Consider the following 46,636-nt stretch of genomic DNA (forward strand, 5'->3'; position numbering starts at 1 on the left):
ATTCACCCGAGGAACTGCGCCGCGTCACCCTGGAATTGAACGAGCGCCCCAGGGCGACGCTAGGCTACAGACCACCGTTGGAAAAGTTCGCAGAGCTCATTGGTGCAGCGACAGCTTGAAACCGCCCAGAGTGACCACCGGTGACATTCGGTCACCTGGGGCGCGGCCGCCCCGACGCGCCGCCGGTCAGAGATGCAGGTCCCGTTTCCGGATGAGCCCGGTGGCGATGACGCTGACGACCGAGGTTCCGACGAGGAAGCCGCAGGCCAGCCAGGGCGACCCGCTGCCCGCGGCGATGAGGGCCGTCAGGATGAGCGGGGTGACACCGGAGGCGTAGATGCCGGAGAACTGGTAGACGATCGACAGCCCCGTATACCGGATCTCGGTCGGGTACAGGCTGGCGTACAGGGTGCCTTGCGCGCCGTAGAAGAGTGCGTGGACGAATCCGAACACGAGGACGAGGCCGAGCCCGAAGAACCAGAGGTTGCCTGTCCCGAACAGCGCGAACACCGGGAACACGGCGACGCCGTAGAGCGCGATGCCGATGATGTAGATCTGCTTGGCGCCGTAGCGGTCGACCAACAGCCCGGAGACAGGCAGCAGAACGGCCATGATCACCGCGGCGACGGTGACGACGAGCAGCACGGGCACTTTCTCGAAGTCGAGTTCGGTTGTCGCATAGGTAATCGCGAAGACACCCCACGTGTTGAACGCAGCGCCCTCACCCCAACGAGACAGCAGTCCGAGGACGGTTGCTCGAATCGATCTGCGCGCGAACACGTCCCGAACAGGTGCCGACGACCGCTGCTTCAGGTCGGTGACTTCCTGGAAGGCCGGGGTCTCCTCGACTTTCAGTCGCACGATGAGCCCTACTGCCACGAGCACGAGGCTCAGCAGAAACGCGATGCGCCAGCCGTACGCCAGGAAGGCGGCGTCGTCGAACACGGTTTGTAGAAGCGCGAACATCGCTGTGCCGAGCGCCAATCCGAGCGCCAGACCGATCTGAGGGATGCTGCCGAACAGGCCACGCTTCTTCTCGGGACTGTGTTCGACGGCCAGCAGAACAGCACCTGCCCATTCACCGCCCAGCGCGAAGCCCTGCAGAATTCTGAGCAGCAGCAACAGAATCGGCGCGAGTACGCCGATCTGCTCGGCCGTCGGCAAAGCACCCATCAGCGCGGTGGCGATGCCCATGATGAACATCGTCAGCGCGAGGGTCTTCTTACGTCCGATGCGATCGCCGAAGTGGCCGAACACCACTCCGCCGACGGGACGGACGACGAAGCCGACCGCGAATGTCGCGAAGGAGAGCATCGTGCCGACGAACGAACTCTGGTCGGGGAAGAACAGCTGATTGAACACCAGGCTCGCGGCCGTGGCGTACAGGAAGAAGTCGTACCATTCGACGGTCGTTCCGAGAAGGCTTGCGGCGACGACGGTACGCAGGCGCTTCCGTCTGGCCGGGTCCGATTCTGCCGCGGGCTCGGCGATTGCAGTCATGTGTCGCGAGAGTAACTAGGCATCGCCTACAGGTCAGCATTTGAAATCACCGTGATTCGAACTCTGGCGAGCACTCGGAAGCACTGCCAGAATCGGGCGATATGTCTCTGCGCTTTCATTGGTTCCTGCCCACCTACGGCGATTCGCGCAACCTGATGGCAGGCGGCCACGGGTCGTCGATGTCCGGTGACCGACCGGCGACGCTGAAGTATCTGAATCAGATCGGTGCCGCGGCCGAGGACAACGGTTTCGAGGCGGTGCTCACGCCGACCGGCGCATGGTGCGAGGACGCGTGGCTTACGACGGCCATGATGATCGATACGACCGAGACCCTGAAGTTCCTCGTCGCGCTGCGGCCGGGACTGATCGCTCCGACGCTCGCAGCCCAGATGGCGGCGACGTTCCAGTGGCAGTCCGGCGGCAGGTTGCTGCTCAACGTCGTCACGGGCGGTGAGGACCACGAGCAGCGACGGTTCGGCGATTTTTTGACCAAGAACGAACGCTACGAACGCTGCGGCGAATACCTCGACGTGACGCGTCGGCTCTGGGCCGACGACGGACCTGTCACTTTCGACGGCAAATACATCAAGGTCGAGGAGGCGTCGCTGCAACGGCATCCGGAGCCGACGCCGCCGATCTTCTTCGGTGGTTCGTCCCCTGCCGCCGGGACCGTCGCGTCGCAGTTCGCCGATACCTACCTGACGTGGGGTGAGCCGCCGGCTGCCGTGGCGTCGAAGATCGCGTGGATCCGCGACCTCGCGGACGTGCAGGGACGCACGCTCGACTACGGCATCCGCCTGCACGTCATCTCCCGCGACACGTCCGAGCAGGCGTGGGCCGAAGCCGACCGTCTGCTGTCGAACCTCGACCCCGCGACGGTCGACGCCGCGCAGGCAAGTCTCGCCCGGTCGGCGTCCGAAGGTCAGCGTCGGATGCGTGAACTGCACGGCGGCGGCGACGCGTACCAGCAGGGCGCGGACGCCCGTTCGCTCGAGATCGCACCGAACCTGTGGACGGGAGTCGGCCTGGTGCGCGGCGGCGCGGGAACGGCTCTCGTCGGATCGCACGAGGAAGTGGCCGACCGAATCGCGGAGTACGCGTCGATCGGGCTCGATCACTTCGTGCTGTCCGGCTACCCGCACCTCGAGGAAGCGTTCCACTTCGGCGAGGGCGTGCGGCCGATCCTGGAGAAGCGCGGTCTCGTGCAGCCGCGGTCGCGCGAACACGCCACGACCGGCATTCCGTTCCGGTAATCCCCTCGTGCGTGGGAATGTACAGCGGGCTGTACATTCCCACGCACGGGTCGCCTACTCCCGAAACTCCCCCGTCAGCACCTCGCCGGAGTTCTCCCGCGCCCGCAGTTCGACGCGGCGGATCTTGCCCGAGATGGTCTTCGGCAGTTCGAAGAACTCGATCCGTCGGATCCGCAGGTACGGGGCCAGGTTCTCGCGCGCGTACTGCAGAATCTGAGAAGCCGTGTCCTCGTTCGGTTCCCATCCGGCGGCCAGTGAGACGTACGCCTTCGGCACGGCCAGTCGTGTCTCGTCGGGAGCGGGGACGACGGCTGCCTCGGCCACGGCCGGGTGCTCGATCAGCACGCTCTCGAGCTCGAAGGGCGACACCTTGTAGTCCGACGCCTTGAACACGTCGTCGGTCCTGCCCACGTACGTGATGTAGCCGTCCGAGTCCCGGGATGCGACGTCGCCGGTGTGGTAGTACCCGCCGGACATGACCTGTTCGTTGCGTTCGGCGTCGCCGAGGTATCCCGTCATCAGATTGAACGGTGACGCCGCGAGATCGAGGCAGATCTCGCCCTCGTCGGCCCTCGCACCGGTCACCGGGTCGACGATGACGACGGGAACACCGGGCAACGGCCGTCCCATCGATCCGAACTTCAGCTCCGCGCCCGGTGTATTGCCCACGAGCGCAGTGGTTTCCGTCTGTCCGAAGCCGTCACGGATCGTCAGGCCCCACTGCTTCTGCACGTGCGAGATGACCTCGGGGTTCAACGGCTCGCCCGCACCGATCGCTTCGCGCAGAGCGCCCTTGCCGCCGGAGATGTCGGCCTGAATCAGCATGCGCCACACCGTCGGAGGCGCGCAGAACGTCGTGACCTCCGCTCGACGGATCTGCTGGAGCAGAGCCTTCGCGTCGAACCGGCTGTAGTTGTAGATGAAGATGGTCGCTTCGGCGATCCACGGCGCGAAGAAGCAGCTCCACGCATGCTTCGCCCAGCCCGGTGAACTGATGTTGAGGTGGACGTCGCCCGGCTTCACACCGAGGAAGTACATCGTCGTCAGATGTCCGACGGGGTACGACACCTGCGTGTGTTCCACGAGTTTCGGCTTGCTCGTCGTGCCCGACGTGAAGTACATCAGCAGACGGTCGCTGGGCGCGGTGACGGACTCGAACGGCCGGGGATCCTGGACGTCGTACGCCGCGTGGTAGTTCGTCCATCCGTCCGTGTCACCGACGGAGATACGCAGGTAGTCGCCCGGGACCTCGTCGAACTTCGGAGCATCCGACGGGTTGGCGACGACCGCCCTCGCCTGTCCCCGTTCCACACGATCGACGAGGTCGACGGTTCCGATGGCCGTCGTCGTCGGCATCAACACCGCGCCGAGCTTCATGACGGCGAGCATCGTCTCCCACAGTTCGACCTGGTTGCCGAGCATCAGGATCACCGAATCGCCGCGTCCGATGCCGAGCGACTCGAGCCACCGCGCGACCTGGTCGGATCTGCGGGCCATGTCGTCGAAGCTGTACTTGGCCTCGGAACCGTCTTCCTCGACGATCCACAGCGCTGTCGTGTCGTTGCCACGGGCGATGGCGTCGAACCAGTCGATCGCCCAGTTGAACGTGTCGGGGAACGACGGCCACTCGAAGTCGGTCAGGGCCCTGTCGTACTGGCCGTACGCACCGAGCAGCACGTCGCGCGCCTGCCTGAACGCCTTGTTTGCCGTTCCGTCCGTCATCGAAGCTCCTTGAATGTGGCACACGTCTCAGTCCGCCTCAGGCTAGAACGCCGTCGAAAAGCCGCGCTACCCCCGAACAGGGGTGGCGGGACAGTCGGCGTTAAGTGCGCGCCAAGCGGTCGGCGGCAGTCTTCGAGCCATGACAACGACACGGAAAATCCAGAAGATCACCTCCGACGCCGACCTCCTCGGAATCCGGCTCGCCCATCGCGCGATGCGTCGCGACGCCTCCCGCCTCGTCGCGTTGTGTGCCGGGCTCGGCGACGGCATCGAGAGTCCCGACGCGAAGCAGGTGGCCGCTATCTCCGAGTACGTTCACCTGTTCGCCGACAGCATCCATCACCACCACACCACCGAGGACGACGTCCTGTGGCCGAAGATCGTCGCGTCGGTCGGTCCGCACATCGACCTGAGCGATCTGACCGAGGATCACGAAGCCCTCGATCCGTTGCTCGACGAGCTGCGCGCAGCCGCCGACGGTCTCCCCGACAGCCTGCCGCGCCTGACCGCCGCGCTGGTGCAGTTGAAGAACGAACTCGACGAGCACATCGAGGACGAGGAACGCACGATCTTTCCCCTCATCACGGAGCACCTCCCGCTGGCCGAGTGGGAAGCCGTCGAGAACGCGGCGCGCACGGGCGGCAAGGTCGACTTCGAACTTCCCCGAGCATTCGACGTGCTGACCCCGGAGGAACTCGTCCGGCTGAAGAAGGAAGGCGGGATGATGCTGCGGGTAATGATCCCGTTCCTCCGTCGCAAGTACCGCCGTCGAGAACGAGCCTGTGGCCTGTGACTGCACTTCCGCTGTGTTGCAACCCTTTTCGCGACGGTAGTATCACGACGGCCTGAACACCCGGTACGGTCGGCGCGCCCAAAACCGTCTCACGGTTCATTGACAACGTCGTCGCCGCGGGTGGACAGTGGATTACGGCGGAGGTGACGGGTCGGGGTCGACCGCAGTCACGACAGGAGCGGGGTGGGCTCCGAAGGGGTGGGGCCAATGACACAGCTTCGATCGGCGTTCGCGGCGGATGCCCCGATCGAGTCACGCGGTAGTGACGAATGGTCTTCCACCTCAGGGATATTGGGTCCGGTCGACGCCCGTTCGACAGGCGTCGGTGCAGCCTCGTCTCTGTCGACCGAATGCCTCGTCGAGACTCGGCCCGACGCGTCCGTCGACGTCGTTCTGCGGTTCCTGCACTCGCAGGACCGACGAATCGAACGCAGGACCGGTGACTCCTTCGTCGCAGTCGACGACCTGACCGTGGCCGGCACGCACTGGTTGCCGTGGAGGGAGGCAGTCGAAGTCGAACTCGACCTGGGCCCGGTCCCGTTGTCCGCCTTCGGCACCGGAACAGTGGTGCCGGTGACCGTTTCGGGTGGCGTGACGACCGAACCGCTCGGGACCAGGGGACGGATCGTCAGGTCCCGAAAGCCCCTCACGGGCGAGATCGTGCTGTCCGGTGAAGAACTGGGCACGTACACCAAACTGGGCGTCGAAGTGAGCAACACCGGACCGCCCGAACCCGATCGGGAGTCGGCCATTCGCGCGTCGTTCATCGAGACCACTCTGCTTCTCCACGCCGAGCACACGCGGTTCTCGTCACTGCTCGAACCGCCCCAGCCTGCCGTCGAGTCGGCACGAAAGTGTCACCAACACAGGTGTTTTCCCGTGTTGACAGGCGAACGCGGAAGTACCGATTCGATTCTCGTGTCGCCGACCGTGCTGTACGACTATCCCGAAGCCGACTATCCAGAAGCCGACGGACGCGAGTCGGTAGCACCGGACGACGCCGACGGTTGGTGGGAGGCCGATCCCGCGAGTCTCGTCGAACCCGACCCGGACGTCGTCGTCATCGATGGCGTGACGGTCGCGAAGAACAGTGTCGTTCGCGTCCGACGCCGTCGGTCCGGCACACCGGACCTGTTCTTCGGCGGACGAACGGCCCGCGTCGAAACGATTCACGAGGACGCACGCGGTGACACGTGGATCGGCGTCGTGATGCTGGACGATCCGGCAGCCGACATACACGGATGGTCGGGACGTCGGCTCCACCTCGCGCCGAACGAGGTGGAACCAGCCCGAGAGCTCCGCGTCGCGCAGGTCAGATTCGATCCCCTGTCTCCGGGTGGAACAGGTGCACCGGACCGTCGATCTTCGTCAGGCTGACACTGTCGCCGATCCTCGCCGGGGCACGGACCGCGGATCGCGCGACGAGCGACACCGGACCGCCGTCGAGTCCCTTGACCTTGGGATCGTCGAGGTGCGCGTACACGTACGATTCGCTGCCGAGCTCCTCGATCAGATCGACCTTCGCCGCGAAGCCGTCGGAGTGGTCGATGCCCAGCTGTTCGGGACGGAGACCGACCGTGACGGTGTCGAGGTTCGCGCTGGCGAGTTTGGTCAGCTCGTCACGTTCGAGCGGAAGCAACGAGTTTCCGATCTGTAGCCCGCCGGAACCGATCGGCACCGTCATCAGGTTCATGGCGGGAGACCCGATGAATCCGGCGACGAACGCGTTGACTGGCTTGTCGTACAGGTCCGTCGGCGACGCGAACTGCTGCAGCTTGCCGCCGCGCAGCACGGCGACGCGGTCACCCATCGTCATGGCCTCGACCTGGTCGTGGGTGACGTAGACGGTGGTCGTGCCCAGCCTGCGCTGCAGTGCGGCGATCTGCGTGCGGGTCTGGACGCGCAGCTTGGCGTCGAGGTTCGACAGCGGCTCGTCCATGCAGAACACCTGCGGTTCGCGAACGATGGCGCGGCCCATGGCAACTCGCTGACGCTGACCACCGGACAGCTTGGCCGGCTTGCGGTCGAGGTACTCGGTGAGGTCGAGCAGCTTCGCCGCCTCGGCCACCTTCTTCTTGCGCTCCTCGAGCGAGACACCGCGCATCTTGAGCGCGAATCCCATGTTCTCGCCGACGGTCTTGTTGGGGTACAGCGCGTAGTTCTGGAACACCATGGCGATGTCCCGATCCTTGGACGGCACCCCGACCATGTTCTTGCCGCCGATCTCGATGGCGCCGCCGTCGATGTCCTCCAGTCCTGCGAGCATGCGAAGCGCCGTGGACTTTCCGGAGCCGGACGGGCCGACGAGGACGACGAATTCGCCGTCGGCGATGTCGAGGTCGAGCGAGTCGACCGCGAGCTTCTCGGCACCGTCGTAGATGCAGGAAGCTTGTCTGTAATTGATTGCAGCCATGAGGAACTCCTGTATTCGAGTAGGCCGAGCTACTTGATGGCGCCGAAGGACAGACCGCGCACGAGCTTGTTCTGTGCGATCCAGCCGGCGAGGATGACGGGCAGTGCTGCGAGCGTCGCAGCTGCGGACAGGCGAGCCCAGTACAGGCCTTCACCGGTGATGAAGCCGACGAGTGCGACCGGAACGGTCTGAGCTTGCACGGCAGTGAGGTTGACGGCGAAGAAGAATTCGTTCCACGAGAAGATTACGCAGATGAGTGCGGTTGCCGCGATGCCGGGTGACACGAGAGGCAGGATCACTTCTCGCACCGACGTCCACAGCGACGCGCCGTCCATGCTCGCGGCTTCGAGCAGCTCGCCCGGCACCTCGAGGAAGAACGACCGCATCATCCACACGGCGATCGGAAGGTTCATGGCCGTGTACAGGATGATCAGCGCCCAGATGTTGTCGAGCATGCCGATGTCACCGACGATGACGTAGAGCGGCACGATCGCCGCGACGACGGGAAGCATCTTCGTCGAGATGAAGAAGAACAGCACGTCCTTCGTCTTCTTCACCGGCCGTAGCGACAGCGCGAATGCGGCCGGAATGCCCAGCAGCAGAACGAGAAGCGTCGAGACGATGGTCGCGAACGCCGAATTCAGCAGTGCGGTACCGATACCACTCGACAGCACCGCGCTGTACTGGTCGAGCGTCGGGGTGAAGAACAGCGTCGGTGGGTTGGTGTACGCGTCGGATTCCTGTTTGAAACTGGTGATGACCATCCACAGGACGGGAAAGAAGAACCCGATTCCGACGATCCACGCGACGACGGTCCAGATGGTGCCGGTGCCGAACTTCTTCTTGTGCTTGACGATCGGCGCGCTGGTGGTCGCCGGCTCGGTGGTAGTTGCCGTGCTCATCAGGCTGCCTCCTCGTTCCCGCTGAAACTCTTGAAGATCAAACGCAGCGCGAGGGTGCTGATGATGATCGTCGCGACGACGGTCACGACACCCATCGCAGCGGCCTGGCCGATGTCGAAGCCGAGGAACGCGCGTTGGTAGATGTAGTACGGAAGGTTCGAGCTCGCGACACCCGGTCCGCCGGACGTCATCATGTAGACGGCGTCGAACGTGTTGACGAGGTAGATGGCACCGAGCACGGCGCCGAGTTCGATGAAGCGACGCAGATGCGGCAGCGTCAGTTCGCGGAACAGCGCGAACGCGCTTGCGCCGTCGACGCGTGCTGCCTCGGCGATGTCCTTGGGCATCGACTGCAGGCCCGCCAGGATCAGCAGCATCATGAACGGCGTCCACTGCCAGATCAGGTTGACCATGACCGCGGCGAGCGGGTAGCGCGACACCCAGTCGATCTGCTCGACGCCGAAGGGGCTGAGTGCGAAATTGATCAGGCCGAAGACCGGATCGAACATCGTCGTCTTCCAAATCAGCGCGCCTGCCACCGGGGTGACGAGGAACGGTGTGATCAGAAGCGTCCGAATGAGGCTGCGGCCGATGAACTTACGGTCGAGCAACAGCGCGAGGAACAGACCGAGGATCACCGAGATGACGACGGTGCCGACGATCATGATGACCGTGTTGAGCGCGACCTCGCGGAACTGGCTGTCACGGAAGACGTCGACGTAGTTGTTGAGCCCGTTGAACTCTCGGGATCCCGGGCGGACCAGGTTCCACGATTGCGTCGAATAGTAGAGCGTGAACAGGAACGGAATCTGCGTGACGACAATCGCGAAGATCAGTGCAGGCAGCAGTGGCCCACGACGGCGCCACCCTTCCGCTTTGGAGATGGTGCGCGGGCGTGGGACGAACTTCTCCGGTTCGGCCTCCGTTGCCCGCTCTTTCGTCGTGGTCATCCCTGGCCCTCCTGGTACGTCTTGCCGACCACTTCGGCGTACTGCTGCGCTTGAGCTAGCGCGTCCTGGACGCTGATTCGTCCTGCCACTGCTGCACTGATCTGCTGACTGACGCGGGTGCCCAGGTCCTGGAATTCGGGAATCGTCAGGAACTGCACTCCGGTGTAGGGAACCGGGTCGACGGTCGGGTTGTTCGGGTCGGCGCTCTCGATGGAGTCGAGCGTCAACGGCCCGAACGCGGCCGCAGCGTCGGCGTATTCGGGGATCTCGTAGGTCGAGATTCGGCTACCGGGCGGCACACGCTCCCAACCCAATTCGTTACCGACCTTGTTCAGGTACTCCTTGCTCGTCATCCACGACACGAACTTCCACGCGTCGTCGGGATGCTCGGACGTCGTCGGAATTCCGAGCGCCCACGAGTAGAGCCATCCGTTGTCGCCCTTCACTTCGCTCGGCGCCTTGGCGTAACCGATCTTGCCTACGACGTTGCTGGCGCTCGGGTCCTCGAGAACCGAGACCGCCGACGTCGCGTCGTACCACATCGCGGTATTGCCCTGCGAGAGCTGCGTCGCGCACTCGCTGAAGCCGCTGGTGGCCGCACCGGCCTGGCCGTGTTCGCGCACGGTGTCGACGTAGAACTGAACTGCCGCTTCGACTTCGGGACTGTCGAGCTGTGCGTTCCAGTCCTCGTCGTACCAGCGTCCGCCGAAGGCATTGATGACGGTGTCCAGCGGCGCGAGCACCTCGCCCCAACCGGGCTTGCCACGTAGGCAGATTCCGGAGACGCCGCCTGCGGGGTTGTCGAGCTTGGCGGCCGCGTCGGCAACCTGCTGCCACGTCGGCTCCTCGGGCATCTGGATGCCCGCAGCTTCGACGAGATCCTTGCGGTACATCAGGAACGACGACTCACCGTAGAACGGCACCGCGTACATGCTGCCGTCGTACGACAGCGACTCCTTCAGGGTCGGGATGAAGTCGTCCTCGTCGTAACCCGGTGTCGCGTCGGCGTATTCGGAGAGATTGGTCAGCCAGCCGTTCTCGGCCCACTGCGGGGTCTCGAAGTTGCTGATCATGACGACGTCGAACTCGCCGCCACCCGTCGCGACGGACGCGGTGATCTTGGCGCGCGCCTCGTTCTCCGACAGCGACACGAACTTGAGGTCGATGCCGGGGTTCTCGGCCTCGAAGGACGGGGCGAGCGAGATGGCGTCGGCCATCTGGGAATTCGAGACGATGGCGACGGTGATGGTCGTGCCGTTCCCACCGCCACCGATCGCGCCCGCGCCGGCGCAGCCGGACAGGACCAAGGTCGTCGCAAGCGATGCTGCGACGGCCGCCTTCCGTGGAGCTCTCACGTGGAACCTTCTTTCTGTGCAATCAGCCAACGAGCGCTTTCGATATCGGTAACCAACATGGATGCGAAACCGCCACGCAGTGCGCCGAGAATCGCCTCGTGCTTCTTCTTTCCACCGGAGATCAGAACCGCACGTGTACATTTCGCGATCGCATCGAGCGAGACCGACACTGTCCTCGCCGGAAGCGAACCGCCCGTTTCACGCCCGTCGGCGTCGAAGAACCGTCCACCGATCTCGCCGACGGCACCGAGTCCCTGCAGCTCGTCGAGGACGGAGGCGTCGATGAAGCTGCCCTCGAACAGCGTCGTCGACGTGGAAACGGGACCGAGACCGTACATCATCGCATCGGCCTCGGTCCCGGTCTGGAGGGCACGCGAGATCACCGAATCCTGCTGCAGTGCAGTGACTGTCGCATGATCCGCGTACAGGGGAGCGTTCAGCCGCACAGGCTTGGCCTGCAGGTACTGCGCGCATCGACCCAGGGTGAACTCGACGCCGGTCTGGTAGTCGGCGGACGTCATCGAACCGTCGAGCTGTACGACCTGCGCGCACTTGGCGCTGCGCGTCTTCAACGACTGCGCGACAGCGACGGTTTCGGGGCCCCACGTGAAACCGAGAGTGTCCGACGGCTGGAGGCGTCGGCTGAGCAATGCGGCCGCCGCCCGTCCGAGCGAGCCGTATCCGATGTCGGTTCCGTCGACGACGTCGGGCACGACGAGTGCTTCGGTGAGCCCGAAGGCCTGCTCGAGGTCACGCTCGATCTCGGCATGGACGGTGCCCTGAAGTTCGTCCGGCACATGAACCTCGATCGTGACCAGGCCGAGCGTGCGCGCTTTCGCGACGAGCCTGCCCGCCGTCGGACGCGAGACGCCGAGCTTGGCGGCGATCTCGGCCTGCGTCGCCCCTTCGAGGTGGTACATCGTGGCCGCCCGTACCGCGAGACGCAGATCGTCGCTCGTCTTCGACGAACGCTGCGCCTGCTCGGGTGCGGTCACGACCTCTCCTTCGATGCCATAAGAAATGAGCAGATGCTCAACGTGTGTTCTTCTGCTCATTAAGCTAACATTCAGGTGTGATCTACACAACACCCGACTTGTCCGAGTTGTCGGTCCCACGGTCGATGCAGGTCAGCGTGCTGAGCGGTCCGCAGGAGATCCGTCTCGAAGAGAGACCGGTGCCCACGCCGGCCGCCGACGAGGTTCTCGTCCGCGTGACCGCCGTCGGAGTGTGCGGTTCCGATGCGCACTACTACCGCGAGGGACGCATCGGTGACCACGTCGTGAACGGGCCTCTCGTCCTCGGACACGAGGCTGCGGGCGTCGTCGTCGCCGTCGGATCTGCAGTCGCGGACACCCGCATCGGCCAGCGAGTGTCGATCGAGCCGCAACGTCCCGATCCGACGAGCTCCCAATCACGCGCGGGCCGCTACAACCTGTGTCCGTCCATGGAGTTCTTCGCGACGCCTCCCATCGACGGCGCTCTCGCCGAGTACATACTGATTCAGTCCGTGTTCGCGCACGAGGTACCGGACGAAATCTCCGACGAGGCCGCTGCGCTCTTCGAGCCACTGTCGGTCGGCATCGCGTCGGCGCAGAAGGCGCGCATCACCGCCGGATCGAGCGTTCTGATCGCGGGTGCAGGCCCCGTCGGACTCGTCACCGCTCAGGTCGCACGCGCGTTCGGCGCAACGGAGATCATCGTCAGCGACATCGACGAGAGCCGGCGCGTCCACGCATCGACGTTCGGCGCGACGCGTGTGCTCGACCCGGCCGTCGACGACATCCGAGGCCTCGAGGTCGACGCGTTCATCGACGCGTCCGGTGCGCCGCGGGCCGTCGTCGACGGCGTCCATGCCGTTCGTCCCGCCGGTACCGTGGTGCTCGTCGGCATGGGCGGGAACGACTACGCTCTGCCGATCTCGCTGATCCAGAATCGAGAACTGGTTCTGACAGGCGTGTTTCGGTACGCGAACACGTGGCCTGTCGCTCGTCGACTCGTCCTCGCCGGGAAGGTCGACCTGGACTCGATGGTCACCGCTCGTTTCGATCTCGCGCACGTCGAGGACGCACTGAACGCCGACAAACTTGTCGGGAGCATCAAAGCCGTAGTGGTTCCCGGGCTTTCGAAGGAGAAGGACGCATGAAGCTGAACAAGCACACGTTGGGTGACTTCATCGAGGACGTCGCGATACCCACCTACGATCGATCCGACGTGCAGGTCGGCATCGTGCACTTCGGCGTCGGCGGCTTCCATCGTGCGCACCAGGCGATGTACGTCGACCGTCTGATGCAGCAGGGCGAAGGTTCGGACTGGGGCATCTGCGGTGTCGGCGTTCTTCCCGGTGACCGGAAGATGAAGGACGTCATGGAGGCGCAGGACTGCCTGTACACGTTGGCGCTCAAGCACGCCGACGGAACGTGGGACACCCGGATCATCGGCTCGATCGTCGAGTACCTCTTCGCTCCCGACGATGCGGAGGCCGTCGTCGAGAAGATGGCTGCGGAGACGACGAAGATCGTCTCGCTCACCATCACCGAGGGTGGCTACAACTTTTCGGCGACGACGGGCGAGTTCGACGAGGAGAACCCGGCCATCAAGGCGGATCTCGCCGACGGGGCCGTTCCGTCGACCACGTTCGGTCTCGTCGTCGAGGCTCTTGCGCGACGCAAGGATCGGGGCCTGAAGCCCTTCACGATCATGTCGTGCGACAACATCGAGGGCAACGGTCACATCGCGCAGTCGACGTTCACGACGTTCGCCCGGCTGAAGGACCCGGCGCTCGCGGACTGGATCTCGGCCGAGGGTGCGTTCCCCAACTCGATGGTCGACCGCATCACGCCGGTCACCACTCCCGAAGTCGTGGAGGGACTTTCGGAGCGCTACGCCATCGACGACAAGTGGCCCGTCGCCGGCGAGCCGTTCACGCAGTGGGTGCTCGAGGACAAGTTCACCGACGGACGACCGCCGCTGGAGGACGTCGGCGTCCAGGTCGTCGACGATGTCACGCCGTACGAATTGATAAAGTTGCGCTTGCTCAATGCAAGCCATCAGGCGCTCGCGTACTTCGGTTACCTCAGCGGGTACCGACTGGTGCACGAGGTGGCTCAGGATTCGCTGTTCTCCGAGTTCCTGTTGTCCTACATGGACAACGAGGCGACGCCGACGCTCCAGCCGGTCCCCGGCATCGACCTCGACGAGTACAAGAAGACATTGATCGAGCGGTTCTCGAACCCGGAGATTCGCGACACCGTCGCACGGCTGTGCGCCGAGTCGTCCGATCGAATTCCCAAGTGGCTGTTGCCCGTCATTCGCAAGAATCTCGAGACCGGCGGCGACATCGTCCGGTCGACCGCGGTCGTCGCGAGCTGGGCGCGGTACGCCGAGGGCGTCGACGAGCTCGGTCAGCCCATCGAGATCGTCGACCAGCTGAAGGACTCGCTGATCCCGATCGCCCAGTCGCAGCGGGAGAACCCGACGGCGTTCATCGCGAACAGGGCGGTGTTCGGCGACCTCGTGGACGACGACCGATTCGTCGAGGAGTACACGCGGCAACTCGCGTCGCTGCACGAGAACGGTGCTCGCGCAACGCTGGAGGCGCTTCGCCGCCCGTGAGTGCGAATACATAGCCCTCTATACATTCCCACTCACGGGTGGTTACCGCCGCCCGTGAGTGGCGTCAGCCGCGGAACTCTGCAGTCCCGACGGTCCACGCCTTGGCCTGCTCGCTCAGCGTGAAGCCCAGACCCGGCCTCTCCGAGAGATGCATTCTGCCGTCACGGGTTTCGAGGTGCTCCTCGAACAGCGGATCCAGCCAGTCGAAGTGCTCGACCCACGTCTGCAGCGGGTACACGGCCGCGAGGTGCAGATGAATTTCCATCGCGAAGTGCGGCGCGAGTTGCAGGTTGTGATGCTCGGCCAGGCCGGCCAGTTTCAGGAACTGCGTGATGCCGCCGATGCGCGGGGCGTCGGGCTGGATGATGTCGACGGAACCTGCCTCGATGAGGCGGACGTGCTCGCCGACGCTGGCGAGCATCTCACCGGTGGCGATGGACGTGTCGAAGTTCCGCGCGAGCTGCGCATGGCCCTCGGCGTCGTACGCGTCGAGGGGCTCCTCGATCCAGACCAGGTCGAACTGTTCGAGGATGCGGCACATACGGTTTGCCGTCGGGCGGTCCCACTGCTGGTTGGCGTCGACCATCAGCGGGACGTCGTCGCCGAGATGCTCGCGCACCGCCGTGACACGCGCGATGTCCGTACGCCAATCGGGCTGCCCGACCTTCAGTTTGATGCCACCGATACCCGCCGCCAACGACGCGGTGGCGTTGTCGAGCACCTCTTCGATCGGCGTGTGCAGAAACCCGCCGGACGTGTTGTAGGTCTGCACCGAGTCGCGCGTCGCACCGATGAGCTTCGCGAGCGGCAACTGTGCACGCTTGGCCTTCAGATCCCACAACGCGATGTCGATCGCCGCAATCGCTTGCGTCGCAACGCCACTACGGCCGACGGACGCACCCGCCCACTGCAGCTTGGTCCAGATCTTGCCGATGTCGCTGGGATCCTCACCGATCAGAACGGGAGCGATCTCCTGCGCGTGCGCGAATTGGGCTGGGCCGCCTGCCCTCTTGGAATAACTGAAACCGATACCCTCGTGTCCCTGTTCGGTAGTGATCTCGGCGAACAGGAACGCGACCTCGGTCATGGGCTTCTGACGGCCGGTGAGCACCTTGGCGTCGCTGATCGCGTTCTCGAGCGGCAGCGTGATGGACGACAGCTTCACGTGGGCGATGCGGTCAATCGTCGCATCTCCCGCCGCGAGGGCCTTGATCGCGGCATCGGGAGCGGTGAGTCCGCTCGTCGGCTTCGTCGTGAAAGATGTGGACACTGCGGCGATCTCCCTCGAACGGCGGTCGTGGTCTGCCTCTCACGCTATGACCCAGATCGATTCCGGTCCAACACTATTTGTGCATGCATTCATTCAATACCTGCACTGCATCTCCCGCTGGTGAAGCCTGGTGATGTTCGCGGCGATGTCCGCCACCCGCCCGACGAAGGTGTGATGGGTGACGCCGGACGAGTGCGGGGTCATCAAGATGTTCGGCAGCTCTTCGAACGGCAGTGCGCTCGGCTTTCCGACGCCGTCGGGCCCTGGGTACCGGTACCAGACGTCGATGGCAGCAGCCGCGATCACCCTGTCCGACAACGCGTCGAACAGCGCCTGCTCCTGCACCAGCGGGCCGCGCCCGACGTTCACCAGTACGCCGTCGGCCCCCAGGGACGCCAACTCGGAAGCCCCGATCATGCCGCGCGTGTCGTCGGTCAAGGGTGCGGACACGACGACGACGTCGGACCACTGCATCAACTTCACGAGATCACTTGTGTCCGAATGCCATTCCAACGACGCGCCGGTGTCTCGTCCGCTTCCGGTGACCGCGGCACCGACGCAGCCGTAGGCCTCGAACAGCCTCCACGTCCGTTGACCGATGTGCCCGAATCCGACGAATCCGATTCGGGCTCCGCTCAACGACATCGGCTGCGGAATCGACGGATCGTAGACCGATGTTCGGAAACGCCCGTCGCGCAATGCACGATCCTGCACCAGGAAGTCACGACGCATCATGACGGTCGCGGCGACGATGTACTCGGCGATCGACTGCTCGTGGTGAAAGGTGTTGCAGACGAGAACATCCGGACCGAGACCGGAACGGTCGACATTGTCGGTGCCCGCGCCGGCAACATGAATCATGCGAAGGCGCGGTGCCGCAGCGCCCATCGCCGCACTGAACCGACCGCCCACGTACACGTCCGCGTCACCGAGCACCTCGATGGCGGCGGCCTCGTCGAACGGGACGACCCAGACGACCTCGACGTCGTCCGGGAGCCCCGTCGACAACTGCTCCGTGTGCGGCAGAACGTTTCGATCTCCGACGACGATCTTCATCGGTCCACCGTCACCGAACGAGGGCGGGCCGCTTGCTGTCGAATGCCCACCCGTCGATCAGGTACTGCATGCCGATCGAGTCGTCGCGAGCGCCGAGGCCTTCGCGCTGATACAGCTCGTGTGCCGCGTCGACTCTGTCCCAATTGAGTTCGACGCCGAGGCCCGGCTTGTCGGGCACCGTCAGGTAGCCGCCCTCGATGCGGTACGGATCCTTGGTGACGCGCTGTCCGTCCTGCCAGATCCAGTGCGTGTCGATGGCCGTGATGTCGCCGGGCGCGGCAGCGGCCACATGCGTGAACATCGCGAGTGACACGTCGAAGTGGTTGTTGGAGTGCGACCCCCACGTCAGTCCCCATGCGTCGCACAGTTGCGCGACGCGCACCGAACCGTTCATCGTCCAGAAGTGCGGGTCGGCGAGCGGGATGTCGACGGCACCCGATCGGATGGTGTGGCCCATCTCGCGCCAATCGGTGGCGATCATGTTGGTCGCGGTCGGGAGGCCGGTCGCGCGCTTGAACTCGGCCATGACTTCGCGGCCGGAGAAGCCGCCTTCGGGCCCGACGGGATCCTCGGCATACGCGAGTACGTCGCGCAGTCCGCGGCAGGTCTCGATCGCTTCCTTCAGTAGCCAGCCCCCGTTGGGGTCCAACGTGATTCGTGCGTCGGGGAATCGCCGCGCGAGTGCGGTGACGGCTGCGGCTTCCTCGGCGGCGGGCAGTACGCCGCCCTTGAGCTTGAAGTCCTGGAAGCCGTACCGCTCCTGTGCCGCTTCGGCCAGCCGCACGACGGCGTCGGGAGTCAGCGCTTCCTCGTGCCGGATGCGTTCCCAGTCGTCGGCGCCTGCGCCCTCGTCCGCGGCGGTGCGGTACGCGAGGTCGGTCTTGGCGGCGTCGCCCACGAAGAACAGGTAGCCGAGCGCCTGCACCTTCTCACGCTGCTGGCCCTCGCCGAGCAGGGCGGCGACACTGACGCCCAGGTGCTGGCCGAGCAGGTCCAACAAGGCCGATTCGACGGCGGTCTCCGCGTGCACGGCGATACGTAGATCGAATGTCTGCGCTCCACGACCACCGGAATCTCGGTCCGAGAACGCCGTGCGCATCGATCGGAGCACCGCGTTGTACGTGCCGATCGACGCACCCTCGACGAGGGATCGCGCGTCTTCGAGGCACCGCCTGATCGGCTCGCCACCGGGCACTTCCCCGACGCCGACGCGGCCGTCGGAATCGGTGAGAATCACCAGGTTTCGCGTGAAGTACGGCGCGTGCGCGCCACTGAGGTTGAGCAGCATGTCGTCGTGTCCTGCGATCGGCACGACGCGCATCTCGGCGACGACGGGAGTGGTGGTACGTGCGTTCATGATCGAACCTTCTCGGTAGCGTTCGGAACAGTATCCTTGCTGGACTTCTTGATGAACAGCACCGACAGTGCTGCGAGCGCCGAGCACGCCGCCAGGGCGTACAGACCCCAGGTCACGGACCCGGTGGCGTCCTGGATGAGGCCGAAGCTGAACGGTGCGACGAATCCACCGAGGTTGCCGACGGAGTTGATGACGGCGATGGCCGCGGCCAGCACCATCGGATGCAGTGTCGACTGCGGGATCGACCAGAACAACGGGCTTGCGCTCTTGAAGCCCATCGCGGCGATGCACAGGAAGATCAGTGCGATCCACGGCGTCGCGACGGCGGCGAGCAGCGTACCGACGGCCGCAGTGAGCAGCGCGACGATCAGCAGCGGGCGACGGTTGCCGGTCCGGTCACCGATCTTGGACATGTAGTACATCGCGAACACTGCGCAGATCCACGGCAGGGACGACAGCAGTCCGACGGTGATGTCGTTCGTTCCGTCGATGCGCCTGATGATCGACGGGAGCCAGAACGTGTTGGCGTAGATCGACAGCTGGATCGCGAAGTAGATCCAGATGAAGAGCATGAGTTTCGGGTCGAGCAGCATCTTCCAGCGTGAACGACCGTCTCCCATACCGGAGGTCTCGGACTTCGCGGCCTCCTCGGCGGCGATCGTCGCGTTCAGGTCGCGCTTTTCCTCGTCGGTCAGCCAGGTGGCGTCCTTGACGTGGGAATCGATGAGGAAGTACGCGATGATTCCGACGACGACGGACAGCAGACCTTCGATGCCGAACAGGTACTGCCAACCGCGATGGCCGAACAGGCCGTCGAGCGACAGAAGCGGGCCGGACAACGGGCCCGAGATCGCCGCGGCGATCGACGAGCCGGCCACGAACAACGCCGTCGCACGTCCGCGGTGGGTGTTCGGCAGCCACTTCGCGAAGTAGAAGATGATCGCCGGGAAGAAGCCCGCTTCGGCAGCTCCGAGGAGGAATCGGAGGATGTAGAACATCGTCGGGCCGTTGACGAAGGCCATCAGGAACGAGATGGTTCCCCAGCTGACCATGATGCGCGTCAACCAGATCTTGGCGCCGAACTTCTCCATCATCACGTTGCTGGGCAGTTCGAAGAGCGCATAGGCGATGAAGAAGACGCCTGCACCGAATCCGTATGCGGCAGCGCTGATTCCGACGTCGGCCTCGAGATGCTCGCGTGCGTAGCCGATGTTGGACCTGTTGAGCTGGTTGCAGATCAACATGATGATGAACAGCGGAACCACGCGGCGGAAGATCTTCGCCACTGCGGAGTCCACGGCAGGAGTCGGCGGAAGAGTGATCGACAACGGCCACTCCTTTCTGTAGATCGGGTCCGGCCGGTGTTCGCGCACAGACCTGTAGGACCACGTGTGATGCGGGCGCAGCACCGTGTGACCGGTGACTCGGCTCACATGACCTTAAGCACCGCCGACGATTCATGTCCAAGACCGACTAGGCATGAACTGATTCACGATCTGCATCGATGTGACCCGAGCCGCGGGACGTGGATCGATACCGACCGAGCATCGACAGCACCATCTTTTGACTTGGACACGTATCAATCACAGGCATAACGTCGTCATCTACGAGGTAGGTCACGCGCCACGGCCCGACCGATCAGTTGCCTCACACACGCTTGGCGATCTACACAGCTCGGCCATGTACACGAAAGGGAGTCCGCATGACAGCATCGCTCACGCAGTCCACCGAATTGGTCGGCGCGTCGATCATCGCCGGCGAGTCCGTGCAGGGCACCGGCACCGCAGTCCACGGGATCGACCCGAGCACCGGCGAGAATCTCGAACCCTCCTACAAGCACGGTGACCTCGGCCAGGTCGAGCAGGCGACGTCCGCGGCAGCAGCAGCGTTCGACGCCTACCGCTCCACGTCGTCGCAGTCGCGTGCACAGTTCCTCGACACCATCGCCGACAACATTGCCGCGCTGGGCGAGACGCTGATCGACCGCGCGGTCGCCGAGTCCGGACTGCCCAAAGCCCGTATCACCGGTGAAGTCGCACGGACGACGGGCCAGCTTCGGCTCTTCGCATCGGTCCTGCGTGAGGGCAGCTGGAACGGTGCGCGCATCGACCCGGCCATCCCGGACCGCACCCCGCTCCCCCGCGCCGACATTCGTCAGCGGAAGGTTCCGCTCGGCCCCGTCGTCGTCTTCGGTGCCAGCAACTTCCCCCTCGCGTTCTCGGTCGCGGGCGGCGACACGGCGTCGGCTCTCGCTGCCGGATGCCCCGTCATCGTCAAGGCTCACGACGCCCACCCCGGAACTTCCGAGCTCGTGGGTCGTGCCGTCTCCGATGCCGTCGCGTCGACCGGAATGCCCGCAGGCACCTTCTCACTGCTGTACGGATCGGGCCGCACCCTGGGGACTGCGCTCGTGACCGATCCGCGCGTCAAGGCCGTCGGATTCACCGGATCACGCTCGGGTGGAACGGCTCTCGTGGCTGCCGCCGCAGGCCGTCGTGAACCGATTCCGGTGTACGCCGAGATGAGCTCCATCAATCCTGTCTTCGTTCTGAGTGCCGCGCTCGACTCCCGCGGCGCCGACCTGGGACGCGCGTTCGTCGGGTCTCTCACGATGGGGTCGGGCCAGTTCTGCACGAACCCCGGACTCGTCATCGCCGTCGACGGTCCCGGTCTGGACACTTTCGTCGAGGCCGCTCGGGCAGCCGTGTCCGAGGCCGCCCCGACCACGATGCTGACCCCCAACATCGCTGCCTCGTACGCGAGCGGCGTCGAAGAACTCGGGAAGTCCGCGACGGAGCTGGCTCGCGGCACCGAGACCGACGCGCCGAACGCCTGCCGCGCAGCGCTCTTCACCACCGACGCAGACACGTTCGTCACGTCCGAAATCGAGCAGCAGGAAGTCTTCGGCGCCTCCAGCTTGATCGTGCGCTGCCGCGACGCCCAGCAGGTTCGTGACGTGGCCGCCCGCCTCGAGGGTCAGCTCACCGCCACGATCCACAGCGACGACGCGGATCACGCGGAGGCAGGCAAGCTCCTGTCGACTCTCGAGCTGAAGGCCGGCCGAATCCTGTTCGACGGCTGGCCCACCGGCGTCGAGGTCGGTCACGCGATGGTTCACGGCGGTCCTTTCCCCGCTACCTCCGATTCGCGCACCACGTCGGTCGGTTCTCTCGCCATCGAACGCTTCCTGCGTCCGGTTGCTTACCAGGACGTCCCGAAGTCGTTGCTTCCCAGTGCAATTGCCGACGGCAACCCCGACGGGATCTGGCGACGCGTCGACGGCACCCTCACCCAAGACTGATCCCCCTCCACACACGACTGCCCATACGACTGCCCACGATCACAGGAGACAAGACCATGCTCGACGGAGTCCTCTTCTTCCCCGTCACCCCGTTCACCGCAGCCGGCGAGGTCGATTACGACCTGCTGGCGGCCCACGTCGCCAAGGGCGTCGACGCCGGCCCCGGTGGCGTGTTCATCGCGTGCGGTACCGGAGAATTCCATGCGCTCGGACTCGAAGAGTTCGGCAAGATCGTGCGCACCGCGGTCGACGTCGTCGCCGGCCGCGTTCCGGTCTACGCCGGCGCGGGCGGATCCGTCGTGCAGGCCCAGGCGTTCGCGCGCAGCGCGAAGGAGAACGGTGCGGACGGCATCCTTCTCCTTCCGCCGTACCTCGTGACGATGCCTCAGGCCGGTCTCGTCGGCTACACCAAGGCTGTTGCGGACACGACCGATCTGCCGCTCATCGTGTACAACCGCAGCAACGCACGCTTCACCGAATCGTCGGCGGTCGCGGTGGCACAGCTGCCGACGGTCGTCGGATTCAAGGACGGCACAGGCGATCTCGATCAGGTCGGCCGCATCGTCCGCGCGGTGCTCGACGCGCTGGAACCGTCGGGCAAGCAGTTCCAGTTCTTCAACGGCCTGCCGACGGCAGAGGTCTCGCAGCAGGCGTACCGCGCGATCGGTGTCACGCTGTACTCCTCGGCCACGTTCGCGTTCGCGCCGGAGCTGGCACTCGCCTTCTACCGCTCGCTCGAAAGCGGCAACGAGAAGCTGACTGCGACGCTGCTGCGCGAGTTCTTCCACCCTCTCGTCCGTCTGCGCGACCAGGTTCCCGGCTATGCGGTCTCGCTCATCAAGGCGGGCGTCACGATGGAAGGCATCGAGGCCGGCCCGGTCCGTCCGCCGCTCGTCGACATCAGCAGTGCACACCTGAGCGAACTCACCGAGATCGTCGCGAACGGCCGCGCGGTTCTCGGACACGAGCTCGCGGTGCACTGATGGCCGCGCCGATCAGGATCACGGGCGCGCGCATCACGCCCGTCGCCTTCGCTGATCCGCCGCTGCTCAACACCGTCGGTGTCCATCAGCCGTACGCCCTGCGTGCGATCATCCAGTTGGACACGGACGCAGGCATCGTCGGTCTCGGCGAGACGTACGCGGACACCGCGCACGTCGCGCGGATGGAGGCGGCAGCCGAGGCAATCACCGGCCTGGACGTGTTCGCGCTCAACGAAATTCGATCTGCCGTCGATACCCAGCTTGCGTCGTCGACCGTCACCGGCGGCGACGGCGTCGCCGGGATGATCACGACCGCGAGCACGACGGATCGCGTCTTCTCGCCGTTCGAGGTCGCCTGCCTCGACGTGCAGGGCAAGACTCTCGGGCGTCCGGTGTCGGATCTGTTGGGCGGCAGGGTCAGAGACGCGGTTCCGTTCAGCGCCTATCTGTTCTACAAGTGGGCGGCACATCCCGGTGCCGAGCCCGACGAGTGGGGTGAGGCGCTCGATCCCGATGGGCTGGTTCGGCAGGCCCGAAAGATGATCGGCGAGTATGGTTTCGGAGCGATCAAGGTGAAGGGTGGAGTGTTTCCGCCCGACGAGGAGATCGCGGGAATCAAAGCATTGCGGGAAGCCTTCCCGGAACTGCCGCTGCGGCTCGATCCGAATGCCTCCTGGACGGTCGACACGTCCATCAGGGTGGCCGGCGAACTCGACGGCATCGTCGAATACCTGGAAGACCCGACGCCCGGGCTCGACGGCATGGCCGAGGTGGCACGAGAGGCGAAAATGCCTCTCGCCACCAACATGTGTGTCGTCGCATTCGATCAGCTCAAGCCTGCTGTACTGCGAGATTCGGTGCAGGTCGTACTGTCCGACCATCACTACTGGGGCGGTCTGCAGCGTTCTCGTCTGCTTGCGGGCGTGTGCGACAACTTCGACATGGGCTTGTCGATGCACTCCAACAGCCACCTGGGGATCAGCCTCGCCGCGATGGTGCATCTGGCGGCGGCGACGCCGAATCTGACGTACGCATGCGACACGCACTGGCCGTGGAAGACCGAGGACGTCGTCAAGCCCGGGGTTCTCGGGATCGTCGACGGCGCCGTCGCCGTTCCCACCGGGCCGGGACTCGGCATCGAGATCGACGACGACGCGCTCGCCGCGTTGCATCGGCAGTATCTCGACTGCGGTCTGCGGGACCGCGACGACACCGGGTACATGAAGAGCATCGACCCGAGTTTCGAGAACACCAGCCCCCGCTGGTAACTGATCGGCGATGGCCGCTCGTAGGTTAAGTTGATACCCGACCTGACCACGAGCGGCTTTCTTCGAAATCAGGAGTGAATGAATTGTTCTCGCTCAACAGGCTCACGTGCTTCATCGCGGTCGCCGAGGAACTTCACTTCGGCCGCGCCGCCGAGAGACTGCACATGACGCAGCCGCCGCTCAGTCGGCAAATACAGCAGCTCGAGAACGAGGTCGGCGTCCAGCTCATCGACCGCACCAGCCGTTCCGTGACGCTGACGGCGGCAGGCGTCGCGTTCCTTCCCGACGCCCGCCGGATCGTGCACCTGGCCGAAGGCGCAGTACTGACCGTGCGACGCGTCCCCACCGGCGATCTCGGTACCGTCACAGTCGGATTCACGGGCGCCTCCGCGCATGCGGTGTTGCCGCAGCTGCTTGAGAAAGCGAGAGAGCAGCTTCCCGACGTCAAAGTGGTTCTGCGCGAGATGGTCTCGGCGGTACAGATGGAGTCACTGGCGATCGGCGACATCGACCTCGGTCTTGCCAGGCCTCCGTTGAACAGGCCGGGCATCTCGTCCCGACCGGTGCTGCACGAGTCGTTCGTCGCCGCCCTTCCGGAATCGCACCCGCTCGCGCAGCACGACAAGTTGACGATCGAGGAATTCGACGACCAGCCGATCGTCATGTACTCGCCCGTCGATGCCCGGTACTTTCACGAGTTGCTGATCAGCACGTTCACCGTCGTCGGCGTCACGCCGCGGTACGTGCAGTACGTGACGCAGGTGCACACGATGTTGGTGCTGGTGCGCTCGGGAATCGGAATGGCACTGGTTCCCTCCTCGTCGAGGACCATGCAGCCTGAAGGCGTCGTGTTCCGGCCTATCGACACGACGCCGAAGCGACCGGTCGAGCTACACGCCGCCTGGCGGCCGGACAACGAGAACCCAGCGTTGCACAGATTCATGTCGGACGTCCTGCCTGCACGGGAATGGAGCTGACGGGGTGGGCTGGGGTTGGACTGACTCGGGCCCGGCTGGCGGGTGGGACTGACGCGGCTGGCGGGTTGGACGGGCACGGCTGGCGGGTGGGACGGGCACGGCTGGCGCGTTGGACTGACGCGGACTGACTCGGGCCCGGCTGGCGGTATCTGCGTCCAGGCATGACTGTGAGCGGTGCAGATTTCGCTCTGCACCGCTCGTGGAATCGTTTCGCGCAGGACAACGCGCGCCGAAGCTACGGCTCCGGGTTCTCCGGCTCGGAGTACAGATACTCCTGCGGATGGTGGTAGTGATTCACCATGCCGCGGCGATCCGGGTCGACGGATTCGGGTGGGTGCCACTGAGTTCGGCCCGGCTGGGGATGATCGGGGCCTGTCGTCGTCGTGGCCCAGTCGTTCGGACCGTCGCCGACGAGCGGATGGTGCAGGTCGCAACCGAAGGTGAGGGAGTCGATGTCGGTCTCGCCTCCGGTGGCCCACTCGTTCAGGTGGTGTACTTGGCACCAGGTCGCAGGACGGGTGCACATCGGGAACGTGCATCCCCGGTCTCGAGCCATCAGAACGATCCGCTGGTCCGCCGACGCGAGGCGCTTCGAGCGGCCGAGGTAGAGGGCCTGTCCGTCGTCGTCGAAAATCGCCAGGTAGTGGTGCGCGTGCGACGCCATCCGTATCGCATCGCGGACGGTCACCAGCGAACCGGTGCCCGTGACAGCATGCCCCGACGCGGTTTCCAGGTCCTTCGCCGTCATCGTGATCACTGCCGTCACCGGTAGGCCTCGGTGCTGGCCCAGATTCCCCGACGCCAGCATCTGACGCAGCACCGCCTTCATCGCATCGTGGTTTCGCTGGCCCTGGTTGCGCATATCCCGTCCGGCCCGGCGCTTCTCGTCCTCGGAGTTCACCGAGTCGCGGGCAGAAGCAGGATGATCCGCGGGGCCGGATTCGCTACCGGGGCTGTCGGAGTCCGCGGAACCGGACTCGCTACTGGGGCTGTCGGAGTCCGCGGAACCGGACTCGCCACCGGGGCTGTCGGAGTCCTCGTCACGGTCGAACAACGTCGGTTCGTCGTTCGACGTGTCGCTCGGGTCGTCCTCTGCGACTGGCTTCGGCTCGTCCGGGTTGCAGTTCCCCGCCTTCGCGTACTTGGCCAAAATCGGTTCGAGGTATGCACGGAACTCTGCGTCGATGACGAAGCTGCCCTTGCTGAGTCCGTCCTTGCCCTGCCGCCCGAGCCGGAAGAAGCACTTCGCTATCGAATCCTTCTCGTCCTTCAGCGTTCCGTCCGGATCCAGAAGCGCGTGCAGCCGCGCTGCGGCCACTCGAAGCTGTTCGGGCGTAACCTGTTTCGCCAGATCGGACAACAGGATCTCGGACTGGACCTTCGAATCGTGATCCACTGCTCCCGGCAGATCCTTGAAGAATTCGTCGATGACGGTGACGTGGGCGGCGTCGATGTGCCCGTCGCGGTGAGCCTCGGCAGTCGTCGGGTACTGCGGCTCCAGCTTCTCTCCCGTCAGCGCACGACCGTCGGCGATCTTGGCCGCGATCTTGATGCGCTTGCCTGCGACACTCGGGTCGACGAGCAACAAACTCGCCAACCGCGACGCATTCGTCCTGTCAGGAAGCACTGCCAGACCGTCGTTTTCGATCAGTTCGGTCAGCCAGGTGTGCGAGGTGCCGTACATCGCCCGAGAAAGCTTCTCCATCCGCACCAGAAGGGCACGGCGGTCGGCATCGTCGAGCATGCTCGTATCCACGTCCGCGACCGAATTCCACGCATTCTCCATGGATTCGACAGCAGCCAGGAGGGAGGCGTCGGAAATCGGCAGCACTGCCCGTGCGCTCGCAACCCCCACGTCATCGGCAAGGCCGGCGACACTCTCCCCCGAAAGCATGAACCCACACTAACCCAAGTTTTGCACTTTGTCGAACACTTGTTCGATAGCGGCTCCGCTGAGGCCCGCTAACGAAATGGGTCGACAGGACGACATAGAGTTGACACCCGGGGCGACATGACCTCGCTACGGGGCGTTGCGGCACCACGACAGCACTACGAAAGGAACACCCCTCACATGCTCGGCATCCTGTTCTCCCTCATCAACGACGCCATCGCAATCTTCACCAACGGCTCGAATCTCGGCTGGTGGTGACGTCCGTCCGCTGAGACGCAGTGAGCCCCCGACCTCGTATCGAGGCGGGGGCTCAGTCGTGGATGGACCCGAGACCTGGTCAGTCCAAGCAGAATTCATTGCCCTCGATGTCCTGCATCACTATGCAGGACTCGTCGACGCCGTCCGCGTGCTGAACTCGAACCTGCGTCGCACCGAGCGCGACCAGACGGGCTGACTCCGCCTCCAACACGCCGAGCCGCTCGTCACCTTCGAGTCCTGTCCCGACACGGACGTCGACGTGCACCCGATTCTTGACGACCTTGTCCTCGGGCACGCGTTGGAAGAACAGCCTCGGCCCGGCGCCGGTCGGATCGACGCATCCGGGACCGCGTCCCTGTGACGCGACGGGCAGGGTGGCGTCGTAATCGGTCCATGACGCGAACCCGTCAGGCGGGGTCGGTACGACGTACCCCAGAACCTCGCACCAGAAGTGCGTCAGCCGCTCTGGATCCGACGCGTCGAACGTGATCTGGACCTGCCTGACGTGAGCCATGAGGCCACTCCAGTCAGCGCGGCAACCCCACCGGCGGCTTGACGGCCGTCACCGGACATTGCGCTTCGAGGATGACACGCTGAGAGATGCTGCCCATCAACAGCTTTCCGACGGGTGAGCGACGACGGATCCCGATGACGAGAAGTTGTGTCCCTTCGACGTACGACAGGTCGATCAGGTTGTCTGCGTGCGATCGTCCCGGCTCGTTGTCGTGGATCTTCACCGCGACGCCCAGCCCGCCCGCTTCGTCGCGAGCGGATTCGACGGCGGCACCGAATGCGGCGTCGGCAGCGCTGTCCTCCTCGGCCACGATGATCAGATCCGTTCCACGCTGCACCGCCTCGGCGAACGCGAATGGCAACGCGCCCTTGCCTTCTGCTGTCGGCGAATAGCCGACGACGACGGTCATCGCGTCACCGGCGTCGTCAGCGTGCCGTCGGCCAGGAACTGATCGAGATTCTGCAATGTCAACGCCTCCATGGCGGCTCGGGTTTCCACTGTTCCGCTACCGACGTGCGGAAGCAGCACGACGTTGTCCAACGCCAGCAAGGCCTCGGGGACAGCGGGCTCGTTCGCGAACACGTCCAGCCCCGCCCCGGCGAGTCGGCCGTCGGTGAGACGTTCGACAAGAGCGTCCTCGTCGACGACGCTTCCCCGCGCGATGTTGATCAGGTAACCCTGCGGACCCAGGGCATCGAGGACGTCGGCGTCGACGAGATGTCGCGTTCCCTTTCCGCCCGACGCTGCGACTATCAGAACGTCGACGGCGCCCGCGAGAGCAGCCGGCGTCGAGAAGTACGTGTGCGGCGAACCGTCGACCTCGTTCCGGTTGTGATAGCTGATGGCACAACGGAAACCGACGAGGCGATCTGCGATGGCAGTACCGATCCGACCGAGTCCGATGATGCCCACTCTCTTTCCGGTGACCTGACGCGTCAGAGGTGTGTTGCCGTCGGAGATCCAGCGGCCCGCGCGGACGTAGCGGTCGGAGAACGACACCTGCCGCAATGCGTCGATCACCAACCCGATGGCGAGATCTGCGACGCAGTCGTTCAGCACGTCGGGAGTGTTGCTGACGCCGATGCCGCGCTGCGCGGCTGCGTCGACGTCGGTGGTGTCGTACCCGACGCCGAAGTGAACGATCGCGCCGAGGTTGGGCAGATGCGACATCAACTCCGCGTCGACGCCCGTGCGCCCCGAAGTGACCGCCGCAGTGATCGACTCACCGTGCTGAGAGAAGAAAGTCGCACGCTCGGAAGGCTCGGGAAGCACGAGGGCGTCGTAGTCGCCGGTAAGTGTGTCCATGAGTGACGGCTTCAATGGCCCGACTCGGAGCACCCTCCCGCTGCTGCGCGAATCACTCTGCACAACACCGTCTTTCGCCTTCTCGACTGTCGTCATTCGAAACTCCTCGCCGGGCCGGGGACGTGCGCGTTTTCTGGTACGTTATGTCGCCCGTCGGATACCTGTCCAACACGTAAATAACATGGATTGATACCCAAACGGCATGACCGAGCCTGGGTCGCAAGCATGGGTCACCTAACCACACCTCGTTCTACCAGGTCAGATGCCCTGCGCTGTGAGCTTGGTGGCTTACGAAAGCCCGATGTGACCCACGAAACTCCCTGCATACGGCGTCGACGCCTGTTGACGGCCCTACACCCCCCTCATAACGTGTGGCTACCGTCACACGCGGCGACAGCCCGTCACATTCTCCCCTTTGGAGGCCCCCATGAGCCCTGCACTCGAAGTGCAGCAGGGACGGACCACGCGCACCGCGATCACCATCGCTGGCGCACTTACGTTTTCGATGATCGCCACCGGATGCACGGTCGCGAACTCCGGCGCCGGCACGGCGGCGAGCGCAGATACTTTACGGATCGTCCTGCAGGAAGAACCTCCGACGCTGGAAGCCTGCGACGTGTCCATGACCTCCATCGGGGTGGTCACTCGGTCCAACATCACCGAACCGTTGATGGAGCGGAACCCGAGCGAAGGCACACTCGAACCGAAGCTCGCCGACTCCTGGACCCAGGTCTCCGACCGCGAGTGGACGTTCGCGCTGCACCCCGGAGTGACCTTCAGCGACGGCAGCCCGTTCGAGGCGGAGGACGCGGCGCACTCGATCGAGAGAGCCGTCAACTCGGACCTCGGATGCAACGTCGAGGGCTACGTCTTCGGCGACGCCGACCTCGACGTCCGCATCGTCGATCCGCTGACGATCAGCGTCGCCGCGCCTGCTGCCGACCCCATTCTCCCGCTCAAGCTGTCGTTCATCGAGATGGTGCCGCGGACGTACAGCATGACCGAACGCGTCCGCGAGCCGATCGGTACGGGCCCGTACGTCATCGACAACTGGGAATACGGACAGCGCCTGTCGTTGATCCGCAACGAGACGTACTGGGGCGACAAGCCGGACTACGCCCGCGCCACCTACCAGTGGCGTAGCGAGGGCAGCGTGCGCGCCTCGATGGTCTCCAACGGCGAGGCCGAGATCGCGACGTCACTCGGACCGGAGGACGGCGCAGGCGACCTCGGAGTCTCGTACCCCAACAACGAGACGACGGCTGTTCGCATCCAGCTCGAAGAGCCCCCTCTCGACGACATGCGAGTGCGTCAAGCGATCAATTACGCGGTCAACCGCGACGGCATCGTCGACGCGTTGTTCCAGGGCCTCGGAAAGCCTGCCGCGCAGCTGATCTCGGACGGCGTCATCGGATACAACGACGAGTTGACCCCGTGGCCGTACGACCCCGAGAAGGCACAGCAACTCATCGACGAAGCCCGCGCCGACGGCGTTCCCGTCGACGCCCCCATCCGGCTGATCGGACGGACCGGGCAGTTCCCCAAGGTCAACGAGACACTCGAAGTCGTCCAGCATGCACTGTCGAAGATCGGCATGAACGTCTCCATCGAGATGACGGACTCCGCCGGCACCGCCGAGTACCAGGAACGTCCGTTCCCGAACGTCGGGCCGTATCTACTCGTCATCCAGCACGGCAATCAGGCAGGCGACGCGGCGTTCACCGCCGATCAGTACCTGAAGAGCGACGGCTTCCAGAGCGCCGGTGGCACAGCGGAATTCGACGAGCGTGTCGACGAGGCCGCGGCCCTCACCGGGGATGCGCGTCAGGAAGCGTACGAACAGCTCTTCGCCGACGAGCCCGCGGACATCATGCAGATGGCGTTCATCGCCCATATGGAAGGTGTTCTCGCCAAGGCGGACTCGGTCGACTACACACCCAACTCCGCAACCGTCGACGAGATGCATCTCGCAGCGATGACGCGCGTCGACTCCACCGAAACGGACTGAGGCCGAACATGTTCAGATTCCTCCGTCGCCGGATCTACACCAGCCTCGTGCCGCTGATCGTCGTCCTGTTGGGCGTGTTCCTACTGGCGCGACTCACCGGTGACCCGACGAGCCTCTACCTCCCCGAATCCGCGACTCAGGCTCAGCGCGAGGCGTTCCGGGCGTCGAACGGGCTCGATCAGCCTCTGCTGACGCAACTCTGGGACTACCTCCAGGGCGTCGTGCATCTCGATTTCGGCGACTCCCTGCGCACCGGTGAGGCCGCGTCGACGATGGCGTTGCGCGCATTCCCCGCGACGCTGCAGCTCGCGTTCATGACGATGTTCCTCGCCGTTCTCGGCGCGATCGTCATCGGATGCTGGGCCGCCTACCGCCCCAACTCGCTGGCCGACCGCGTCTCGAGCCTGCTGTCCATGACCGCGGCCAGCATCCCGGACTTCTGGTTCGCGATCATGGGTGTGTGGCTGTTCGCCGTCACGTTCGGGGTGCTGCCGACGTCGGGCACCGGTGCGGGAATGCTGTCCTGGATCCTCCCGATCGCCACGCTGCTGATCCGTCCGCTCGGCGTCCTCACCCAGGTCGTCCGCGGAGCGATGGTCGCGGCGTTGTCCGCGCCCTACGTTCGACTCGCGAGAAGCAAAGGCGCAAGCGATGTTCGCGTCGTCACGCACCACGCACTGCGCAACGCCGCAGCCCCGGCACTGACCGTCGCGGGCGACCTGATGGTCGGTCTCGTCAACGGAGCCGTCGTCGTCGAAGCGATCTTCGGGTGGCCCGGCATCGGCAAGCTCATGATCGACGCGATCCTGCAGCGCGACTTCGCGGTCCTCCAAGCGGCGGTTCTGCTGACGGCCGTCAGCATCTTCCTTCTCAACGTCGTCATCGACGCCTGCTACGCACTGCTCGACGCCCGTGTTCGCGACAAGGCGAAGGTCTAGGAGGCCACCATGTCACTCGATTTCGACGCACCGAAAACGTCGGAGCCCGAGGAGGTTCCGGCCGGAAAGCCTGCCTCACGTACGAGCTCCGCTCCGCTGTGGCGGCTGCTGCTGCGTGACCGAGTCGCCACCGTCGCCGCCGGGATTCTCGTCCTGGTGTTCCTGACGGCGATCTTCGGGCCGATGCTCGTCGGCGACGCAGCCACCGACCAGGATCTGAGTCGGTCGAACCTCCCGCCGTTCACCCTCGATACCGGGTGGATGAACGTCCTCGGGACCGATCCCCTCGGACGCAGCATGCTCGCACGCTTGATCGTCGCGTGCCAGACCACGCTGTCGGTGGCGATCCCCGCAGTCATCCTGTCGGCGATCGTAGGCTCGATCATCGGAATGTGGGCCGGCTATCACCGGGGATGGCGCGAGACCACGGCGATGCGCGTCGCCGACGTCATCATGAGCTTTCCGTCGTTGCTCATGGCCGTCGTCGTGTTGTACGTCTTCTCGCCCAGCGCCGCGAACATCGTTCTGATCCTCGCGATCACGCGTATTCCGATCTACCTCCGCACTGCGCGTGCGGAGTCCGCGGAACTGCAGAGTCGGCTGTTCGTCGACGCCGCCCGCACGTTCGGCGCGTCGAGCGGCGCGGTGATCCGACGTCACGTCGCGCCCATCCTGCTCCCCACGTTGCTGACCGTCGCCACGCTGGATTTCTGCTTCGTCATGCTGGCCGAATCGTCGCTCAGCTTCCTGGGCATCGGTATTCAGCCGCCCGACGTCAGTTGGGGTCTCATGGTCGCGCAGGGCCGCACCTACCTGCAGACCGCATGGTGGCTGTCGTTCTTCCCCGGCCTCGCCATCGTCATCACCACCGTGTCGGCCACCGTGCTCGCCGCCTGGGCACGCATCGCGACCGACCCGGCGCAGCGGTGGCGCCTGACCGTCCCCCGTTCCGCCAAGTCCCGCCTCGTTCCCGTCCGAAAGGTCGTCTCATGAGTGCACCTGCCGTCGTCCGCCCCGACACCGACCGTGTCGCCATGGACGTCCGCGATCTGACGGTCGACCTACGCACGCCGTCGGGCGTGATCCGAGCCGTCGATCACGTCACGTTCAGCGCGCGACGCGGCGAAACCCTGGCTCTCCTCGGCGAGTCCGGCTGCGGTAAGTCCATGACCGCGCAAGCCGTCGTCGGACTGCTCGAACCGATCGCCGACATCACCGACGGTTCCGTCGAGCTCGGGGACGTCGATCTGGTGACCGCCAAGACCAAGGTTCGACGCCACATCGCAGCCACCGAACTGGCGATCGTCTTCCAGGACGCGCTGACGGCACTGAACCCCGTGTACACCGTCGGCACCCAGTTGGCCGAGCCCTTCCGGATTCACCGCGGTATGTCTGCGAAAGCTGCGCGCGAAGAGGCGATTTCGCTGATGCGACGCGTCGGCATCCCGCAGCCGGAGTCCCGCGCCGATTCGTATCCTCACCAGTTCTCCGGAGGTATGCGTCAGCGCTTGCTCATCGCGATGGCCGTCGCGCTCAGTCCGTCGGTGCTGCTCGCCGACGAGCCGACCACCGCGCTCGACGTGACCGTGCAGGCTCAGATCATGACGCTGCTGCGCGAACTGCGCACCGAACACGACATGGCTGTCATCCTCATCACGCACGACCTCGCGCTCGTCGCGGAGGAGGCCGACCGCGTCGCGATCATGTATGCCGGCAACGTCGTCGAAACCGGGCTTGTGTCGGAGGTTTTCGCGAACCCACGCCATCCGTACACCAAGGGTCTGCTCGACTCGGTACCCGTGCACGCAGCGCGCGGTGAGGATCTGAAATCCATCGGCGGCACTCCACCCGATCTGCATTCCATTCCCGACGGATGCGTCTACCAAGCTAGATGCCCCCTCGCACGGGACATCTGTCGCGCGCAGCGACCCACGCTGGAAGCCGTCGGCGACGGTCGTTTCTCTGCCTGCCATTTCTCGAACGAGGTGTCCCATGTCTGATCAGTTGTTGACGGTCCGCGGATTGAACAAGACCTTCAAGGTGGGCGGCGGCAACCTCCGCGCACTCGATTCGATCGACCTCGACCTGCGCCGCGGTGAAACACTCGGCCTCGTCGGCGAATCCGGCTGTGGTAAATCCACTCTCGCACGAACGCTGATGATGCTGGAACGCCCGGACGGCGGAACGGTGAACTTCGACGGCGTCGACCCGTTCGGTCTGCGCGGCAAGGAACTGCTGGGCTTTCGCCGACGCGTACAGATGGTGTTCCAGGACCCGTACGGGTCACTGAACGCCCGCATGAACGCAGCCGACATCATCAGTGAACCGTGGCGAACACACAAGGGGCTGTACAAGACTCGCCGCGACCGCTCGGCTCGGGTGCGTGAACTTCTGCACCTCGTGGGGCTGCGTCCCAGTGACGAACACCGATTCCCGCAGGAGTTCTCCGGCGGCCAGCGTCAGCGTCTCGGAATCGCGCGTGCGTTGGCATTGAACCCCGACGTCATCATCTGCGACGAGCCGGTGTCCGCGTTGGATCTCTCCGTGCAGGCGCAGGTCCTCAATCTGCTGAACGATCTGCAGAAGCAGCTCGGGATCTCGTACGTGTTCATCTCGCACGACCTGTCCGTGGTGCGCCACGTCGCCGATCGTGTGGCCGTCATGTACCTCGGTCGGATCGTCGAGTCCGGTGCGACCGAGGCCGTCTTCGACCGCCCGAGCCACCCTTACTCGGCAGCGTTGATGTCGGCAGCACCGAAACTCGACGCGGAGGCGCGCGGCGAGCGCATCCTGTTGAAGGGCGAGGTGCCGTCGCCGCTGAACCCGCCGTCGGGCTGCCGTTTTCGGACGCGCTGCTGGAAGGCGACCGACAAGTGCAGCTCGGATGCGCCGCCGGTTGCGTTGGACCGCAACGAATCCGACCACATGGCCGAATGCCACTACCCGCTCGTCGACGACGACCTCGGCCTCGTGGCCGCCGGGTGATAGGGGGTCTGACCACGGTCGGGTTCGCAGTCGTCGCCGCCTCGATCTTCTTCGCATCGGCGATGCAGGCGTCGATCGGTTTCGGGATGGGCATGTTGGCTGCACCCATCGTCGCGATCGTCGACCCGGGTCTGGTGCCCGGCACGCTGATCATGTTGGCGATCGTCGTCAGCACGATGGTGCTCATTCGCGACGGGACGGCGCTCGACCTGTCCGGAGCGAGCTGGGCACTCGCGGGTCGGGTGCCGGGCACCATCGCCGGCGCTCTGCTCCTGGTCGCGCTACCCGAGCGCGGACTGGCCTTGATGCTCGCGTTCGTCGTTCTGCTCGGTATCGGTTTGACGTCTCTGGGATGGATTCCATTGCCGCGCAGACGAAATCTTGTGGTCGCAGGCGCGGCATCCGGACTGCTCGCGACGGCGACGTCGATCGGCGGCCCACCGATGGCGCTGGTGTGGCAGCGGAACACCGGAGCGAAGTTGCGCTCGACGATGAGCGCCTTCTTTCTGGTCGGTTCGGTCCTGTCGCTGGTCGCGCTCGCCGCCGCCGGTGCGGTCACGCTGCACACCGCGTGGTTGTTTCTGCTGCTGACGCCGGCGGCGATTCTCGGTTACGTGTTGTCGCGCTTCGTGAATCGCGTCATGGACCGCCGCCGGTTGAGGCTGATGGCCATCGCGGTCTCGACCGTCGGTGCCGTCGTTCTGATCGGCCAGCAGCTCCTCTCGTGAGTGCGAATGTACAGCGCCTTCGGGTCGCTCCGCAGGCTACGCTCCTGCCGGCTGTGCATTCGCGCTCACGGGCGGGAGGCGGCCTCGGCGTATCGCTCCCGAATCGTAGGCGTCGGATCCGCCTCGTACGTCCGAGCGCGCGCCGACGCCCACTGCGGTGGTTCCGCGGTGCCGGCGAGTGTCCAGGCCGCCTGCCGTGCAGCACCGTCGGCGACGTATTCGCCCGGCTCCGGCACGACGACCGGTACACCGAAGATCGCAGGCGCCAGCTCACGAACTGCCGCGGACTTCGCGCCGCCGCCGATGAGCAGCACCCGTCGCGTCTCGATCCCGGCCGCGCGTAGCGCGTCGATACCGTCGGCCAGCCCGCACAGCAGCCCTTCGACCGCGGCACGCGCCAGATGCCCCGGCGTCGAATTGTGCAGTCGCAGACCGTGAATCGAACCGGACGCATCCGGCCGGTTCGGCGTCCGCTCCCCTTCGAAGTACGGCACCAGCACCAGGCCATCGCTCGCGGTGGACAATGCCAGCGAAGACAATTCGTCGTGATCGACGCCGAGAAGCGACGCCGTCGCGTCGAGCACCCGGGCGGCGTTGAGCGTGCAGACCAGCGGCAGCTGCCTGCCGGTGGCGTCGGCGAATCCGGCGATGATGCCCGACGGGTCGGCCGCCCCGACGTCGGTGACCGCGGAGACGACACCCGACGTACCGATCGATACGACGACGTCACCGACACCGGCCGCGAGTCCGAGTGCGGCAGCGGCATTGTCGCCGGTGCCGGGTCCGATGATCGCACCGCTCGCCGTCTCGCCGATGCGTTCCGACGGTCCCGCGACCCGCGGCAACCGCGGCTTACGGCCTCGCATACCGAGTTCCAGCAAGTCTTCGCGGTACGTGTTCGTGGCCGCGGAGAAGTATCCCGTGCCGCTGGCGTCACCGCGATCGGTGGCCAGGGTGTCGAGGCTGCCTGCGCCACCGAGGTGCCAACTCAACCAGTCGTGCGGAAGGCATACGGCCGCAGTACGATCCGCGTTCGTGGGCTCGTTGTCCGCGAGCCACCGCAGCTTGCTGACGGTGATCGAGGCGAGCGGGACGACGCCGACGGCATCGGCCCACTGTTGCGCACCCACCTCGTCGACGAGGTCGCGCGCCGAAGCCGCCGACCTGATGTCGTTCCAGAGCAAGGCCGGCCGCACGACAGCGCCCCCGTCGTCGAGACAGACCATTCCGTGCTGCTGCGCGCCGACGGCCACCGCGTCGACATCGTCGAGACCGCCCGCGTCGGCGACTGCAGTGTCGAGCGCAACCTTCCACGCCGCCGGGTCGATCTCGGTGCCGTCGGGATGCTTGGCCCGCCCGCTGCGCACCAGCTCTCCCGAATCGGCATCGCGGACAAACACTTTGCACGATTGGGTGGACGAATCGATACCTGCGACGAGAGCCAAGATCTTCTTCCCTTCCCACGTGGCACTGCTTACCGGTGACCCTACCGCCAGTAGCAGGGCGCCGAGGGATTCCGCTACGTTCGTCAGCTATGCGTGACACCGAGGATTCCGACGCCTTTCGCCTTGCCGTGGCGAAAGCTGCCCTCGACCTGTTTTCCGCCAACGGGTACGACGCGACGTCGGTCGACGACATCGCCGAGGCCGCCGGCATTTCGCGTCGCACGTTCTTTCGCCAGTTCCGTGGCAAGGACGACGTCATCTTCGCCGATCACGAAATTCTGCTGACCCAGGCCGCGGAATTCCTCGACCGTGACCACGACGATCCCTGGGTCGCGGTCTGCGACGCCGCCCAGCTCGTGTTCGATCGGTTCTCCGGATGGAAGGAGTACGCGACACTCCGTTACCAGGTGGTGCACGTCAATCCGGCACTGCGTGACAGGGAGATCGTGACGGTATTCCGCTACGAGCGCCTCTTCGTCGACTATCTGCGTCGGGCCGTCCCCGACCACTCGCACCTCGAGACGATCCAGTTCTGTGCGTCGGTCACCGCTACCCACAACTTCGTGTTGCGACGCATGATCCGCGACGGCGTCGCGACCGCGCCTGCGGATCTGCAGGCCGCGTTGTCCAAGGTCAGGGCCAGCTTTCAGCCGTCGTCGGACGAGGTCATCGTCGCCGTTTTCCCGCGCGGGGTATCGCGAGATGCCGTCGTCGACGCAATTTCGGAGCAGCTGGGGCGCTGACCGGGCGTTTCGCCCGCATTCCGACCGCATCGATGGCGCTCTCGAGCCGTCTATCGACTGCCGCGGCCCATCGATGCGGATTCGCACGCGACCACCTGGCACCGAGTGCCAGCCGGCCCTTGATTCGCAACGCCGACCGCCGTACTCTGGAACCATCCGTGGCACTCAGTGCCGACGATCGATACCAAGGAGACAGCCGCTCATGGCCGGAAACCCGGACTTCGATCTCTTCAAGCTTCCCGAGGAGCACGACGAGTTGCGCGCAGCCATTCGTGCGCTCGCCGAGAAGGAGATCGCGCCGTACGCGAAGGACGTCGACGAGAACTCGCGCTTCCCCGAAGAGGCGCTGACCGCTCTCAACAACTCGGGCTTCAACGCCATTCACGTCCCCGAGGAGTACGACGGCCAGGGCGCCGATTCCGTCGCGACGTGCATCGTCATCGAAGAGGTCGCACGTGTCTGCGGATCGTCGTCGTTGATCCCCGCCGTCAACAAGCTCGGCACGATGGGCCTCATCCTCAACGGCTCCGACGAGCTGAAGAAGCAGGTCCTTCCGTCGCTCGCCGGTGGTGCGATGGCGTCGTACGCACTGTCCGAGCGTGAGGCCGGTTCCGACGCTGCGAGCATGCGTACCCGCGCCGCGGCCGACGGTGACGACTGGGTCCTCAACGGCTCGAAGTGTTGGATCACCAACGGCGGCAAGTCCGACTGGTACACGGTCATGGCCGTCACCGATCCCGACAAGGGCGCCAACGGCATCTCCTCGTTCGTGGTGCACAAGGACGACGAAGGATTCGTCGTCGGCCCCAAGGAGAAGAAGCTCGGCATCAAGGGCTCGCCGACGGCCGAACTCTACTTCGAGAACTGCAAGATCCCCGGCGATCGCATCATCGGCGAACCCGGCACCGGCTTCAAGACGGCGCTGCAGACGCTCGACCACACGCGTCCCACCATCGGCGCACAGGCCGTCGGCCTCGCGCAGGGAGCACTGGACGCCGCGATCGAATACACGAAGGACCGCAAGCAGTTCGGGCAGTCCATCAGCAACTTCCAGGCGGTGCAGTTCATGCTCGCCGACATGGCGATGAAGGTGGAAGCCGCGCGCCTCATGGTCTACACCTCCGCTGCGCGCGCCGAGCGCGGTGAGAAGAACCTCGGTTTCATCTCCGCCGCATCAAAGTGCTTCGCGTCCGACGTCGCCATGGAGGTCACCACCGACGCCGTCCAGCTGTTCGGCGGTGCCGGCTACACGACCGACTTCCCGGTCGAGCGCATGATGCGCGACGCCAAGATCACGCAGATCTACGAGGGCACCAACCAGATTCAGCGTGTCGTCATGTCGCGGGCGCTGCTGAAATGAGCATCGAACTCGTAGGTGTCATCGGCGGTGGCACGATGGGCGCAGGTATCGCCGAGGTCGCAGCCCGCTCGGGATCCTCGGTCATCGTGCTCGAGACCACCCAGGAAGCAGCCGACGCGGCCGAGGCTCGGCTCGACAAGTCGTTCGCGCGCGCCGTCAAATCCGGTCGCATCGAGGCCGACGCTGCCGAGAAAGCCCGTGCGGCAATCACTCTCACGCTCGATATCGACGATTTCGCGGATCGCGATCTCGTCGTCGAGGCCGCGCCGGAGATCGAATCGCTCAAGCTGGAGCTGTTCGGCAAGCTCGACGCGATCGTGAAGCCGGAAGGCATTCTGGCGACCAACACGTCGTCGATCCCGGTCATCAAGATGGCGAACGCGACGAAGCGGCCCGGCAAGGTCGTCGGTGTCCACTTCTTCAACCCGGTGCCGGTGCTGCCGCTCGTGGAGATCGTAGTCAGCCTCGTCACCGAGGAAGACACCGTTGCTGCGGTCACCGACTACGCAGCGAACACGTTGGGCAAGAAGACCATTCGCTCCGGTGATCGCGCGGGCTTCATCGTCAACGCCCTCCTCATCCCCTACATGGTGTCGGCGATTCGCATGCTCGAGTCCGGCTTCGCGAGCGCCGAGGACATCGACGACGGCATGGTCAACGGTTGCGCGCACCCGATGGGTCCGTTGCGTCTGACCGACACCGTCGGTCTGGATGTCACCTTGGCCGTCGCCGAGTCCCTGTACGCCGAATTCCGTGAGCCGCACTACGCGCCGCCGCCTCTGCTGCAGCGCATGGTCGACGCCGGACAGCTCGGCCGCAAGACGGGCAAGGGTTTCTACACCTACTGAGTGCGGCTGCGCCACCCGTGCGCGGAAAGTCGGTCCATAGGCCGACTATCCGCGCACGGGCGCCGAAGGCGCACTCAGAAATTCCCCCGCGCCGCCTGTTCGCGCTCGATCGCCTCGAACAGTGCCTTGAAGTTCCCGATGCCGAAGCCGAGCGAGCCGTGGCGTTCGATCAGCTCGAAGAACACCGTCGGCCTGTCGACGAGCGGCTTGGTGAATATCTGCAGCAGATAGCCGTCCTCGTCACGGTCCACGAGGATGCCGCGCTTCTGAAGTTCCTCCACCGGCACACGGACGTCGCCGATGCGCGCACGCAACTCCGGATCCTGGTAGTAGGACTCCGGTGTCGCCAGGAACTCGATGCCCTCCTCGACCAGCACGTCCACGGATCGCAGAATGTCTTGCGTCGCAAGGGCGATGTGCTGCACACCCGGTCCGCGATAGAAGTCCAGATACTCGTCGATCTGCGAACGCTTCTTCCCGACGGCCGGCTCGTTGAGCGGAAACTTCACTCGGTGGTCTCCGCTGGCCACTACCTTGCTCATCAACGCCGAGTAGTCGGTGGCGATGTCCTCGCCGACGAACTCGGCCATGTCGGTGAACCCCATGACGCGGTGGTAGAAGTCGACCCATCGATTCATGTTGCCGAGTTCGACGTTGCCGACGACATGGTCGAGCGCTTGGAATACTGTGCGGCCGTGTCGATGTCCCGCCGAAGCACGCGCCGTGTACCCCGGCAGGTAGGGGCCCGTGTACCGCGACCGGTCGACGAGGGTGTGCCGCGTGTCCCCGTACGTCCCGATCGATGCGAGCCGTACGACCCCGTGCTCGTCGGAGACGTCGTACGGCTCGACGAGCACGGTCGCGCCCTGCCGTCGCGCATGCTCGATGCACTTGTCGACGTCGGGTACCGCCAACGCGACGTCGACGATGCCGTCACCGTGTCGCCGATGGTGCTCGACGAGTTCGCTCGACGGGTCGACCGCACCCTCGATCACGAATCGCACTGCGCCACTGATCAGAACGTAACTGTGCCGATCACGGTGTCCGGTCGTCGGCCCCGAATAGGCCACCAGTTCCATGCCGAATGCGGATCGGAAGAAGTGCGCTGTCTGCGTCGCGTTCCCGACGACCCATACCAGCGCGTCCCATCCGTTCACCGGAAACGGATCGGCGGAGGCGTCGTACTCCACCAATCCGACGAGTTGGCGCAGCGCACGGGCGTCGAGGGAAGCGAGTCGTTCGTCGTCGGTGAGTAGCTGATCGATGCTCATGCTGCTACCACAGAGGATCGCGACCAGGTAGTCAATCGGACGAGCAACAGCTAGGCCGATTGCCGAATCCTGCACACGACCACGCACCCTTTCTCTACACTTTGCTCACATGGAGCTGGATGCGCTGGACTTCGCGGTGCTCGAGGCCGTTCACGAACGCCCGAGGGCCGGAGTGCTCGAACTGTCTCGGAGCTTGAAGATCGCACGCGCCACTGTGCAGGCACGGATGAAGAAGCTCGAAGACTGCGGCGTCGTCGCCGGCTACGAACCTCGTCTCGACGTCGAAGCGGCAGGTTTCGGGGTCCAGGCGTTCGTCACCCTGGAGATCGCGCAGGGCGCACTGGACAGCGTGACCGACGAACTGTCGTCCATCCCAGGCGTTCTCGAAGCGTTCGCGACGACGGGAGCCGGGGATGTGCTGTGCCGGATCGCGGCCGCGTCGCACATGGGCTTGCAGCACGTACTACTGGAACTCAATCGTTCCGGCGTCGTCGTGCGATCGACGAGCGTGGTGGTTCTGTCGGTTCTGATTCCCTACCGCTCGATGCCGCTGCTGCGGACTCTCGATACCGGCAAGGGGGCGAAGTCGCCCGCGTACCGCGGTGCGCACCCACCCGTGCGTGGCTAGTTGGCCCAGAGTCCGACCATCCACGCACGGGCGGCGAAGCCGCACTAATCTTTCGGACCACCCGCGGCGTACACGACCTGACCCGAGATGAAGCCTGCACCCTCGCTGACGAAGAACGACGCGAGGTGCGCGATGTCGTCGGGATGTCCGACGCGGTTGACCGGAATCTGCGCTGCCGCAGCTGCTTTGAAGTCCTCGAAGGGCACGCCGACGCGCTCCGCGGTGGCTGCCGTCATCTCGGTCTCGATGAAGCCCGGTGCGATGGCGTTGGCGGTGACACCGAACTTGCCGAGCTCGATAGCGAGGGTCTTCGTGAAGCCCTGCATACCCGCCTTGGCGGCCGCGTAATTCGCCTGTCCACGGTTGCCGAGAGCCGACGTGCTGGACAAGTTGACGATGCGCCCCCACTTCGCATCGATCATGTGCTTCTGCACCGCACGCGTCATCAGGAACGAGCCGCGAAGATGCACGCCCAGAACGGAATCCCAATCGTCGACGGTCATCTTGAACAGAAGGTTGTCACGGGTGATGCCCGCATTGTTGACGAGAACGGTCGGGGCACCGAATTCGGAGGCGATCCGGTCCACCGCGGTTCGAACCGATTCTTCGTCGGCGACGTTCGCGCCGATGGCGACGGCGTGCCCGCCCGCGGACTGGATGGCGCCGACGGTGTCCGCGCAGGCGGACTCGTCGAGGTCGACGACAGCGACACCGAATCCGTCCTTGGCCAGACGCTTGGCGACGGCTGCGCCGATTCCGCGGGCGCTTCCGGTCACTACGGCAGTCTTGATCTGATCACTCACGTGCATCTCCTGAAGTTGCGATCGATGAGAACCTCGAACTGTTTCTACCAAACCTCAGTACGCAACTACCGCCCCGTCGACGGCTTTCTGCAGTCCGGTCGACACGACCCGGGCAATGTCGATCGGTTTGTCCGGCAGGTCCCGGATCGGGGTGTCGATGTACACCGACGCGGACTTCAGCTTGGTCGATTCGGGCCCGTAGCTCAGACCGATGCAGACGAGGATCGGTTCGACCCCGAGTTTCCGCGCCCGCACTGCGATATGGCCGATCCCGCTGCCGACCTTTTGGACCTGCGTCGGATCCTCCAGATTGCACGTGCCCTCGGGGAAGATCGCGAGGTCGTCTCCGCGTCGCATTCTCTCGGCGCTGATGTCCATCATGCGGTTTCCTGCTGCGCTGACGGCCCGCATGCCGTGATTCTTGCCGCGAAACACGGGGATGCCGCCCATCATGTCGATTCGCCTGCGCTGCTTCGATTCCTGGAACAGCTCGTCCTTCGCCAGCACCCGGGTGCGACCGATGACGGGACGCAGCGGACTCGACCATGCCGTGGCCGCGACGGTGTAGGGGTCGGTCTCGGTGAGGTGATTGATGGCGATGATCAACCGCGCGTCGTCGTAGACCAGCCTGCGCAACTCCTCGCGTGCACCGTCGGGGTAACGCAGCCGAGGCTTGAAGCGTCGGGCAAGGGCTGCATAGGCGAGACGCGCAACCTGCCGGTTCTGTTGGTGCCGTAGATAGAAGTCGTAGACGGCCTGATCGTTTTCGAGAACTACGGCGGGGCGCTCCATGCGGAAAGCTTAGACGGTCGGACGCGGGCCACCGCCGCTCCTTCGTTCACGTGTAAGTCCCGGTTTGCCGGGTATGCGACACGGCAGCCACTCGTGCGCACCTACGGCAACCTGAAGGGACTGAGGACCATGGCAGAGCAGAAGAAACCACGTAACCCTCGCTGGATAAAGACGGCCGAGAATCGCGCCGGACTCGCCTGCATGTTGCTCGGCCTGGTGTCCGCCGGGCTGTTCATCGTGGCCCTCGGGGGCGGCTTCGAAGGATGGGCGTTGATCGCAGGCATCGCCGTGATCGCCATCTTCACGACCGGCCTGCTGTGCTTCCGCGCAAGTGCGAAGAACGCGCAAGACCCGACTCCCGTTGTGTACCATCCGGATTCACCCGATGTGGTGTTCGACGTGGATCGCAACACAGGCGAGCGCACCCCGCACGACAACACGCCACACGACCGCACGACGCACGACCGCTAGCCCGGCCGAATCAGGTAGTTCCTCGACGACGCAGCGCCGGTCCGAGGCGGTCGATGTGCGCCTTCACGCCGGCGACGATGTCGATCGCCTCGTTGCTCATGACCCATTGCAGCTGTAGACCGTCGCTGACGGCCAGGCATTCACGCGCGACGGCGTCGTAGTCGATGTCGGGGTCCAAGCCGTCACGGTCGATCCCGGCGCGCAGGCGCTCACCCAATCCTTGCACCGCGATGTCGTACCGACCTGCGTACACCTCGTGCGCCGGGCTCGACGGGTCCGCAGCTTCGGCGTTGACCAGCACGAGCAACGAGATCAGCCCCGGCTCGGCGAGATATCGACGCGTCGCATCGACCATGTACTGAAGCGTCGCCAGCCCGATCACGTCGTCGGGCAACGCGTCCCACCACCTCGCGGACGACTCGAAGCGCTCCTGCGCGACGGCCACGAGCAGATGCTTCTTCGATCGGAAGTGGTGGAGCAGACCACCTTCGCTGATACCGACGTCCGACGCGATCGTGGTCATCGCGGTGCGGTGGTACCCCTCGCTCGCGAATCGCGCCGCTGCCGCCTCGACGATGTGCTGCCTTCGTTCGTCTCCGACGGAGTACCTCCCACGCGCCATGACGCACGACAGTACTCGCGCCGGTCCGTCGGCGGAAACAAGGGATCCTTTGTTTTGGTGTACGGTTGACGCATGGAGAAACTCGACATCGAGTTCGCACCCGGCCTTCTACTCGACGTCGTCGCCCCCGATGGGGCATCGAATCGCCCCGCGATCGTGTGGGTGCACGGTGGCGGGTGGCGGATGCAGGACAGGAAAGCGCGACCCGATTTCGCACGCCACTTCGTCGAACGCGGTTTCGTCATGGTCTCGATCGACTACCGACTTACTCCGGGCACGACGTTCCCCGGCCAGCTACACGACGTCCGCGCGGCCGTTCGGTGGCTGAGGAACCATGCCGACGAGTTCGGGGTGGACCCGAACCGGATCGGTATGTGGGGATCGTCCGCAGGCGGACATCTCGCTGCACTGACCGGTATCCATTCGAGTCGACTCGCTCTCGACGGCGAGGAGCCACACGGCGTCAGCAGTGCCGTTCAGGCCGTCGTCGACGGCTACGGACCGACAACCTTCGAGAGCCAGAGCGACGACTCGCCCGAGGCCGCTCTACTGGGCGGCCCCCTACGCGAGAACGTCGAACTCGCCCGCGCGGCAAGCCCTGCATGGCAGGTCGGCACCGGCGTCCCGCCGTTTCTGATCGCGCACGGCACCGCGGACACACTCGTCCCTGCGTCGCACAGCATCGCGCTGCACGACGCGTTACGCACGGCGCGCCACGATTCCACCCTGTACCTCGTGCAGAACTTCGGGCACGGATTCTTCAACCCCGGCACCGTTCTCGAGTTGGGTCCAGGCGTCTTTCTCGACCAGGGGCGGCTCGAAGCCGAGCCCGACGCCCCTGCCGAGATCCGACGCGACACCACGACGCACGGCCATCTGTCGATGGACACCATTGCACGATTCTTCGAACACCATCTAGGACAAGGACTTTCCGCGTGATCACCTCAGAGATTCCATCCATCGAGGACACACATTCGCTGATTCCCGAAGTCGATCGCCTACCGGGGCGGTGCGCTCCCTACTTCATCTCGTCCGGCGAGGGCCTTCGGTACGACCTCGGTGGTCAACTCGTCACCGTCATCGCTCGCCCGGAGGACACCGGTGGGCAATTCGGCGCCGCCTACGTCTACGGAGGCAAGGGCGTGGAGACTCCGTTCGTTGCACACGATCGCGAACACACCTTCCTGTACGTTCTGGAAGGCCGAATCCAATTGTGGCTCCCCCGCGAGACCCAGGTCCTCATCCCCGGCGACTGCGCCACGATCCCGGCGGGCACCCCGTACGCGTACCGAATGACGGCTCACGCCAACAAGTTTCTGAGCTGGACCACCGCCGGGGACGGCCATGCCATGGCCACGGCGCAGGGCACCGCCACCCAGTCGCACGTGTTCACCGGAACCAGCTCGCCGTTGCGCGATTCGGAGCTCGCCGATCAGTTCGGAATTCGCTACGCGAACCTCGAGAAGATCGACCGCCCGGCACTGACCGGGAAGGCGCTGCCCCATCACGCGACACCGTTCGTCGTCAAGGCGGGCGAGGGTGAGCGGTGGAAGAGCTCGGGGCAGCTCAACACCTACCTTGCGCGCTCCAGGAACACCGCTGGTACCTACTTCGCGGTGCACACGCGGGGCGCCAAGAGCCCCTACATTCCCCGGCACTTCCACCGCGCACACACCGAGAACTTCTTCTGTACCGAGGGAAGAATTCTGCTGCACGTCAACGGCCAGGAGATCCTGCTCACCAAGGGCGACTTCGTACACGCACCCGCGGGAACGGTCCACAGCTTCGCGTTCGACGGCAACAGCACTCAGATGCTCGGGATTCTCACCACCGGCATCTTCGAGAAATTCTTCGAATACATGAACACACCCACGGACGACAACGTCCACGACGAGTTGAATCCCGGCTCGTTCCCCGAGTCCGGATTTGCTCGCGCTCGCGCCGAGTTGGACCTCGTCGTGGTGGGACCGCCGCCAGCTCGACGGTAATTTCTTAGACCGGTCAAAATTGTCTTAACATATGCACACGAAGTGGTGTACTCTTCAAGCACCATCGTGACACAGCACACACGACAGACCGCGAACCGGCCCGTCCCGAACTCGGAAGGACACATCCATGTCTGCCTCCAACGCAGCCGTGTCCAACACGCCAGAACTCACCCCAGCCCTCGCGCAGCGGGTGCACCGGCATCACGTCGTCATCATCGGCTCCGGGTTCGGCGGCCTGTTCGCAGCGAAACAACTGCGTAAGGCCAATGTCGACGTCACGCTGATCGCGAAGACCACCCACCACCTGTTCCAGCCACTGCTGTACC

44 protein-coding genes are annotated in these 46,636 nt (G+C 64.9%); 24 read left to right on the plus strand and 20 right to left on the minus strand.

From position 1 onward, the window contains the following. Positions 1–186: 186 nt before the first annotated feature. A complete protein-coding gene (locus tag DK926_RS25090) occupies positions 187–1,500 on the minus strand; it encodes an MFS transporter (protein ID WP_114332658.1) in 1,314 nt (437 codons plus the stop codon). 101 nt (positions 1,501–1,601) lie between these two features. Here DK926_RS25090 and DK926_RS25095 point away from each other — a divergent pair, with 101 nt between their 5' ends. After that, on the plus strand, positions 1,602–2,753 hold the full coding sequence (locus tag DK926_RS25095; RefSeq protein ID WP_068427562.1) for an LLM class flavin-dependent oxidoreductase: 1,152 nt from the start codon (positions 1,602–1,604) through the stop codon (positions 2,751–2,753). 54 nt (positions 2,754–2,807) lie between these two features. Here the strand turns inward: DK926_RS25095 and DK926_RS25100 are convergent, their stop codons facing one another. Further along, positions 2,808–4,475: an AMP-binding protein gene (locus DK926_RS25100; RefSeq protein ID WP_114332688.1), complete on the minus strand. Its 1,668-nt coding sequence runs from the start codon at positions 4,473–4,475 to the stop codon at positions 2,808–2,810. 139 nt (positions 4,476–4,614) lie between these two features. Between DK926_RS25100 and DK926_RS25105 the strand changes: the two genes are divergently transcribed. Beyond that, positions 4,615–5,268 carry a hemerythrin domain-containing protein gene (locus DK926_RS25105; RefSeq protein WP_114332659.1) on the plus strand — a complete coding sequence of 218 codons (654 nt, stop codon included), beginning with the start codon at positions 4,615–4,617 and terminating at the stop codon, positions 5,266–5,268. A gap of 207 nt (positions 5,269–5,475) precedes the next feature. Next, entirely contained in the window at positions 5,476–6,645 is a 1,170-nt protein-coding gene (locus DK926_RS25110; RefSeq protein ID WP_114332660.1) for a hypothetical protein, read from the plus strand. Here the strand turns inward: DK926_RS25110 and DK926_RS25115 are convergent. Genes DK926_RS25115 through DK926_RS25135 form a run of 5 tightly spaced genes read right to left on the minus strand, consistent with a single transcriptional unit; the run spans position 6,581 to position 11,883 of the window. Then, the gene (locus tag DK926_RS25115; RefSeq protein ID WP_068427553.1) at positions 6,581–7,681 is read right to left on the minus strand and encodes an ATP-binding cassette domain-containing protein; all 1,101 of its coding nucleotides are present in this window, start codon (positions 7,679–7,681) and stop codon (positions 6,581–6,583) included. The two genes, DK926_RS25110 and DK926_RS25115, sit on opposite strands and share 65 nt — an antisense overlap. A 29-nt stretch (positions 7,682–7,710) precedes the next feature. Then, positions 7,711–8,583, minus strand: a complete 873-nt coding sequence (locus DK926_RS25120) for a carbohydrate ABC transporter permease (RefSeq protein WP_114332661.1) — start codon at positions 8,581–8,583, stop codon at positions 7,711–7,713. After that, positions 8,583–9,533 (minus strand): sugar ABC transporter permease, encoded by a 951-nt coding sequence (locus DK926_RS25125; RefSeq protein WP_114332662.1) that lies wholly within the window; start codon positions 9,531–9,533, stop codon positions 8,583–8,585. The genes DK926_RS25120 and DK926_RS25125 overlap by 1 nt, the downstream gene beginning before the upstream one ends. Further along, complete coding sequence (locus DK926_RS25130) at positions 9,530–10,888, minus strand: sugar ABC transporter substrate-binding protein (RefSeq protein ID WP_114332663.1); 1,359 nt, start codon at positions 10,886–10,888, stop codon at positions 9,530–9,532. Before DK926_RS25130 ends, DK926_RS25125 begins: the two co-directional genes overlap by 4 nt. Then, entirely contained in the window at positions 10,885–11,883 is a 999-nt protein-coding gene (locus tag DK926_RS25135) for a sugar-binding transcriptional regulator (protein WP_243637018.1), read from the minus strand. The genes DK926_RS25130 and DK926_RS25135 overlap by 4 nt, the downstream gene beginning before the upstream one ends. A gap of 125 nt (positions 11,884–12,008) precedes the next feature. Here DK926_RS25135 and DK926_RS25140 point away from each other — a divergent pair, with 125 nt between their 5' ends. Together DK926_RS25140 and DK926_RS25145 are read left to right on the plus strand one after the other, a co-directional pair. Beyond that, positions 12,009–13,031 carry an NAD(P)-dependent alcohol dehydrogenase gene (locus tag DK926_RS25140; protein WP_114332689.1) on the plus strand — a complete coding sequence of 341 codons (1,023 nt, stop codon included), beginning with the start codon at positions 12,009–12,011 and terminating at the stop codon, positions 13,029–13,031. Then, positions 13,028–14,500: a mannitol dehydrogenase family protein gene (locus DK926_RS25145; protein ID WP_114332665.1), complete on the plus strand. Its 1,473-nt coding sequence runs from the start codon at positions 13,028–13,030 to the stop codon at positions 14,498–14,500. Before DK926_RS25140 ends, DK926_RS25145 begins: the two co-directional genes overlap by 4 nt. 64 nt (positions 14,501–14,564) lie before the next feature. Here the strand turns inward: DK926_RS25145 and DK926_RS25150 are convergent, their stop codons facing one another. From DK926_RS25150 to DK926_RS25165, 4 genes are all read right to left on the minus strand, one after another. Then, positions 14,565–15,713, minus strand: a complete 1,149-nt coding sequence (locus DK926_RS25150) for a mandelate racemase/muconate lactonizing enzyme family protein (RefSeq protein WP_243637019.1) — start codon at positions 15,711–15,713, stop codon at positions 14,565–14,567. A 150-nt stretch (positions 15,714–15,863) separates the two neighbouring features. After that, positions 15,864–16,826 carry a 2-hydroxyacid dehydrogenase gene (locus DK926_RS25155; RefSeq protein ID WP_114332667.1) on the minus strand — a complete coding sequence of 321 codons (963 nt, stop codon included), beginning with the start codon at positions 16,824–16,826 and terminating at the stop codon, positions 15,864–15,866. Between the two features lie 10 nt (positions 16,827–16,836). Continuing rightward, positions 16,837–18,183 carry an enolase C-terminal domain-like protein gene (locus DK926_RS25160; protein ID WP_114332668.1) on the minus strand — a complete coding sequence of 449 codons (1,347 nt, stop codon included), beginning with the start codon at positions 18,181–18,183 and terminating at the stop codon, positions 16,837–16,839. After that, positions 18,180–19,511, minus strand: a complete 1,332-nt coding sequence (locus DK926_RS25165; RefSeq protein WP_068427617.1) for an MFS transporter — start codon at positions 19,509–19,511, stop codon at positions 18,180–18,182. Before DK926_RS25165 ends, DK926_RS25160 begins: the two co-directional genes overlap by 4 nt. Positions 19,512–19,885: 374 nt before the next feature. On the opposite strand from DK926_RS25165, the gene DK926_RS25170 reads away from it, so the two are divergent. The 4 genes from DK926_RS25170 (at position 19,886) to DK926_RS25185 (ending at position 24,712) form a co-directional block, all read left to right on the plus strand. After that, a complete protein-coding gene (locus DK926_RS25170; RefSeq protein ID WP_114332669.1) occupies positions 19,886–21,484 on the plus strand; it encodes an aldehyde dehydrogenase (NADP(+)) in 1,599 nt (532 codons plus the stop codon). 56 nt (positions 21,485–21,540) lie between these two features. Next, entirely contained in the window at positions 21,541–22,467 is a 927-nt protein-coding gene (locus DK926_RS25175; protein WP_068427531.1) for a 5-dehydro-4-deoxyglucarate dehydratase, read from the plus strand. Continuing rightward, positions 22,464–23,735 (plus strand): glucarate dehydratase family protein, encoded by a 1,272-nt coding sequence (locus DK926_RS25180; protein ID WP_114332690.1) that lies wholly within the window; start codon positions 22,464–22,466, stop codon positions 23,733–23,735. Before DK926_RS25175 ends, DK926_RS25180 begins: the two co-directional genes overlap by 4 nt. Before the next feature lie 83 nt (positions 23,736–23,818). Continuing rightward, a complete protein-coding gene (locus tag DK926_RS25185) occupies positions 23,819–24,712 on the plus strand; it encodes a LysR substrate-binding domain-containing protein (RefSeq protein WP_068427612.1) in 894 nt (297 codons plus the stop codon). A 235-nt stretch (positions 24,713–24,947) separates the two neighbouring features. On the opposite strand, the gene DK926_RS25190 is transcribed toward DK926_RS25185, so the two are convergent. Then, positions 24,948–26,606, minus strand: coding sequence for a DUF222 domain-containing protein (locus DK926_RS25190; protein ID WP_114332670.1), 1,659 nt, complete (start codon positions 26,604–26,606; stop codon positions 24,948–24,950). A 117-nt stretch (positions 26,607–26,723) separates the two neighbouring features. Between DK926_RS25190 and DK926_RS26820 the strand changes: the two genes are divergently transcribed. After that, the gene (locus DK926_RS26820) at positions 26,724–26,861 is read left to right on the plus strand and encodes a hypothetical protein (protein ID WP_157105356.1); all 138 of its coding nucleotides are present in this window, start codon (positions 26,724–26,726) and stop codon (positions 26,859–26,861) included. A gap of 79 nt (positions 26,862–26,940) precedes the next feature. On the opposite strand, the gene DK926_RS25195 is transcribed toward DK926_RS26820, so the two are convergent. From DK926_RS25195 to DK926_RS25205, 3 genes are read right to left on the minus strand one after another with little or no spacing between them, the layout of a single operon-like run. Beyond that, the gene (locus DK926_RS25195; RefSeq protein WP_114332671.1) at positions 26,941–27,375 is read right to left on the minus strand and encodes a VOC family protein; all 435 of its coding nucleotides are present in this window, start codon (positions 27,373–27,375) and stop codon (positions 26,941–26,943) included. Between the two features lie 13 nt (positions 27,376–27,388). After that, positions 27,389–27,784, minus strand: coding sequence for a universal stress protein (locus DK926_RS25200; RefSeq protein ID WP_114332672.1), 396 nt, complete (start codon positions 27,782–27,784; stop codon positions 27,389–27,391). Next, the gene (locus DK926_RS25205; RefSeq protein ID WP_207890912.1) at positions 27,781–28,776 is read right to left on the minus strand and encodes a 2-hydroxyacid dehydrogenase; all 996 of its coding nucleotides are present in this window, start codon (positions 28,774–28,776) and stop codon (positions 27,781–27,783) included. The genes DK926_RS25200 and DK926_RS25205 overlap by 4 nt, the downstream gene beginning before the upstream one ends. Positions 28,777–29,107: 331 nt before the next feature. Here DK926_RS25205 and DK926_RS25210 point away from each other — a divergent pair, with 331 nt between their 5' ends. Genes DK926_RS25210 through DK926_RS25235 form a run of 6 tightly spaced genes read left to right on the plus strand, consistent with a single transcriptional unit; the run spans position 29,108 to position 35,339 of the window. Then, positions 29,108–30,688 (plus strand): ABC transporter substrate-binding protein, encoded by a 1,581-nt coding sequence (locus tag DK926_RS25210; protein WP_165839667.1) that lies wholly within the window; start codon positions 29,108–29,110, stop codon positions 30,686–30,688. An 8-nt stretch (positions 30,689–30,696) separates the two neighbouring features. Next, positions 30,697–31,626 carry an ABC transporter permease gene (locus tag DK926_RS25215; RefSeq protein ID WP_114332673.1) on the plus strand — a complete coding sequence of 310 codons (930 nt, stop codon included), beginning with the start codon at positions 30,697–30,699 and terminating at the stop codon, positions 31,624–31,626. Between the two features lie 9 nt (positions 31,627–31,635). Beyond that, a complete protein-coding gene (locus tag DK926_RS25220; protein ID WP_114332674.1) occupies positions 31,636–32,619 on the plus strand; it encodes an ABC transporter permease in 984 nt (327 codons plus the stop codon). Next, a complete protein-coding gene (locus DK926_RS25225; RefSeq protein ID WP_114332675.1) occupies positions 32,616–33,626 on the plus strand; it encodes an ABC transporter ATP-binding protein in 1,011 nt (336 codons plus the stop codon). The genes DK926_RS25220 and DK926_RS25225 overlap by 4 nt, the downstream gene beginning before the upstream one ends. Then, positions 33,619–34,611, plus strand: a complete 993-nt coding sequence (locus DK926_RS25230; protein WP_114332676.1) for an oligopeptide/dipeptide ABC transporter ATP-binding protein — start codon at positions 33,619–33,621, stop codon at positions 34,609–34,611. The genes DK926_RS25225 and DK926_RS25230 overlap by 8 nt, the downstream gene beginning before the upstream one ends. 8 nt (positions 34,612–34,619) lie before the next feature. Continuing rightward, on the plus strand, positions 34,620–35,339 hold the full coding sequence (locus DK926_RS25235) for a sulfite exporter TauE/SafE family protein (protein ID WP_207890913.1): 720 nt from the start codon (positions 34,620–34,622) through the stop codon (positions 35,337–35,339). A 65-nt stretch (positions 35,340–35,404) separates the two neighbouring features. Here DK926_RS25235 and xylB read toward each other — a convergent pair whose 3' ends face one another. Then, positions 35,405–36,784: a xylulokinase gene (xylB, locus tag DK926_RS25240; RefSeq protein WP_114332678.1), complete on the minus strand. Its 1,380-nt coding sequence runs from the start codon at positions 36,782–36,784 to the stop codon at positions 35,405–35,407. Positions 36,785–36,873: 89 nt separating this feature from the next. Here xylB and DK926_RS25245 point away from each other — a divergent pair, with 89 nt between their 5' ends. The 3 genes from DK926_RS25245 to DK926_RS25255 all read left to right on the plus strand — a co-directional run bounded on the left by DK926_RS25245 (position 36,874) and on the right by DK926_RS25255 (position 39,735). Further along, positions 36,874–37,527: a TetR/AcrR family transcriptional regulator gene (locus DK926_RS25245; protein WP_114332679.1), complete on the plus strand. Its 654-nt coding sequence runs from the start codon at positions 36,874–36,876 to the stop codon at positions 37,525–37,527. A gap of 202 nt (positions 37,528–37,729) precedes the next feature. Further along, a complete protein-coding gene (locus DK926_RS25250) occupies positions 37,730–38,887 on the plus strand; it encodes an acyl-CoA dehydrogenase (protein WP_068427511.1) in 1,158 nt (385 codons plus the stop codon). 2 nt (positions 38,888–38,889) lie between these two features. Further along, a complete protein-coding gene (locus DK926_RS25255) occupies positions 38,890–39,735 on the plus strand; it encodes a 3-hydroxybutyryl-CoA dehydrogenase (RefSeq protein ID WP_279387107.1) in 846 nt (281 codons plus the stop codon). Positions 39,736–39,809: 74 nt separating this feature from the next. On the opposite strand, the gene hppD is transcribed toward DK926_RS25255, so the two are convergent. Beyond that, positions 39,810–41,006: a 4-hydroxyphenylpyruvate dioxygenase gene (gene hppD / locus DK926_RS25260; RefSeq protein ID WP_114332681.1), complete on the minus strand. Its 1,197-nt coding sequence runs from the start codon at positions 41,004–41,006 to the stop codon at positions 39,810–39,812. 109 nt (positions 41,007–41,115) lie between these two features. On the opposite strand from hppD, the gene DK926_RS25265 reads away from it, so the two are divergent. Next, positions 41,116–41,634 carry an Lrp/AsnC ligand binding domain-containing protein gene (locus DK926_RS25265; protein WP_114332682.1) on the plus strand — a complete coding sequence of 173 codons (519 nt, stop codon included), beginning with the start codon at positions 41,116–41,118 and terminating at the stop codon, positions 41,632–41,634. Positions 41,635–41,678: 44 nt separating this feature from the next. On the opposite strand, the gene fabG is transcribed toward DK926_RS25265, so the two are convergent. Together fabG and DK926_RS25275 are read right to left on the minus strand one after the other, a co-directional pair. Continuing rightward, positions 41,679–42,437 carry a 3-oxoacyl-ACP reductase FabG gene (gene fabG / locus DK926_RS25270; RefSeq protein ID WP_068427338.1) on the minus strand — a complete coding sequence of 253 codons (759 nt, stop codon included), beginning with the start codon at positions 42,435–42,437 and terminating at the stop codon, positions 41,679–41,681. A gap of 54 nt (positions 42,438–42,491) precedes the next feature. Then, complete coding sequence (locus DK926_RS25275) at positions 42,492–43,229, minus strand: 1-acyl-sn-glycerol-3-phosphate acyltransferase (protein ID WP_114332683.1); 738 nt, start codon at positions 43,227–43,229, stop codon at positions 42,492–42,494. Between the two features lie 129 nt (positions 43,230–43,358). Between DK926_RS25275 and DK926_RS25280 the strand changes: the two genes are divergently transcribed. Beyond that, a complete protein-coding gene (locus DK926_RS25280) occupies positions 43,359–43,700 on the plus strand; it encodes a hypothetical protein (protein WP_114332693.1) in 342 nt (113 codons plus the stop codon). Between the two features lie 10 nt (positions 43,701–43,710). On the opposite strand, the gene DK926_RS25285 is transcribed toward DK926_RS25280, so the two are convergent. Continuing rightward, entirely contained in the window at positions 43,711–44,322 is a 612-nt protein-coding gene (locus tag DK926_RS25285) for a TetR/AcrR family transcriptional regulator (RefSeq protein ID WP_114332684.1), read from the minus strand. A gap of 72 nt (positions 44,323–44,394) precedes the next feature. Here DK926_RS25285 and DK926_RS25290 point away from each other — a divergent pair, with 72 nt between their 5' ends. The 3 genes from DK926_RS25290 to DK926_RS25300 form a co-directional block, all read left to right on the plus strand. Then, positions 44,395–45,261 carry an alpha/beta hydrolase gene (locus tag DK926_RS25290; RefSeq protein WP_114332685.1) on the plus strand — a complete coding sequence of 289 codons (867 nt, stop codon included), beginning with the start codon at positions 44,395–44,397 and terminating at the stop codon, positions 45,259–45,261. Further along, positions 45,258–46,310 (plus strand): quercetin 2,3-dioxygenase, encoded by a 1,053-nt coding sequence (locus DK926_RS25295; protein ID WP_114332686.1) that lies wholly within the window; start codon positions 45,258–45,260, stop codon positions 46,308–46,310. Before DK926_RS25290 ends, DK926_RS25295 begins: the two co-directional genes overlap by 4 nt. A gap of 127 nt (positions 46,311–46,437) precedes the next feature. Next, positions 46,438–46,636 (plus strand): FAD-dependent oxidoreductase (locus DK926_RS25300; protein WP_114332687.1); only part of this gene is annotated, 199 nt, incomplete at its 3' end.

Origin of the sequence: Rhodococcus sp. Eu-32 (genome assembly GCF_003336925.1) — a bacterium.
GTDB classification, from domain to species: Bacteria; Actinomycetota; Actinomycetes; order Mycobacteriales; family Mycobacteriaceae; genus Rhodococcoides; species Rhodococcoides kyotonensis_B.

What these genes read in the sequence shown, in the direction of transcription:
- DK926_RS25285 (WP_114332684.1), bottom strand. Translation starts at nt 44,322, where the DNA reads ATGGCGCGTGGGAGGTACTCCGTCGGAGACGAACGAAGGCAGCACATC.
- DK926_RS25110 (WP_114332660.1), top strand. Translation starts at nt 5,476, where the DNA reads ATGACACAGCTTCGATCGGCGTTCGCGGCGGATGCCCCGATCGAGTCA.
- DK926_RS25225 (WP_114332675.1), top strand. Translation starts at nt 32,616, where the DNA reads ATGAGTGCACCTGCCGTCGTCCGCCCCGACACCGACCGTGTCGCCATG.
- DK926_RS25095 (WP_068427562.1), top strand. Translation starts at nt 1,602, where the DNA reads ATGTCTCTGCGCTTTCATTGGTTCCTGCCCACCTACGGCGATTCGCGC.
- DK926_RS25250 (WP_068427511.1), top strand. Translation starts at nt 37,730, where the DNA reads ATGGCCGGAAACCCGGACTTCGATCTCTTCAAGCTTCCCGAGGAGCAC.
- DK926_RS25220 (WP_114332674.1), top strand. Translation starts at nt 31,636, where the DNA reads ATGTCACTCGATTTCGACGCACCGAAAACGTCGGAGCCCGAGGAGGTT.
- DK926_RS25155 (WP_114332667.1), bottom strand. Translation starts at nt 16,826, where the DNA reads ATGAAGATCGTCGTCGGAGATCGAAACGTTCTGCCGCACACGGAGCAG.
- DK926_RS25210 (WP_165839667.1), top strand. Translation starts at nt 29,108, where the DNA reads ATGAGCCCTGCACTCGAAGTGCAGCAGGGACGGACCACGCGCACCGCG.
- DK926_RS25170 (WP_114332669.1), top strand. Translation starts at nt 19,886, where the DNA reads ATGACAGCATCGCTCACGCAGTCCACCGAATTGGTCGGCGCGTCGATC.
- DK926_RS25125 (WP_114332662.1), bottom strand. Translation starts at nt 9,533, where the DNA reads ATGACCACGACGAAAGAGCGGGCAACGGAGGCCGAACCGGAGAAGTTC.
- DK926_RS25275 (WP_114332683.1), bottom strand. Translation starts at nt 43,229, where the DNA reads ATGGAGCGCCCCGCCGTAGTTCTCGAAAACGATCAGGCCGTCTACGAC.
- DK926_RS25190 (WP_114332670.1), bottom strand. Translation starts at nt 26,606, where the DNA reads ATGCTTTCGGGGGAGAGTGTCGCCGGCCTTGCCGATGACGTGGGGGTT.
- hppD (WP_114332681.1), bottom strand. Translation starts at nt 41,006, where the DNA reads ATGAGCATCGATCAGCTACTCACCGACGACGAACGACTCGCTTCCCTC.
- DK926_RS25215 (WP_114332673.1), top strand. Translation starts at nt 30,697, where the DNA reads ATGTTCAGATTCCTCCGTCGCCGGATCTACACCAGCCTCGTGCCGCTG.
- DK926_RS26820 (WP_157105356.1), top strand. Translation starts at nt 26,724, where the DNA reads ATGACCTCGCTACGGGGCGTTGCGGCACCACGACAGCACTACGAAAGG.
- DK926_RS25245 (WP_114332679.1), top strand. Translation starts at nt 36,874, where the DNA reads ATGCGTGACACCGAGGATTCCGACGCCTTTCGCCTTGCCGTGGCGAAA.
- DK926_RS25140 (WP_114332689.1), top strand. Translation starts at nt 12,009, where the DNA reads ATGCAGGTCAGCGTGCTGAGCGGTCCGCAGGAGATCCGTCTCGAAGAG.
- DK926_RS25160 (WP_114332668.1), bottom strand. Translation starts at nt 18,183, where the DNA reads ATGAACGCACGTACCACCACTCCCGTCGTCGCCGAGATGCGCGTCGTG.
- DK926_RS25090 (WP_114332658.1), bottom strand. Translation starts at nt 1,500, where the DNA reads ATGACTGCAATCGCCGAGCCCGCGGCAGAATCGGACCCGGCCAGACGG.
- DK926_RS25265 (WP_114332682.1), top strand. Translation starts at nt 41,116, where the DNA reads ATGGAGCTGGATGCGCTGGACTTCGCGGTGCTCGAGGCCGTTCACGAA.
- DK926_RS25200 (WP_114332672.1), bottom strand. Translation starts at nt 27,784, where the DNA reads ATGACCGTCGTCGTCGGCTATTCGCCGACAGCAGAAGGCAAGGGCGCG.
- DK926_RS25105 (WP_114332659.1), top strand. Translation starts at nt 4,615, where the DNA reads ATGACAACGACACGGAAAATCCAGAAGATCACCTCCGACGCCGACCTC.
- DK926_RS25230 (WP_114332676.1), top strand. Translation starts at nt 33,619, where the DNA reads ATGTCTGATCAGTTGTTGACGGTCCGCGGATTGAACAAGACCTTCAAG.
- DK926_RS25280 (WP_114332693.1), top strand. Translation starts at nt 43,359, where the DNA reads ATGGCAGAGCAGAAGAAACCACGTAACCCTCGCTGGATAAAGACGGCC.
- DK926_RS25120 (WP_114332661.1), bottom strand. Translation starts at nt 8,583, where the DNA reads ATGAGCACGGCAACTACCACCGAGCCGGCGACCACCAGCGCGCCGATC.
- DK926_RS25115 (WP_068427553.1), bottom strand. Translation starts at nt 7,681, where the DNA reads ATGGCTGCAATCAATTACAGACAAGCTTCCTGCATCTACGACGGTGCC.
- DK926_RS25175 (WP_068427531.1), top strand. Translation starts at nt 21,541, where the DNA reads ATGCTCGACGGAGTCCTCTTCTTCCCCGTCACCCCGTTCACCGCAGCC.
- DK926_RS25195 (WP_114332671.1), bottom strand. Translation starts at nt 27,375, where the DNA reads ATGGCTCACGTCAGGCAGGTCCAGATCACGTTCGACGCGTCGGATCCA.
- DK926_RS25145 (WP_114332665.1), top strand. Translation starts at nt 13,028, where the DNA reads ATGAAGCTGAACAAGCACACGTTGGGTGACTTCATCGAGGACGTCGCG.
- DK926_RS25100 (WP_114332688.1), bottom strand. Translation starts at nt 4,475, where the DNA reads ATGACGGACGGAACGGCAAACAAGGCGTTCAGGCAGGCGCGCGACGTG.
- DK926_RS25290 (WP_114332685.1), top strand. Translation starts at nt 44,395, where the DNA reads ATGGAGAAACTCGACATCGAGTTCGCACCCGGCCTTCTACTCGACGTC.
- DK926_RS25205 (WP_207890912.1), bottom strand. Translation starts at nt 28,776, where the DNA reads ATGACGACAGTCGAGAAGGCGAAAGACGGTGTTGTGCAGAGTGATTCG.